The organism is Pseudomonas sp. BN414, assembly GCF_029871275.1.
GTDB classification, from domain to species: Bacteria; Pseudomonadota; Gammaproteobacteria; order Pseudomonadales; family Pseudomonadaceae; genus Metapseudomonas; species Metapseudomonas resinovorans_C.
Genome location: NZ_SSOL01000053.1, coordinates 1 through 48,703, shown reverse-complemented (window position 1 = coordinate 48,703; position 48,703 = coordinate 1). Strand labels below are relative to the sequence as shown.

The window sequence follows — 48,703 nt, the reverse complement described above, 5'->3', positions numbered from 1 at the left end:
CCGGAAGTGGATTGCGCAGTGGATGCGGTGGGCTTTGAAGCTCGCGGCCACGGCCATGAAGGCGCCAAGCACGAAGCCCCGGCTACCGTGCTCAACTCGCTGATGCAGGTCACCCGCGTGGCCGGCAAGATCGGTATCCCCGGCCTCTACGTGACCGAAGACCCGGGTGCGGTGGATGCCGCCGCCAAGATCGGCGCCCTGAGCATTCGCTTCGGCCTCGGCTGGGCGAAATCCCACAGCTTCCACACCGGCCAGACCCCGGTGATGAAGTACAACCGCGCGCTCATGCAAGCGATCATGTGGGACCGCATCAACATCGCCGAAGTGGTGGGCGTGCAGGTCATCAGCCTGGACGACGCGCCGCGCGGCTACGGCGAGTTCGATGCCGGCGTACCGAAGAAATTCGTCATCGACCCGCACAAGACCTTCAGCGCGGCCTGACCGCTGAACCGGGCCGATTCGGACAGGTCACCCGCCCCGAACCGGCCCATCCCTCGGACCTGCTGGCCAGGTCCGAGTCCCCTTGCATGCACGACTGACAACAACAAGAAGGTATCGACATGTACATCCTGCTCTCCCTCCGTTGTGGGGCGGTTTCGGCTGCCCGTCGTTTGAATCCCCTTCCCTTCCAGTACCAGGGAGCCTGATCACATGAGCCAGACGATTGGGCAACAGATGGATGAAAAACCCATGGCCGGGTTTCAATGGGGCGTCGTCGCGCTCTGCTTCCTGATCAACATGCTCGACGGCTTCGACGTGCTGGTGATGGCCTTCACTGCCGCATCGGTGGGCGCCGACTGGGGCCTGAGCGGCACCCAGCTCGGCTATCTGCTGAGTGCGGGACTCGTGGGCATGGCGATCGGTTCACTGTTCATCGCGCCCTGGGCCGACCGCTTCGGCCGCCGCCCGCTGATCCTGGCGTGCGTGAGCATTGCCGGACTGGGCATGCTGGCGTCGTCCCGGGCAACCTCGCCGGAGATGCTGGCGGCCCTGCGCCTGATCACCGGCCTCGGCATCGGTGGAATCCTGGCTAGCAGCTACGTCATCGCCGGCGAGTACGCCAACAGCAAATGGCGGGGCCTCGCAATCAGCCTGCAATCCACCGCCTATGCCCTGGGCGCGACCGTGGGCGGCATCATCGCGGCGCAGATCATCCCCACGCTGGGCTGGCGTTCGGTCTTCTTCTACGGCGGCATCGTGACGCTCCTGACCCTCCCGTTGCTCGCGCTGTGGCTGCCGGAGTCCCTGGCCTTCCTAGTGTCCCGCCAGCCAGCAGGTGCGCTGGAACGCATCAACCGGTTGCTGAAGCGTGTGGGGCTCGCTCCAGTGACGCAACTGCCCGCCACCCAGGAGGCCTCGCGCAAGCCCCTCAAGGAAAGCTTCGCCGAGCTGTTCTCCCCGCAGCTCCTGCGCTCCACGCTGTTGATCTGGGCGGCGTTCTTCCTGGTGATGTTTGGCTTCTACTTCGTGATGAGCTGGACGCCTCGCCTGCTGGTCGCGGCCGGCCTGTCGAACCAGCAGGGCATCACCGGCGGCGTGCTGCTCAACGTCGGCGGCATCTTCGGCACGGCCCTGGTGGGGCTCCTGGCCGCACGCTTCCGCCTCCCTCGCGTGCTGATGATCTACCTGCTGGTGAACGCCGTCCTGTTAGCCGCGTTCGTGCAGTTCACCCACAACCTGGACCTCGCCTTCGCCGTGGTGCTGCTGATCGGTGTGTTCGTCAACGGCTGCGTCGCCGGCCTCTATGCGCTCACCCCGTCCATCTATGACGCAGCGCAACGGGTGACTGGCCTCGGCTGGGGAATCGGCATAGGCCGCATGGGCGCCATCCTGTCGCCCCTCGTGGCCGGACGCCTGATCGATGCGCAGTGGCAACCCGCCGACCTGTACTTCCTGTTCGCGCTGGCATTCGCCCTGGCAGCGTTGGTGATCTGGAAGCTGAAGCCCCGAAGGGCCCTGCAGCTCCGCTCCGCCACCAGCGCCTGAGTCGACACCCGCCTACAACAAGAACAGGACAGACCCATGAACATTCCATCCAGACGCCTGGGGCTCGATGCCCTGGGCGTAGCGGTAGCTTTCGCCTCAGCCAACGCTTTCGCGGGTTTCGTCGACGACGGCAGCCTTACCCTCACCGCCCGCAACTTCTACCTGGACCGGGACTACAAGGGCGCCACTCCCTACCCGGCGGCGCGCGAGTGGGCCCAGGGCTTCATCCTGCGGGCCAACTCCGGCTTCACCGAGGGAACCATGGGCTTCGGCCTGGACCTCACCGGCATGCTGGGCATCAAGCTGGACTCCTCGCCGGACCGTGCCGGCACCCAGCTGCTGCCCCTCGACCCGCAGACCCGCGAGGCCAAGGATGACTACTCGGAACTGGGTGCGACGCTGAAGGCAAAGGTCTCGAAGACGCGCCTATCGGTGGGCACCCACTTTCCTGCGCTGCCGGTCATCACGGCGAGTCCAGCTCGACTGCTACCCCAGTCCTATCGAGGTGCCTATGGTCTATCCGAGGACATAGATCGCCTGAGCCTGCACGTGGGTCGAATGGACCGCGTAAACCTGCGTGACTCCACCAACTATCAACCCATATCTCTGGCCTCTCCCAATGGACGGTTCAAGGCGGGCGCCAATTCCGAGCGATTTGACTTCGCGGGTGGCGACTATCGCTGGTCCGATGCCCTGACGTTGCGCTACTACCATGCAGAACTGAAGGACATCTACAGCCAGGACTTCGCGGGAGCCATTCACGTGGTACCGCTGGGAGCGGGGAAGCTGAAGACCGACATAAGGGTCTTCAACAGCCGGGAAAACGGCCGCGCGGAGGCCGGCAAGGTGGATAACCTGAACGCCGGCGCCATGTTCAGCTACCAACTGGGTGCACATACCATGGGCGCGGGGTACATGCACCAGACCGGGGATACCGCCATGGCGTACCTCGCCGGTGGCGAGCCCGCGGTCCTCAGCGACGGCACCATGAGCGCCGACTTCGTCAACCCCAAGGAACGGACCTGGGTCGCCCGCTATGACTACGACTTCGCTGCCGTCGGAATCCCGGGCCTGACCGGCATGGCCCGCTATCTCCGAGGCAGCAACATCGACTTGCCGAAACTGGGGGGAAGCAACCTCACCGAGTCCTCCAAGGATCTGGAACTGGCCTACGTCATTCAGTCTGGGCCTGCAAAAGGACTAGCTCTACGCTTACGCCACGCGACCTACCGCAATGAGCAGACTGCCGCCTCGACTTTCCGAAGTGACAACGAGACCAGAATCAACATCGATTACACGCTGAAAATCTGGTAACTCGCGACTCACAACTCTTGAATCGCCGCCATGGAGGGCTCGGCACTCAATCACTACGCGCTGCACTGTAGGGAAAGAGCGACTCTACTGGTTAAAACTAACTGCGGTGCAGCCCGTACCGTCCGGTTTTGGCCCAGGCTGTGTACGTTTTGGGCATCATGAACTGATCAATCAATGACCAAATCTGACGATGCCTCGCTAAATCCACACAAGGCCAATGCGAAAATTTCTCCAGAATTCGCGTAGCGACGCGATCCTCAAAATTGAGCCGGTGTTTTTACACAGCCTCGGCCGATTGCTGCCAGTGGCAAATTCACCATTGTCCTCCTTAGACGTAGAGAGGAAGCCATCAACACCCTGGCTACCTACATGACCTAGCAGCCCACAATCTGCCCCTCTTGCGATGGATAGGCCTTCGCCAGTGGCCGAAGCCCTCCCCACGATTTCCCTCTCTCGCCCATCGCCACCTTTCGTACAGAAGCAGAGCAGCTCGTCTGGTCTAGCCATCCCGAATTAAAAACCCATTGCAGCAGTCGTCTTGTTGTCGTATTTTTTTGGTCGTTCGACCGACTAATTAATCCAACAAGCGGAGACGACAATGCGAAGAATTGGAGTGGATACCGGCGGCACCTTCACAGACTGCTTGCTTATCGACGACATAGCCGGCGTGGTGATGGTCGAGAAGGTACCGTCCTGCCCCGAATCCCCGGATAAGGCGATTGTCCAGGGCGTGCTGAGCCTCGCCACCAAGGCTGGCCTTTCCCCGTCGCAAATCGACGCCATCGTGCACGGCACGACCGTCGCGACCAACGTGGTGATCGAAGGCAACTATGCCTCGACCGGGCTGATCGCCACGCGCGGCTGTCGAGATGTCATCGAGATCGGAACGCAGCAGCGCGAACGCCTCTACGACCTCCTCCACCCCGCAAAACCATCGCTGATCACCCGGGATCTGCGCATCGAAGTGGCTGGGCGCCTAGCTGCGGACGGCAGTGAAATCGAGCCCGTCGATCTCGTCGAGGTCGAACGCGCAGTTCGCGCTCTCGTTGAGAAAGGTGTCGAATCCATTGCCGTGACCGGACTCTTCTCCTTCGAGAACCCCGCGCATGAACAGGCCATCGCGGCGGTCATCCGCCAAGTGGCCCCCGGGATTAATGTGATGTGCTCGTCGATGATTTCCCGAGAGGCGCGCGAGTACCCCAGGTTCGCAACTACGGCAGTGAATGCAGCGCTCGCCCCCACGCTGGATCCCTATATTCAGCGCCTGGAAACAGCGCTCCAGGGGAACGGATTCAACTGCCCGCTGTACATCATGCAAAGCAATGGCGGCGTCGGCACTGCCGCACGATCGGTGGGCGAGAAAGCCCATCACCTGGTGCTTTCCGGTCCGGCCGGCGGTGTCATCGGCGGTGAGAAGATCTGCTCGGCCGCCGGCTTCACGTCCCTGGTCACGCTGGATGTCGGCGGTACCAGTGCAGACATCGGCATCGTCGTGGAAGGCAAGCCGCGCGTGCATCAGCAGATGCGTCTGCCCAACGGCATTCCGATCACGGTTCCCAACCTCGAGATTGAAACCATCGGCGCCGGCGGCGGCAGCATCGCCTGGATCGACCAGGGCGGCGCGCTGCAAGTGGGCCCGCGAAGCGCCGGTGCCGTTCCTGGTCCGGCATGTTTCCGCAAAGGCGGGAGCGAACCCACCGTGACCGATGCCCAAGCACTGCTTGGCCGCCTGAATCCAGCCGGCCTGCTGGGCGGCAGCATGGCCCTGGATATCGAAGCCGCGCGTCAAGCCATCGCTGGACTTGCCAGCAAGCTCGGACTTGGCGTCGAGGAAACGGCTTTGGGCATCATCTCCCTGATGGAGGCCAATATGGCCAGCGCGATCCTGCGCTCGGCCGCGCGCAACGGTGATGACCTGCGCGAATTCGCCCTGGTTGCCGCCGGGGGCGCAGGCGGATTCAGCGTGGTTGGGCTGGCACGCGACCTCAGCATTCCCACCGTGGTCATTCCGCCCTTCCCCGGCCTGCTCAGTGCCGGCGGACTGCTCGCCGCGAATCTGCGCCACGATGTGACCGCCCCTATGCTGCGGGATGCGGCAACGCTGAAAAGCGAAGAGCTGGGCAAGGTCCAGAGCAGCCTCGAGCGCGACATGCTCCGCCTGCTGCTGGAGGATGGCATGCAACAGGACCAATGTTCCTTCGAGCATGCGCTGGACATGCGCTATGCCGGCCAGGAGTACGCAGTGACCGTGCCGATCGAGCGTGGCCAGGAAATTCCGCGGGTGATCGATCGATTCCACTCGCTGCATGAGCGGATCTACGGCCATAGCGCACCAAGCGCTGAAGTGGAAATTGTCGCCGCGCGCCTGACCGGCAGAGGCGCCTTTGCCAACCAGGGCGAAGCGCAGCCGTCGCCCCAACCTGCCAGAGCTCTGGGCGCGCGACCAGTATGGTTCGCCGAGACCGAAGGCTACGTCGAAACCCCCGTGTACTGGCGTTCTGACCTGAGGGTCGGCGAGCTCTTCCACGGCCCGGCGATTGTCGAGCAGTTCGACACCACGACTGTCATCAACCCCGGCTTCACCGGCCAGGTAGCGGCCACCGGCTGCCTCATCATCTCGGAGATCCAACAATGACTGACGCCATCACCGTTGCCGTCGTTGGCAGTGCGCTCAAGGCCGTGGCCGGAGAAATGGGCGACTCGCTACGACGCAGTGCACATTCGCCGATCATTCGCGAGATGCTCGACTACGCCTGTGCCCTGTTCACCGTCGCAGGTGAATCGGTTGCCGAGGATGCGCAGATTCCTGCCCTACTGGGCTCGATGAGTGTCGCCCTGCCGATGCTCCTCCAGGATCACCCCGCCGAGACCATCCGCCCGGGGGATATTTTTATCGGCAACGACCCTTATCGCGGCTGCACGCATACGCCCGACATCCACCTCTTCGCCCCGGTGTTCAGCGGCGATCGTCTGGTGGCTTGGGTGGGCAACCTGGCGCACCACACCGACATTGGTGGTACCAACCCGGGTACCGAGGGTTTCGCCAACCGCTCGGTCTATGAAGAGGGATTGCGTTTCCCCTGGGTCAGGCTGGTCGACTCTGACAACGAGAATCACGCGCTGCTCGCCTACTTCGCGAATAACACCCGAGACGCAGATTCCAGCCTCGGTGATCTGCGCGCGCAGATGGCCGCCATCAAGCTGGGCGTTCGGCGTATGCAGGACCTCCTGGCGAAGTACTCGCCCGACCTGCTGGTAGCGGTCATGGCTGAACGCCTGGATCAGGGGGAACGGCGGATGCGCTCGCTGCTGCGCTCGACGCCTGACAGCACTGGCCATGCGGTGGGATACCTGGATAACGACGGTATCGATGATCAGCCCGTACGGATCGAGGTAAGCCTGCGCCTGCAGGGTGACCAGATCACCGTCGACTTCAGCGGTACGGCCACGCAAATGGCCGGCGGGATGAACTGCTCGCGCACGGCGACCATCGCCGCGGTAATCTTTGCCATCAAATCGGCCTTTGATCCGGACGGTGACCAGACCGGCGGTTGCCTGCGGCCGCTGGACATCATCCTGCCGCCAGGCTCTGCAGTGAATCCTGCCTTCCCTGCAGCCGTCAGCTTGCGTCACCTGGCGGCACAGCGCATCACTGACACGCTGGTGCGCGCGCTCAGCTCCATTAAGCCGGAGTTCCAGGTCGGCGGTTCCTTTGTTGGCTTCTCCAGCCTGGCCGCGGAATGCAGGCACCCGCGTAACGGCCGCATGGTGGTGATGGCGGACGACCTCGGCGGCGGCATGGGTGGCCACGCGCGCGGTGATGGCGTGAGCGCCGTCGATCCCTACCTGGGGAACGTCGCCATGCTGCCGATGGAAATCTGCGAACGTCAGTACCCCATTCGCATCCTGCGCACGGAGCTGGCCGAAGATTCCGCCGGCAACGGCCGGCATCGTGGTGGCCTGGGTATCCGGCGCGAGTACGAGTTCCTCGATACCTGCGATGTGGTGTTCTACAGCGAGCAGACCGTCGCCTCCTTCGCCCCCTGGGGAGCCGAGGGTGGCCAAGCCGGTCAGCCGGCATCGTTGACGCTGATCCGGGCAGATGGCCGGAGCCAGACCATTACCAAGGAACGCCTGATCGTTCAGGCTGGCGACCGCCTGATCACCACCACCGCCGGTGGCGGCGGTTGGGGTAGCCCACAGGAGCGTGACAACCAGGCCATCGAACGGGATATCGCCGAAGGCAAACTCAGCCGCGAGCGAGCCCAGGAGACCTACGGCCTGTAAGTCCACGACTCGATGCTCGGCGGTGCACCCCGAGGGGTCATCGCCACTCGTTGATCCGATGTTCAACGGTACGAGGTGCATTGACGTGAACTGTCTTCGCACATAAATTTGGTCGCACGACCGACTAACAAGAACAATGAACACTGGCCGAAAAATCGGCCTGCAATCATTCGAATGCCAAACCGCTTTTCGTCCTAAAAAGAACAACTATCGGGAGCCAAAAGATGTCCGGTGTGCAGCAATCAGGCTTACGCAAGAACGCGATTGGCGTGGCAGGTATCGTTTTCTTCGTGGTTGCGGCGGCAGCGCCGTTAACCGTGGTGGTGGGTAGTGTGCCGTTGGCGATAACCATGGGAGGAGGCGTCGGTATACCTTCCCTGTTCCTGATCGCCGGCCTCCTCTACCTGCTGTTCGCCGTCGGCTACTGTGCGATGAGCCGACATATCGGCAACGCAGGTGCTTTCTATACCTTCGTGACCCGTGGACTCAATCCACTGTGTGGTGCCGGTTCCGCCTTCATGGCACTACTTGCGTACAACGCAGTGCAGTTCGCGCTGTATGGCGGCTTCGGTTACTTCCTGAGCGATGCGCTGAAGAGCCATTGGGGAATCGAGATCCCCTGGTTCGCCCTGGTCGCCGGGACCATCTGCGTCGTGCACTTCTGCGGCTCCCGCGATATCGACTTTAGCGGCAAGCTGCTGGCGGCCCTGCTGATCGGCGAAACCGCCATCGTCCTGGCGATCGATATCGCGATCATCCTCTCCAATGGCAATGGGAACGGCTTCACCGCCGCTCCATTCTCCCCCTCGCAAGTTCTGTCCCCCGGACTCGGCATCGGCCTGATCTTCGCGATCTGCGCCTTCCTCGGGTTCGAGGCCACCGCGATCTTTTCCGAGGAAGCCCGGGACCCGGTGCGCACGATTCCGCGCGCCACCTACGTCGCGGTCAGCGGCATCATGCTGTTCTATGCCTTTTCCGCTTGGGCAATCATCCAGGCTTACGGGGTCGAAGGCGCAATGGAGATGGCAACGCGGGATCCGGGCAACTTGTGGCTGAAGATCTGCAGCGAACTCCTGGGCAGCGGCGCCTCGGCCCTGATGAACATCCTCGTGCTCACCAGCATGTTCGCCGCGATCCTTTCCTTCCATAACTCCATCACCCGCTACCTGTTCGCCATGGGGCGCGAGCAACTGCTCTGGAGCGGCCTCGCCCGTACCCACGGCGTTCACAGGTCTCCCTACATTGCCGGCCGGGTCCAGTCCATCGCGGCCATGCTGTGCATGGGGGCGTTCGCCGGATTCGGGCAGGATCCCTACCTGATCATCTACTCCTGGATGGCCGCCCTCTCCACCATCGGCATGATCGCCGTGCAGGTGCTGGCCTGCCTGGCAGTGATTGGGTTCTTCTGGAAGGACGCACGCGGTACCAGCCTCTGGCAACGCCTGATCGCCCCCGCGGCCAGCGCGGTCTGCCTCACCGTGTTTCTTGCCCTGGTGATCGACAATCTGACCTTGATGAGCGGTTCCGAATCCTGGGTGGTCCGCTCCTTCCCCTACCTGGTGCTGATTACAGGTATCGCAGGAGTGGCCTGCGCCATGTACCTGAAAAGAGCGCACCCGGCGAAATACCAAGCCATGGGCCTAGCCTTGGCGGGCGCCGCAGAGTGACAGCAGCCGGCAGGGGTTCGCCCCTGCCGGTCAGCCGTAGGATTTTTGCAGTGAGCTGATCAGGTTGCGCACTGCAGCCTGCGAACGGGCCTCATCGGGCGCGGCGAGATCGAGCAGGATGATGCCATCGATGCCAGTCAGCGCGAGCTGCGACAACTCGCGGATACGCGCCACTTCCTGCGGGTCCGATGTATCGATGTACTGGCTGAAGGCCTGCTCGTGGGCACGCAGGTAATCTTCGTACTGTCCCTTGGCCAGCCACGCCGACTCCTTGGTGCGTAATGCAAACAAGGTCAGCTCGTACTGGACCGTCTGGATCTCGCGGTTCTGCTCAGCAATTTTCCAGTCAGCCAGCAACACTCGCTCAATACACTCCGCGAGGTTTCGGCACGGGGCCGCTTCAGCGCTGATGGCGTGTTTCAGCTTTTCAGTGAGCCACTCGAGCACGGCGGACAGCAGGCTCTCCTTGCTGGAGAAGTGATAGTGCAGCGCCGCCAGGGGCACGTCCGCCTGTGCGGCGATCTTCCGGGTGGTCGTACCGGCGACGCCATCCTCAATGAGACAAGCCAAGGCGCCTTCGATGATCTGCTCTTTGGTCTTGATCGTCTTCTTCGATGGCTTACGTGTCTTGGTGGGTTTTGCGTCATCCATTCCGCTAGCTGCGGCAGGGGCGGTATCTGGAGGAGCCACTGGCTTCATAGTCCTAATTCGGTCAGGTGTTGATGGGGCCGCCAGATAGAGGACAAGAACTGAAAATGAACCGTCACCCATGTCCCGAGGCAGCGAGCACTAGGATCTGAGCCTAACGTGCGACGCTGGATTATGCCATTGGAGGAGCCGCGAAGCGGCCGAAAGCTTGGCGATGACGGAGACCTGGGGCTTCGAGAAATCGCCCCCCGCGCCACCACCGGAACCTTGCAGGATGATGGAATAGCAAAGCCCGCATGACGGGCTTCGCCGGCAGCGGGCGGTTGCTGCACAGGTATCAGGGTTTCAAGTACCAACCCCAGGGCTGCTGGCTGCGATACTCGGTCACCTGCTTGACCTCCAAGTAGTTGTTCAACCCCCACACCCCAAGCTCGCGACCGAGGCCGCTCTGCTTGTAGCCGCCCCAGGGCGCCTGGGTGAAGGTTGGCTGGGAACAGTTGACCCAGACGATACCCGCGCGCAGCGCACGACTGACCCTTTCACATCGATCAAGATCGGCGGACATCACCGCCGCAGCCAGGCCGAACCGACTAGCGTTAGCCAGGCGCAGAGCCTCGGCCTCGTCGGAGAAGCGGCGCACGGCCAGTACCGGCCCGAAGATCTCCTCGCACCACAGTGAGCTGTCCAGGGGCGTGTCGGCAAATATCGTCGGCTCGACGAACCACCCTCGCTCCAGATACGCCGGCCGGCTGCCGCCACTGACGAGGAGCGCGCCCTCCTGGCGGCCGCGCGCGATGGCCTGCAACACCTTTTCGTGCTGTCCACCGCTGACCAACGGACCGAGCAGCGTGCCGCTTTCAAGACCATGGCCAATGCGGATGCGACGAGCTTCCTCGACCAGCCGCTCAAGCAACCGATCATGCAGACCATCTTGAACCAGCAAGCGGGAGGTCGCCGAGCAAACTTGCCCCTGGTTCCAGAAAATGCCGAAGAGAATCCACTCCACCGCAGCCTCGACATCGCTGTCGTCGAACACGATGAAGGCCGATTTACCGCCCAGTTCCAGACTGACGTTTTTTATGTCCTGGGCGGCAGCCTGCATGATCGCCCTTCCGGTGGGCACGCTACCGGTGAAGGCAAGCTTGTCCACCCCGGGATGCGACGAAAGTGGAGCGCCGGCATCACTGCCAAATCCAGTGATCACGTTCAGCACACCAGCGGGCAGCTCCGCGGCATCGGCGATGGCCGCCAGTTCCAAGGCCGTAAGAGGCGTCAGCTCCGATGGTTTGAGAACGGTCGTGCAGCCGGCGGCCAGCGCCGGGGCGACCTTCCAGGCGGCCATCAGCAGGGGGTAGTTCCAGGGAATGATCTGACCGGCCACACCAATTGGCTCGCGCAGTACGCGGCAACGGAAACGCTCATCAGGCAACACGATGGCTTCTCCCGCATCGTCCAACCCTTCGGCAAGGCCGGCGTAGTACTCGAAGCAGCCAATCGCATCATCAATGTCCCATTGCGCCTCCGGCAGGGGCTTGCCGTTGTCCATGACCTCCAGCTGCGCCAACTGCTCTCGACGTGCACGCATGCCATCGGCCATAGCGTGCAGGTAAGCGGCTCGCTCCGCGCCGCTCAGGCGGGGCCAGGCTCCTTCATCGAAGGCGCGGCGCGCAGCCTGCACGGCCTTGTCGACATCGGGCTGCGTAGCCGCTGGCACTTGCTGGATGACGGTCTCGCTGGCAGGGTCGTACACGTCGAAGGATTGACCCTCGACCGGCGCCTGCCAGGCGCCATCGATATAAAGCGTTTCACTCATGCTGTTCTCCTGGTAAGGCCTCCGCACCGATGGGGCGGAACTGCTCGGGGAGCACAGCATAAGGTTGGTGGGAAACGGGCAGACGCCCTGCGCCTGCGTGCGTGCCCGCACGAACTCAGTCCTTGGCGTGGCGCTCCAGATAGGCTCGCGGAGACAACCCGGTCTCCTCTCGGAAGCAACGGTAGAAGGTCGACAGCGAGCGGAACCCGGCAGCCTTCGCCAGCTCATCCACGCGCTGGGTACTGCTGACGTCCGCCAGTTGGCTTAGTAGACAGTGCAGCCGCAGCCGATTGATGTGCTGATAGAAACTGCATCCAAGGACTTGGTTGAGAAAGAACGAAATCTGGTTTCGCGTATAACCGGTAGCCGTCGCCACCTGGGACATATCCAGGTCCGCATTGAGATAGGGCTGACGCTGCTCGAAATACTGCTGGAGGTCCTTTGCCAGTTGCCCCAACTGGCGTGCCGACAGCCCAAGTCGGCTGACCGGACCGCGCGCGGTCGTGACCTTGGACAGGGCATTCATCTGGCGCACCAGGGTTGCATGCTCGTCGACTTGAACGACACGTCCGTTACGCACCCGGAGTGCCTCACAGGCGCGGAATGAGGCCAGGCCCTGGCTGCCTCGCAAGGTCACCTGATACTGGATGAAGGCCGTGTCGCCATCTACCCGAAGTCGATCGGTATAGATCTGCGTTTCATCATCGGCGGCGGGCATGCTGCTGAGTAGATAGTCCCTCAGTTCCGCCAGGGGAATCTGGCGTCCCTGGAAGAAATCGTTGTACTCCACCTGGGGATCGAGCAGCGCCAATAACGCATCGATATCGCGGCTACGCCAAGCCCGGTGGTAGTTCATCACCACTGCATGAGTCGCAGCACTCTCCGGGTCCGGCTGGTAGGCCTCAGTGCCCAGACAAGTGCTCCAGCCTGCCTCTACATTCATCGTTCATCCCCATCTTCCCGACGCTGTCGGTCCTGCAATTCCGAGCGTGCCCGCAAAGAGCTCCAGGGCATTCTCTGGCGCGGTCAGCGCGGTTAAAAAGTGCTCGCACAACAATCACGCACCAAGTTCCAGCCGACATACTGCCGGAGTCCCTGCATGAATTCCCACCTGCTTCATCCATCGCTCGACCAGGTTCAGCCGCGGCCCTTCTGGCAGGACACCGTCGCGCCGCAGCCGGTCGCCCCCAGGCTCGAAGCCGACCTCCAGTGCGACCTGGCCGTGGTAGGCGGCGGCTTTACTGGCTTGTGGACTGCGCTCCATGCCCGTCAACGCTGGCCCGAAGCACGCATCGTATTGGTCGAGGCACGCAACTGCGGCGGCGAGGCCAGCGGACGCAATGGCGGCTTCTGCGCGCCGAGCATATCCCATGGCGTCTCCAACGCTCTGAAGCGCTGGCCGATGGAAGCCGAACGATTGATCCGCCTCGGTCGGCAGAATCTCGACGAGCTGGCCGCCGACCTGACGCGATTTGGCCTACAGGCCGAGTTCGAACGGGGAGGCAAACTCAATGTCGCCAGCCAGCCCTGGCAGGTCGAAGGCCTGCGCGCCATGCAGCGCAACTACGCGCGTTTCGGCATCGACTGCGAGTGGCAGGAAGGTGCCGACCTGGCCCAGCGACTCGACTCGCCGTTGTATCGTGCGGGTCTCTTCGAGCCCAACTATGCACTGTTGAACCCAGCCAAGCTGGCCGCTGAACTACGCCGAGTCTGTCTGGAACAGGGAATCCGACTGTTCGAACAGAGCCCGGTGTTGGACCTCACCGTGCGTAATGACCAGATGTGCCTACGTACCGCCCACGGGGAAGTTCTGGCCGGCCAGGTAGCCCTCGCCACCAACATCGCACCGCCACTGCTCGGCCACCTGGCGTCCACGGTAATCCCCGTCTACGACTACACCCTTGTCAGCGAGCCGCTCAGCGAAGCGCAGCTGGCGTCGGTGGGCTGGACAGATAGGCACGGCGTTGCCGACGCCGGTAATCAGTTCCACTACCTGCGCAAGACGGCCGACAACCGCATCCTTTGGGGCGGCTACGACGCGATCTACCACTTCGGCGGGCGCCGTGAAGAAGCGCTTACGCAGCGCCCCGAGAGCTTCAATCGGCTCGCCCTCCAGTTTCAGGAGGCCTTCCCGGCATTGCGAGAAGTGCGCTTCAGCCATGCCTGGGGCGGAATCATCGACACCTCAGCGCGCACCACCCTGTTCACCGGCTGCGAGATGCAGGGCCGCGTGGCCTATGCCCTCGGTTTCACCGGGCAGGGCGTTTCGGCCAGTCGCTTCGCAGCGCTGAACATGCTCGACCTGCTGGCCGGCGACCCCACCGAGCGAACCGAGTTGCGCATGACCTCCAGGGCGCCGTTCCGCTTCCCCCCGGAGCCGTTTCGCTACCTCGGCGTGAAGCTTGCCCAGCGTTCGCTAGCACGCGAGGACCGCGACGGCCATCGCGACCTGCTGCTCAAGACCTTCGATGCCTTTGGCATCGGTTTCGATTCCTGATCCGGAGCCCCCAACATGTCCAACACTCTGCCCAGCCACGTCATTTCCTTCAGCAACCCGGAGCTCCTACCCATCGAGCGCGAGATCAGCGACCCAGCTCTGGTCGATGCCCCTTACCAAAGTTCCACCTGGAGGCACTTCGTCGAGACTGGCAAGAAGGCCGTCGCGGGCATCTGGGAAGCGGGTCCCCACCTCGAGCGCTGCACATGCGACTACGACGAGCTGTGCCACATCCTGGAAGGCACAGTCCGCCTGACTGATGCAACTGGAGCAAGCCGCATATTCGGCGCTGGCGACTCCTTCGTAGTTGCTTCCGGGTTCAGCGGGACGTGGGAAAACCTAACGAATGTCCGTAAGGTTTACTTCATTCTGGGATGAACCATCGACACGTCCCTATCCAATCTGCGCCGAATTTTCACTGGATCGAGTTTCGCCGCCAAAAACCTCGGGCATGGGCATCGCACCTAGAGCAAAGATCAACGATTAATCTAGGGCAGCTTTCGGCTGAAGCAGACGTTCTCGCCTGAATTCATCCCGACCCACGAGCAGCAGGAATACAAACGACCTGAGCAAGCCCAGGTCGTTGCATCGGCCAGTCAGCAGCCGACCTGACTGATGAACTTCGTAGTCAAGTAGGCATCCAGCCCTTCGGTACCGCCCTCACTGCCGTGCCCGCTCGCCTTGATTCCACCGAACGGTGTTTCCGGCAGTGCCAGACCGAAATGGTTGATCGAAACCATGCCACTCTGCAGGCGATTGCCAAGCTCAGTAGCGGTCTTCAGTGACGCGGTAAAGGCGAATGCTGCCAAGCCATATTCGAGGCTATTGGCCTGGCGGATCACCGTATCCAAGTCGTCGAAGCGCATCAGCGGGGCTACTGGTCCAAAGGGCTCCTCGCAAAGCAGTCGTGCCTCGGCAGGGATGTCCGCCAGCACGGTGGGCTCGAAGAAGTTGCCCTTTTGCCCTATCCGCTTACCTCCGGTCACCACCTCAGCGCCAAGGTCAGACGCATCGGCCACTAGCTCCTGGATGGCGGCCAGGCGCCGTGCATTGGCCAGGGGGCCCATCTGGGTAGACGGATCGAAGCCGTCCCCCACCTTGAGCTGGCTGGCGAGTTCGGCAAATTTCCGAGAGAAGCGCTCGAACACCGCGTCATGCACGTAAAAGCGCGAAGGCGAGGCGCAGACTTGGCCGGCGTTCCGGAACTTGAGCCCACAGGCCAATGTGGCAGCCGCGTCCAGGTCAGCGTCCTCACAAACGATGAAAGGCGCATGGCCGCCCAACTCCATGGTGGTCAGTTTCAGGTGCTCTGCGGCAAGAGCACCCAGTTTTCGCCCTACGGCAGTGGAGCCAGTAAACGACACCTTCCGAATAATGGGAGAGCGGACCAGGTAGTCAGAAACCTCGGCCGGGACACCAAATACCAGGTTCAGGACACCCTTGGGCACGCCCGCATCGTGGAAGCAACGGACCAATTCGATCACCGAGCCGGGGGCTTCTTCAGGCGCCTTGATGATGATGCTGCAACCGGCCGCCAGTGCGCCGGCAATCTTGCGCACGGCCTGGTTGAGCGGGAAGTTCCACGGGGTGAAGGCAGCGACTGGACCGACGGGCTCACGAACCACCAATTGACGCACGGCAGGATTGCGCGACGGCACGATCCGCCCGTAGGCGCGCCTCCCCTCCTCCGCGTACCACTCGATATGGTCGGCTGCGCTCTTGGCCTCGAGAGTCGACTCGGATATGGGCTTGCCCTGGTCCAGGGTCATGCAGCGCGCCATGTGTTCATGGCGCTCACGAACCAACGCAGCAGCGCGGCGAAGAATGGCAGAGCGGTCATAGGCCGAGGTGACTGACCAGCTCTCGAAACCCTTCGCAGCCGCAACCAGGGCAGCATCGAGGTCCTTCCTGGAAGCCAACGGCAATTGGCCGATTTCCTCGCCCGTAGCTGGATTGATGACCGCCGAGGTGCGATCCGCCTCACCGGCAGTCCATTCCCCGTCTATGTAAAACATCAAATCGGTGTACATCGCTCACTCCTCCTGCAATGGGAACGGGGCGCCAATCGAACGGATTCCGCATTGGCAGCGGTTTCGGCCTCCAAATGCGGCCGAATAAGGTTGACAAGGTGAACCATATCTCAGTAGTTTTTGTTCACATTGTCAACCACTTCATCCCGCCACCCTGGAACGCCCCTCATGAAAGACGTGATCCTGTGCGAGTGCTTCGCTCGAGATGGCCTGCAGCATGAACCCGATTTCCTGCCCACCGAAACCAAGCGCAAGCTGGTGGAGCGTTTCGCCAGCATCGGATTCAACCGGGTAGAAGCCACGTCCTATTCCAACCCTGCCGTTATCCCCCAATTCGCCGACGCCAGCGACCTGCTGGCGAGTCTGCATCGCCAGCAGGATGTCTTCTACAAGGCGACCTGCGCCAATGTGCGTGCCGTGGAACGAGCCCTGGCTGACCTAGACGCGGGTTTTGGTGCCAATGAGATCAGCCTGCTGGTATCCGCCTCGGAGTCCCATTCGCAGCGCAATCTCAAGCGCAGTCGTCAGGATCAGTGGCAGAACATTGAACAGATGGCCCGCGCGGCCAATGGTCGATTTCGGTTGATCGGCACCATCTCGGTGGCGTTCGGCTGCCCGTTCGAAGGAAGGGTCGATGAGAACAGTGTGCTCCAGGACGTAGCGGCGTTCGCCGAGCGCGGGGTGAGCTTCGTCACCCTGGGCGACACGACCGGTGTCGCGACGCCCCACAGCGTCCGCAGCTTGTTCGGCAAGGTGCTTGCCGAGTTCCCGAACATCACGCCCATCGCTCACTTTCACGATACGCGCGCTACCGGCCTGGTGAATTACGTCGCGGCCCTGGAAGCCGGCGTCCGTTACTACGACTGCGCCTTCGGCGGTGTGGGCGGACACCCGGCCAAGGTCAAGTACGGCGGAGGGCATACCGGCAATGTGAGCACTGAGGATTGGATCAACCTGCTCGAATCCATGGGGGTTCGGACCGGAATTGACCTCGAAGCCATGCTCGAAGTTGCCGCCGAATGCGAAGCGGCACTTGGTCGCGAGCTGCATAGCCGCGTCGTTCGCAGCGGCCTTAACCCCCTATTGACATAAAAGGTCCAACCCCACCAACAAGAAAGAGGATGCAGCATGATCGGTACCCTAGCTAAAGCCACACCGCTGAGCCTGATGTTCGGTTTACTGATGTCCGCGAGTGCAGCACAGGCGGAAGACAAGTTGCTTCTGGTCCACCGCAGCGACCTGCTGAGCACACCACCAGGAGAAACGTTGCTCGGCCAGGAAATCTGGGACATGCATACAACCAGCCTGTCCCGTACCAGCATTGTCCGCCTTGATGAAACCGCTCCGGCCGTGCGGCATGCTCAGGGTGAGCGCACGTTGATCGTCCTCGAAGGCAAGGTGGACTTCACCTTCGCCGATGGGCGAAGAACCCTCGGGGTCGGGGACTATGTGGCCATTCCGGCGGGACAGACTTACCAGATGGCCCCGGCCGGCGAGACCAAGCCCCTGCTACTCGGCTTCGACGTACCGGTCATCAGCATGCAGAGCAGCGACCGCGGTGACCTGACCACCCCGGATAAGGCTGCTGCCCCTGTCATCAAGACTCAGGCGGCAATCATGGCCAGTCCAACCAACTGGAACGATCCCAGCGACCGCGGCTGGACCCTGGTGAAGACAGCGGAGAAGCGCGTCAATCTGGTGGAAATGTTTTCCGAGCTGAAAAATCACAGCCACCCGGACGCCGACCACTCGCTGATCCTCTTGAAAGGCAGTGCACGGGTAGTCACTCCTAAGGAAGAGCGCCTGCTCAAGCCCGGCGACTACGTGTCCATCCCGCAGAACGTCCCCCACAAGTATTACGTCGAAGGCGGCCAACCGGCCCTATTCATCAGCTTCGACGCTCCCGCCTACGACTCCGCCAAGACCATTTACTTCGAGTAATCCACTCGCCCCTGCAGTACCCCGCCATGCCGCGCCACGCCAGCGGTATGGCGGTTCCCTCTTGCACCCACCGATTGCCCCGAACCACCATGAACAAGCCGAGGATTCGCACTCTGCGGATACTCATTCCATTTGTAATCGTCCCCCGCCACGACTTCCGTTCTTCAGTTCCGGCCTCTTCTCAGCAACATTCGGCGTGAGCACGACGACCGGTAGCTGAGGGTCAGGTTGCCGCTTGCAGGACTCCAGCAATTAAAAGTGATACCCGACGCATAGAGCTATCTCGCCCCGTAGCTGGCCTGTTCAGCCGTCCTTGAGCTTAATGTCCTATGCACTGACTACCGCCGCTTCAGAGAAATCTTTGGGAGGGCATGACAGGCCGCTCATTTGCGGCACGACACTCAAATTGGCGCGCACCAGCCGCGGAGCACTGAATGGGTACCGATTGTTTGCAACAAGGTAGGACCACTGCCCACGGGGGAGACGAGACGCTATCCGCTTCCCCCCACGCCTTGTCGAAGCCCCAGTCGATAGTGGTTACATACAGAGCCGGCCGCTAAAACGACGGGCAAAAAAAAAAGCGTGGCCAAAGCCACGCAAAAGTCCAGCCAATCGCAATCAGACAGGAGCCGACGCGCGTTGCCGCCGCTTTTCCAGCCCCTTGATGTACTGCATCACCACCAGCAGCAGGATCGAAAGCACGATCATCAATGTGGAGACGGCCGCCACAGTCGGGTCGATCTGGTCGCGGATGTTGGCGAACATACGACGCGTCAGGGTCGAACTCTCCCCGCCCACGATGAACAGCGCGATAACCACCTCGTCGAAGGACGCAATGAAAGCGAAGAGCGCGCCGGAGAAGATCGATAGGCGGATCTGCGGCAGGGTCACTGTGAGGAACGCCCAGGTACGGGACGCTCCCAGGCTGCGAGCCGCCATCTCCTGGTTCATGTCGAATCCCTGTAGGCCGTTTCCTACCGCGATCAGTACGAATGGAATCGCCAGTACGCTATGGGCCAGTACGAGCCCGGTGACGGTGTTGTTCAGGCCAGTGCGCGAATAGACGAAGAACACGCCCACCGCCACCAGGATGATCGGCACCAACATGGGCAGCATCATCAGTCCGTTGGCCAGTTTCGCCAGCCCACCCCGCACCTGAGACAGCCCGTAGGCAGCCAGAGTCCCCAGCACCGTGGCGACCAAGGTAGAGATGATCGCCACCTTGAAGGACACCCAGGTCGCAGTCATCCACTCCGGCGAGCCGAGATACGCTTCATACCAGCGCAGGCTCCACTCCCGCGGCGGGAACTCCAGGTACTGCGAAGCCGAGAACGACATGGGGATGACGATCAGGCAGGGAATGATCAGGAACAGAAGGATCAGACCCACCAGGCAATAGAGCCAAAGGCGATGCAGGTGGGTGATCTGGGTCGGTGTCACCGCTTCATTGAAATTGAGCATCAGGCCTTCCTCCCCGAGTCGTTGAGACCGAACACCCTTCTCATTCCCAGCAGGATGAGTACGGTCACCACCAACAGTGCGACGCCGAGCGCACTGGCAGCGCCCCAGTTGCCATAGAGGGCGATGGTGTCGCTGATCTTCATTGACCACATGGACACCCGGCCGCCGCCCAGCAGTGCCGGCGTCAGGTAGAAGCCGAGACACAGCACGAACACCAGGGTAATGCCGGAGGCAAGCCCCGGCAGGGACAGCGGCAGGAACACCTGGCGAAATGCCTGGGATGGCGTGGCACCGCAGTTGGCAGCTGCCGACAGCAGCAGCGGGTCGATATTCTTCATCTTGTCGTAGAGCGGCAGCACCAGGAACGGCAACATTACGTGCACCATCCCCACCACCGTTCCGAAGAAGTTATGGACCAGCGCCAGTGGCTGGTCGATCAGCCCCAAGTCCAACAGCCAGTTGTTGATGATGCCCTGGCGCTGCAGCAGTACCAGCCAGGCATAGGTGCGGACCAGGATCGAGGTCCAGAACGGCAGCAGGACAAAGGCCATGCAGATCTGGCTGGCCCGTTCAGGCAACTGGGACAGCAGATAGGCCAGCGGATAGCCAAGCAGCACACAGATCAAGGTGACGCAGAACGCCACCTTGAAGGTGATGACAAAGCTGCTCATGTAGACCGGCCGCAGCAAGCGTTCGTAGTTCGCCAGGGTCAGCGCGCCACTGCTGTCAAAGGCCGACAGCCAGAACAGCCAGGCCAGCGGAATGGCCAATACCACGAATACCAATAGGAAACCGGGGAGGGTCAGCGAGAGCAATGTCCAGCGTTCCTTCCGCTCGGCGCGCGCAAGAGTGATTGCCATAGTTTGGCTATCGAGCCCTGCAGCGCCCTGCAGCATGTGCAGGGAACTTATCGTCTTCATTTTCGGACCTCGTCGAAGCGCGTGAGGATGATCGTGATCGGAAGTCATGCCGACTCCGCCACCAACAGCGTGTCCTCAGCGTGCAACCAGAGCTCGACCGGTGCTCCCGGCACGGGTACCGGAACATCGCGGAATCCTTTTTGGTGTCGGGCAGTCAGCTCCGTGCCATCCGGTAGAACAAGGCCAACGTGGTAGCTGTCACCCTGGTAGACCACATCCCGGGCAGTCCCTTGAATGCGGTTCATCGCATGACTGTCACCGCTGACCTGCCACTGCAGACGTTCCGGTCGCACCATCAGGAAGCGCTTCTGCGGGTGTCGAGTGGCCGTTCCCTGAGGCAGTTTCAACGGACGCCCCTGCAGTAATACGCCACCGCTGCCCTCCTCAACTTCCAGGAAACAGCTTTCACCGATAAACCCGGCGACGAAGCGGTCCGTCGGTCGCTCATACAACGCATCGGGCGTATCCAGTTGAGCCAGCTTCCCCTTGTTCAGTACGGCAATACGGTGGGAAAGCGTCAGCGCTTCCTTCTGGTCGTGGGTGACATAGATGGTGGTCATGCCCAAGCGCGCATGGAGCCGTTTGAGCTCCAGCTGCATGTGTTCACGCAGGTTCTTGTCCAGCGCTGAAAGCGGCTCATCCATCAGCAGGATTTTCGGCTCGAACACCATGGCCCTAGCCAGGGCCACGCGCTGCCGCTGCCCACCGGACAACTGGTGGATTCCACGCTCACCAAGATGGTCCATCTGCACCATTTCCAGGGCCGCCTTGACGCGCTTGGCCCGGTCGGCGCCCCCCACCTTGCGCAAGCGCAGTGGGTAGGCGACGTTTTCCGCCACCGTCATATGCGGGAACAGCGCGTAGTTCTGGAACACCATGCCCACGTCGCGCTTGTGCGGAGGTCGAGTGAGGAACTCGACTCCGTCAACCTTGATGCTCCCCGAGTCAGGGCGAATGAATCCCGCCAACACATTGAGCAGCGTGGTCTTTCCCGACCCCGAAGGACCGAGCAGAGTGAGAAACTCACCGGCATGCACATCAAGGGATACATGATCGATTGCGATGAATGATCCGTAGCCCTTGTAGACATCCCGAATCGCAATATTGCCTTGCATAACTCCGACCTCCGCAAATCCAGAACTATTGTGCGATCAGTTCTTTGTAGTCTTCTTGAACCTCAGTGACATGCTGACCCCACCAGCGCGGATCCATCATGGTCTGCTTGGCGCGGTTGGCAGGCGACATGTTCGACTGGTTCAGAATGTCCGCTGAGAAACTGCCCTTTTCGAAGGCCTGGTTATTGGTCGGCCCGTAGTAGCCCATCATGGTCGGGATACGTGCCTGGATATCAGCGGAGACTGTGTTAGCGATCAGCTTCTGGGCGGCGGCGACATTCTTCGCCCCCTTCAAGATGGCCATGCAGCCATAGCCCAGCAGCCCGTCATCGTAGGTGTAGGCAACCGGGGCCTTATCCTTCACAACGGAGTCGACGCGGCTACTCCAGATGGCAATCAGGTCGACCTCTCCGTCCTTGATCAGCTGCGAAGACTGGGCGCCAGACGTCCACCAAACCGCAACATCCGACTTGATCTTCTCCAACGAAGCCAAGCCGCGCTCGATATCCAGTGGGTAGAGCTGGTCACGCGGCACACCGTCGGCCAACAGGGCAACTTCGAGCATTTCATCCGGGGCTACCGACAATGCGCGACGTCCGGGGAATTTCTTTACGTCCCAGAACTCCTGCCAGTTCTTCGGCCCCTCCTTGAACTTGTCGGTGCGCCAGCCCATCACCACCGAGTAGCTGTTGGTGGCGATCCAGTCCTTACCCCGCGCGCGACTGGGAATACCGCTGGCATCGATGACGGAAAAGTCCAGTGGCTCGAACATTCCCTGCTCGGAAAGCGCAGCGCAGTCGTTGGCGCCGATATGGATGGCATCCCAGCTCGGCTTGCCCGACTGCACCTGCAAACGGACAGACGGCTGACCATCATGCGATTCAGTGCGCAGGGTCAGGCCGGCCTTTTCTGCCGAGGGCTTCCACAGTGTCTGGATCAGCGCGTCCTGCAGATTGCCACCATAACCGGCCACGGTGACGGTCTGCTCCTCGGCGGCCATCACGGGCGCTGCCAGGCTGACGGCCACGGCGCCCAGGAAGAGGCGGATCGCCTTGGATGAGGGGAGTGTATCGATCATTTTCCAGCTCCTATTTCTAGCGCCCTGTCAGGCGCGGGACTTGTTCTTAGGCAGCGGTAATTCTCAAAGCTACATCCTGTTGCGGCATCGGGAGTGGGTCTTTAGTGCCTTCTGTCCGTCTGCCATCTCTATCGCCAGCTGGCCCCTCGAGATGGTTGACAACATGAACCACATGATTCACATTGTCAACCATATTGGATGAACAGGGTTACTCAGCGAGCAGCCCGATCGCAGGTCCGAACAGGAGCAATTGCCATGTCAAATTCGTTGCACGCCGCCGATATCGCTTTCCACATCCATAGCCAGACCAACCTCGCGGTCCACGAGCAGGTGGGTCCGACCGTCATGGTTCGTGGCGAGGGGGTCTATACCTGGGACGACAAGGGCAAGCGCTACCTCGATGCCATGTCGGGCATGTGGAGTGCGGCCTTGGGCTACAGCGAAGAGCGACTGGTACACGCTGCTCTGCGTCAGATGCAGGAACTGCCCTATCACCAGAACTTCGCCCATCGTTCCACCGAGCCGGCGATTCAGTTGGCTGAGCGTCTGATCCAGCTCGCACCAGTGCCGATGTCCAAGGTCTTGTTCGCCTGCTCCGGCTCGGAAGCCAATGACACCGCGATCAAGCTGGCCTGGTATTACTGGAGCGCCGTCGGCCAGCCTCAGCGCCGCAAGATCATCAGCCGCAACCGCGCCTATCACGGCACCACAGTGGCCAGTGCCAGCCTTACCGGCTTGCCGCACCTGCACCAGGACTTCGGGTTGCCCCTGCCCGGCTTCCTCCATGTCACCTGCCCCCATTACTACCGCGAGGGCTTGCCGGGCGAGAGTGAAGAAGCCTTCTCCAGCCGCCTTGCCGTGGAATTGGAAGCACTGATCGAACGGGAGGGCGCAGACACCATCGCCGCCTTCTTCGCCGAGCCTCTGATGGGCACCGGTGGCGTCATCACCCCGCCGGCCGGCTACTTCGAGAAGATCCAGGCCGTACTGAAACGTCACGGCATCCTGCTGGTAGCCGACGAAGTCATCTGTGGGTTCGGCCGCACCGGCAACTGGTGGGGTTCCCAGACCTTCGGCCTGAAACCGGACATGCTGACCTGCGCCAAAGCGCTGTCGGCCTCCTACCTGCCGATCTCCGCCCTGATGATCTCCGAAGGCATCTATCAGGCCATGAAGAGCCAGAGCGAGAAGATCGGGGTGTTCGGCCATGGTTACACCTACGGCGGCCACCCTGTGCCGGCTGCCGTCGCCCTCGAATGCCTGAACATCTACCAGGAGCGCCAGTTGCCAGAGCATGCACAGCGCGTCGGCAGCCGCCTGGGCGCTGGCCTTCGCAAGCTGGCCGACCACCCCCTGGTGGGCGAAGTGCGTGGTGAAGGCTTGATGTGGGGTGTGGAGGTCGTCGCGGACAAAGCGAACAAGACCGCATTCCCCAGGGAGTGGAAAGTCGGTCTGGCTGTTTCGCAGCAAACCGAAGCCAACGGAGTGACCGCTCGCGCCCTCAACGACTCGGTGGTGTTTGCCCCGCCACTGATCATCTCCGAGGCAGAAGTCGATCTGGTGCTAGATGCGTTCACCAAGGGCCTGGATGCCACGCTCGACAAACTTGTCGCCCAGTCGCGATTCAGCCGTTGAGCAAGTCCGGGCAGTCCAGAACAATGAGGCACTGATGACAGGAACTCCTCACAGGTGACCCCATGAAAAAACAAGCAACAGCAGTCAATCGCGATATCGAAGCATCCACAGACATGCGCGACCTGTTCTCCGTGCAACTGCAGCGTCTGGCAGGACTCTCCAGCCGGATTGCTGCGTTGGTGATCCCCCAGCACTTTTCCATCACGGTGCTGGAGTGGCGGACCCTTGCCATCCTCGACTACCTCGGTGAAGCCCCGCTGGTTCGAGTAGCGAAGCATGCCGGCGTACTGAAGAGCCAGATGAGTCGACTGGTGACGAATCTGAGCAAGCGCGAACTGATCGAGCGCCAACCCAACCCGGAGGATGGACGCAGCGCCCTGCTCTGCCTGAGCCCAGCGGGCAAGGACTTGGTGCGCCGCATCCTCGACGATTCCCAGGCCCGTAACGAAGCAATGCTTGACGGGCTGTCCGGTGAGGAACGCGAGCAACTCAAGGCGCTGATGCAGCGGGTTTACGCCAACAGCCTGGCCTACTTCGGCGAGCTGAAAAAGCACACCCCCTACGACCACCCTGAAGATGAAGACCATGAGGACTGATCGATGCCTATCGATACCCGTCTGACCCGTTTGCTGGGTATCTCCTATCCGATCGTTCAGGCTGGCATGAGCTGGGCATCGAGTTGCGCGGCATTGCCGGCAGCAGTTTCCAACGCCGGCGGTCTCGGCGTCATCGCGGCGGGCCCCATGCGCCTGCCGGATCTCACAGAGACAATCCGTGAGGTCAAAGCACTTACCGACAAGCCCTTTGCGGTGAACATGCCTCTCTACCGCAAGGGTGCTGAAGAAGTTCTGGATCTACTGGTCGCCGAACGTGTCCCGGTGATTATCGCCAGCCAGGGCTCACCGAAGGCACATCTGGCACGCTTCAAGGACTACGGCGCCACTTGGCTGCACGTCGTCGCCTTCGTCGAGCACGCGATCAAGGCCAGTGCGGTCGGCGTCGACGGTTTGGTGGTGGTAGGAAGCGAAGCCGGCGGCCATCCACCGGCCAATGAAGTGAGCACCCTGGTGAATGTGCGTAGGGTGCTTCAGGAAGTCAGCATTCCCGTCGTGGCCGGTGGTGGTGTTGCCGATGGTTTCGGCATCGCTGCCCTGCTGGCCCTTGGCGCCGACGCAGTCCAGCTCGGCACCCGATTCATGCTCAGCGAAGAAGCCAACCTGCACCCTGCCTACAAGCAGCGGGTGCTGGAGGCAGAGATTGATGAAACCGTCCTCGTAGGACGCAAGCTCCCCGTCCGCAGCCTTCGCAATGCGTTCACGGAACGCGTGGCGAACGCCGAGCGCGAAGGCCTCCCCGAACGCGACCCGGCTGCGTACGAGGCCCTGCTGGCCTCCGCAAGCCTTAAGCAAGCGTCATTTGATGGCGACATCGGCAACGGAAAAGTGGAAGCAGGCCAATCCGCCGGCCTTGTCCGCGAGCTGCTGCCCGCCAGCGCCATCATGCATTCGCTGATCGAAGAACTTGAGCAGGCACTATCCCGCCTGCGCGCCATGCAATCCTGACGGGAGCCTGCACAATGACCCAAGAGCCAGTCGTTCTGACCCAAGCCGCCGACGGCGTCCAGACCATCACGCTGAACCGTCCCGACAAACTCAATGCGCTGAACTTCGCCCTCACCGAAGGCCTGGTAGCTGCACTGAAGGCGGCTGATGCCGACGAAGCCGTGCGCGCGGTGATAGTCACCGGCGCCGGGCGCGGTTTCTGCGCAGGCGCCGACACCCGCGAATTCGTAGTGCTGACCCCGGACAACCAGGAACTGGTGGATCGCCGTGCCGCCCTAACCACCGAACTCCAAGGGCTGGTCAAACACATGAGCAAGCCGGTAATCGCGGCAGTGAACGGCTACGCGATGGGCGGCGGCAGTGGACTGGCGATCTCCTGCGACCTCGCACTGGCGAGCGAATCGGCACGTTTCGGCTATCCCGAAGTGAAACATGGCATTGTCGCCGCCATCGTGATGGCAGGCCTGGTCGAGCACGTAGGTCGCAAGGCGGCTTTTGAGCTGGTGGCCACTGGTCGCACAGTCGATGCAACGGAAGCATTGAAGCTGGGTCTGGTGAACCGCGTAGTGCCAGACGATGAATTGCTGGCCGAAGCCGAGGAGCTGGCACTCGCATTGGCGGCACACCCGCAGAACGCCATGCAAGCAACCAAGAAGATCTTCCATCAGGTGGCGGAGCTCCCCTTCAGCGAAGGGCTCAAGTTGGGCCAACAGTTGAACGCCCAGATGCGTGCCTTCCGGCAGAAGGAGCAGGTCGCATGAAACCCTTGGAAGGCATTACCGTTATCGAATTGGCGCGGGTGCTGGCCTGCCCGTTCGCCGGGATGATCCTGGCTGAACTGGGTGCTCGCGTAATCAAGGTGGAACAGCCCCTGTGCGGCGACGAAACCCGCGGCTACGAACCCTTCGTCGGTCAAGACGAACTGGTCCGAGACCAGTTGGATGAGGATGCCTTGGCAGCAGCCCTGGGCCATGAACGCAGCGCGTACTTCTACGCATTTAATCGCAGCAAGGAGTCCATCACCGTTAACCTGCGCAGCGCCGAGGGCCAGGAGGTCGTTCGTAAGCTCGTCAGCAGCGCCGATGTGGTGCTGGAGAACTTCCCAGTCGGTACCCTGAAACGCTATGGGCTCGACTGGCCCAGCCTGAAGGAAGTCAATTCGCGGCTGATCTATGTGTCTTGCACAGGGTTCGGCCAGACCGGACCCTACGCGAAGAAGAAAGGCTACGACACTGTGTTCCAGGCCATGAGCGGCATCATGAGCCTGACCGGCGAGAAGGACGGGGGGCCGGTCAAGCCCGGCATCCCGGTCTCGGATCTCAGCTCCGGCCTTTGGATTGCACTTGGCATCGTGTCGATGCTCCAAGGCCGGGGGCACGACGGTGCTGGTTCCTATCTGGACTTCTCGATGCTAGACGGCCAGATCAGCCTGCTGGCGCTCGCCGCGGCCCGCTACTTCGCCCTGGACGAAGTGCCGGAGCGCCTCGGCACCGAGCACCCGGGCCGTGTGCCCTCCGCCAGCTTCCGCTGCGCTGACGGCGGCTTCGTTCACATCACAGGTGCCGACCAGCACTGGCACCCGCTGTGCGAACTCCTGGGTCTCAACGATCTGGCTCAGGACCCGAGGCTGCAGGTCAACAGCGGTCGCGTCATGCACCGCGACGAGGTCATGGCAGCCCTAAGTGAAGCCACAGGACGGATGACCCGCGACGAACTCTGCGCCGCCTGCGACGCAGCCGGAGTACCAGCCGGCCCGCTGAAGACGCTGGACGAAGTGGTAGTGGATCCCCACCTGAACGCCCGCGGTGTGTTCAGCGAGTTCGAGCACCCAGAGGGCGGGCGCTTCCCGGCGATCCGCCTGCCCTTCCAGTTCAATGGTCTGGAGAATCCGGCCCCTAGCCGTCCACCACTGCTGGGCGAGCACACCGAAGCGGTTCTGTCTGGCCTGGGCTACAGCCCCCAGCGAATCGAAGCACTGCGCACTGACGGAGCGATCTGAACATGCAAATTCTGGAACTGGGCAGCGTAAGCCTGTCCCTCGACGAAAACATTGCCACGATCACTCTGAATCGCCCCGAGGCGCGCAATGCCTTGAATACTGGACTCTGCCAAGACCTGCATGCCGCCATTCGTGAAGTCGGCGCACGCCAGGACGTTCATGTGGTCCTTATCCGCGCCAATGGCCCTGTGTTCTGCGCCGGTGCCGATCTGAAAGAACGCAAAGAGATGAACGAGGACCAGATCCGGGCGCGGCGTATCAAAGCCTTCGCAGTGTACGCAGCCATTGAAGAACTGCCGATGCCAGTTGTAGCCGTCGTCGAGGGACCGGCCGTGGGCTCGGGCTGCGAGATTGCCGGCGCCTGTGACTTCATCATTGCCAGCGAGGCTGCGAGCTTCCGCTACCCGGAGGCACGCTGGGGCACCGTTGGCGCGACCCAGCGGTTGCCACGCATCGTCGGCCGTCGCATCGCCAAGGAGTTGATGTTCACCGGTCGCGAAGTGTCTGCGTGGGAAGCCGTCGAAATTGGCTTGGTCAACCAGGTACGCCCCAACGAGGAATTCCCCGACTTCGTCATCGAGTTGGCTCGGAGCATCGCGGCAGCACCTGGCGCAGCCATGCGCAGCGCCAAGCGCACGATTGACCGGGGTGTCGACGACACCCGCTTTGGCGCACTTGCTCACGAAATCCTCGCGATCGAGGAAAACCTCAACCAGGGCACCTGGCGTGCCGGCATGACTTCGTTTTCCTGAGGACAAATGATGACTGCATTCGCTTCTCCGCTTCCCGGTCCGCTCTGGTCAGTCCTCAGGGACGTCGCCAGCCGACATCCGGACAATGATGCGCTGGTAGCCGAAGACGGCCGCCTGAGTTACAGCGCCTTGCTCAAGCAGGTCGAGACCACGGCAAAGGGCATGATCGCCCTGGGCCTCCAGCGCGGCGATCATATCGGCGTGTTGATGGGCAACTCCGTGCAGTGGGCAGTGATCTGGTATGCGGCAGCCTCCATTGGACTTGTCTGCGTGCCGTTCAATACCCGCTTCCGCACAGAGGAACTTGGCTACGGCCTGGCCCACGAGGACGTGCGCGCCCTCTTCTGCGTCGACCGTTTCCTGGGGAAGATTGACTTCAGCGCCATGCTCCGCGAGGTCGAGCCAGCCATCAACCAAGCGCTTCCCGGCGACGCCCTGCCCTTGCTGAGACATGTGGTCGTATTTGGCGAGAACGTTCCGGCAGGTGCAACTAGCGAAGAACGCTTCCTCAGCCTCGGCAAGGGTATTGGTGTTGCGGAACTGGGCAAGGCGCGTGACCAGGTGCAATCGGACGATACCCTGCTGATCCAGTTCACCTCCGGCACCACCGCATTTCCTAAGGGCGTAATGCTCAGCCACGCCTCCATGCTGGGTGTCGCCAAGTCCGTAGCCGAGCGCATGGGCGTGCGTCACGAAGACCGTTATTTCAGCCCCCGTCCCTTCTACCATGTGGCCGGTAGCACCATGTCATTGCTCGTGGCCCTGGTGCATGGCGCTACCCTGGTAACCGCTGCAACCTTCGACCCCGCACAGGCGCTGGAAATTATGAGCCGGGAGCGCTGCACGCTGACCTCAGGCAACGACACCATGTTCCTGATGCTGCTCGCCGACCCGAGCTTCGAAGAGAAGAATCTGTACCTGCGTGGTGGCTGGGCCGCCGCCAGCCCGCAGATCCTCCAGGATGTAGTCGACAAGATGGGAGCAGCGGAAATCTGCAATGCCTATGGCCTGTCCGAGGCATCGCCCAACATCGTCATCTCCGACTATCGCGAGCCGCTCGAATATCGCCTGGACGGCTCCATGAAGCCCCACGAAGGTCTGCAGGTTGAAATCCGCGACCCGGCTACCGGTGAGGCGTTGCCGGCAGGCCAGCCGGGCGAGATCTGCGCCAGCGGCTGGAGCCTGATGAAGGGTTACTACAAGCTGCCCGAGCAGACCGCTTCGGCCCTGCGCGACGGCTGGCTGTACACTGGGGATCTTGGCGTACTTTCCACCGATGGACGCCTGCGTTTTGTGGGGCGACTCAAGGACATGTTCCGTGTCGGTGGCGAAAACGTGTCCCCGCTTGAAGTGGAACAAGTGCTGCTGAAGCACCCGGCCGTTGAATTGGCGCAAGTAATCGGTGTACCCGACGCCCGGCTGGGGGAAGTGCCAGCGGCATACGTCACCTTGAAGCAAGGTGTCTCAGCGTCCTCGGATGAACTCATCTGCTTCTGCAAGCAACGATGTGCCAACTTCAAGGTGCCGCGTTTCCTGGCCATCGTAGAGGACTTCGAAAGCATTGGCATGACTGGCTCCAGCAAAGTCCAGAAAGGCCGCCTGCGCGAACATGCAATACAGCAGTTTGGCCTGAAGTAGATACTCCACTTCGTAATACCTACTCGCCTCCGCAAGGGGGCTTTTTTTGCCACAGATAGGCGGTCCAAACATCACATCCAGCCCACGGCAGCCCAAAGGCATGCGCGCAAGGTCACCTTTGGCGGGTATGGGTTCGCTCGAGAAGTCCCTCTAGCATCGGGTTACCTTCAATTACCCCTCAAGGGCTAGGGAGCCGAGGCCATGGCGATTCCAGGCAACGACTACACCCGACTGAGCCGTCCGGCTCGCGAGTTCATCGATCGTACTCACGGTCATTTCATTGGTGGCGAGTGGGTCACCGCCAGCAGCACGATCCCAGTGATCGATCCCTCCAATGCGCAATCGATCAGCGCCATCGGCGGCGGCAGTGAAGCCGAGGTCAATGCGGCCGTCGAAGCGGCTCACGCGGCCTTCCATGGCGACGTTTGGCGCGGGCTCGCACCTCTGGAGCGCGAGCGCCTGCTCCTTCGCCTTGCCGCACTGATTGAGGCCAATGCCGGCCTCTTGGCCGAACTGGAAACCGTCGACAACGGCATGCCGCTGGGCTTTGCCAATATCAATATCGGCGGGGCTGCCGGGGTGCTGCGCTATATGGCCGGCTGGCCGTCGCGAATCGCGGGCGAAACCGTGGACGTAAAAATGCCGTTCCCGGGCAGCCAGTTCTTTGGCTACACCTCCCGCGAGCCTGTCGGGGTCGTCGGGGCCATCGTTCCCTGGAACGTGCCACTCATGATGGCGATGTGGAAGCTGGCTCCCGCCCTCGCCGCCGGCTGTACCGTCGTACTGAAACCCGCCGAAGATGCCTCACTGACTGCCCTTGCTCTCGCCGGGCTGATTGCCGAAGCAGGCTTCCCCCGAGGCGTAGTCAACATCGTCACTGGCCTCGGGCGAGACGCCGGCCAGGCCTTGGTGTCTCACCCACTGGTAGCCAAGATTTCCTTCACTGGCTCGACCGCCACCGGGAAGCTGATCAACCGCCTGGCCACTGATAGCCTCAAGAAAGTCACCCTTGAGCTGGGTGGCAAGTCGCCGACTCTCGTCTTCGACGACGCGAACCTAGAACAAGCCATCGCAGGGGCCGCTAATGCGATTTTCACCAACTCCGGCCAGATCTGCGTGGCGGGCTCGCGCCTTTATGTGCAGCGCAAGGTCTTTGAGCAAGTAGCAGAAGGCATCGCGCGGCATGCAGACAGCCTGGTCCTAGGGGCCGGCCTCGACCCGGCCAGCCAGTTGGGCCCACTGATCAATGCCCGCCAACTCGACCAAGTACAGGGTTACGTCAGTCGCGCCTGCGCTGGCGGGGCAAGCCTGTTGACCCGCAGGGAGGCGCCCGAGGCCGAAGGCTATTTCGCGGCACCGGTCGTGCTGGCCGATGTGCGCCAAGGAGATCCGCTGGTCCAGGAAGAAATCTTCGGACCGGTCCTGGCTGTCCTGCCCTTTGATGACATGGAGGAAGCGATCGCGCTGGCTAACGACAGCCGCTACGGACTGGCCGCCTGCCTCTGGAGCGGGAGTGTCAGCCGAGTACACCAGGTGATACCGCGCCTGAAGTGCGGAAAGGTCTCGGTCAACACCGCTGGCTTCCCCTACCCGGCCCTGCCGGAAGGCGGGACCAAGCAATCCGGCTTCGGCCGCGACCTGGGGCGAGAAGGTCTTGAGGGCTACCTGGATACCAAGACCGTGCTGATCCAGGCGTCTTGATCGTGCCGCATTTCATTGTCGAGTACACCGCCAACCTGGAGGGCGAGCTGGCTCTCGCCCCACTGTTCGAAGCGGTACATGCGCAACTGATCGAGCTCGCGCTGTTTCCCACTGGCGGGATCAGGAGCCGGGCGCGGCGAGTGGAGGAGTACCGTTTCGCCGATGGCAGCCGTGACTTCGCCGGTATCCATGTCGAGCTGAAGCTAAGTGCGGCGCGACCGCCGGAGCTGCGCAGGGAAATCGCCGCGACGGTTTTCGCCACCCTGCAGCACCACTGCGCACCGATCCAGGAAAAGCGCTTCGTCGCACTCTCAATGGAAGTAGGGCTGTTCGATCCCGACCTGTTCTTCAACGACAACAACCTACACGCGCTGTTCGCTGCCCCGCAGCGCTGACCTCGCGGCAATGCATTACCAGAGCACCGGTCCACGCCGGGCTCCCTGTCCCAGAGTGGAGTAGAAACTATGAAACTTGCGTCACGAAAATCTGGCCGCGACGGCGTGCTACTAGTCGTCAGCCGGGACCTCAGCCAAGCCGTAGAAGCTGGCCCCATCGCGCCGACATTGCAAGCCGCCCTGGACAACTGGGAGTCAGTAGAGCGCGCGCTGAATGAGCAATATCAGGCTCTCAACCAAGGCCTGGCCGAGGGTGCTTTCGCCCTCGACTTCGACGAACTGGCCGCTCCCCTGCCCCGCAGCTATCAATACTTGGACGGTGCCTGCTACCTGAGCCATATCCGTCGCAACCGCCAGGCACGTGGCGAGACTCTGCCGGATGACGTGCTGCAGGCCCCTTTGGTCTACCAGGGTATTTCCCATGGTTTCATGGCATGGAACGATCCAATCGAACTGCCCAGCGAAGACCTGGGCATCGACTTCGAGGCGGAGATCGCCGCGATTACCGGTGACGTTCCGCTCGGCGTTTCCACAGATGACGCGACCAGCTACGTACGCCTCTTCGTGCTGTTGAACGATGTGTCACTGCGTGCGCTGATTCCCGCGGAGCTCAAACGTACCTTCGGTTTCCTGACTGGCAAACCGGCGTCCAGCCTCGGGCCGATCGCGGTAACCCCGGATGAGCTGGGGGACCTGTGGGATGGCAAGTTGGTTTCCGGAAAGATGAGGTGCTGGGTCCGAGGCGACCTCTTCGGCGACATCGAGACCGGCATCGACACGCCCTTCCACTACGGCCATATGATCGCTCACGTCGCCAAGACCCGAGCCTTCGAACCCGGGACTCTGGTGGGTTTGGGAACCGTATCCAACGAGGACGACAGCGTCGGCTGCGGCTGCATCGGCGAATTCCGCGCGCTGGAAACCATCAAGACCGGCCAAGCCACTACGCCGCTCCTGAAGTTCGGCGACCGGGTCCGCATTGAACACTTCGACCATGCAGGCCACTCGATCTTCGGTGCGATCGATCAAGTGGTAGCCCCCTACAAGCGCTGAGCGCCCCCTCCACAGACCACGAGCAGGAGCTTGCCCATGCTGTGCCAAAGCCTTCACCACGCGGCGTACCGCTGCAAGGACGCCAAGGAAACGGTGGATTTCTACACCAATGTCCTCGGTCTTGAGTTCATCCATGCCATGGGCGAGGACCACGTGCCTTCCACCGGCGCTTACAGCCCACACATCCATATTTTCTTCCAGATGGAAGATGGCAGCTGCATCGCCTTCTTCGAGTTGCCTAACGATCCCGGCGCCGCATCCGGCCGTGACCCGGAGACCCCCGGCTGGGTCCAGCACTTCGCCTTCCGGGTCAAGGACATGGACACCCTACTGGCAGCGAAGAGCGACCTGGAGGCAAAGGGCGTGAAGGTGATAGGGCCGGTGAACCACGACGACTTCCTGCAATCGATTTACTTCTTCGACCCATCCGGGCATCGACTGGAACTCAGCGTGCATACCGCCACGCCGGAGATGGACAAGATGTTCAAGAACGAAGCGATGGAGGTGTTGATGCACTGGGACGCCCGCCACAACTGGTCCGAGCGCGAGAAGCTTTTCGGCGTGGCGCACGGCTACAAGCGCCCGTAACACTCTGATCCGCCTTTCCCCCGAAAGGCTTTTGGCCGCTGGCACACGTGGAGTTGCCAGCGGCATTTTTTGGTTCATCGCGGATTTCCGGGGAGCCCTGAAAAAAGAACGGCGATTTGGTTGAAGATGTTTGTGCGACCAAACCCTTAAACCGAAACCGCCGTTCTGATGCCAAATGCTACCGCTTTCCCTCCGCTCTGGGAGAGATTTTCTGTTGTCTCCATCAATTCCGAAACCGACACGCTGCAGATTGAGCTGAGGCCCGACCCGCGGCGGGTGCCCCGTTGCGGCGGCTGCCAGCAGCCGAGCCCGGCCGTGCATGAGTACTGCACGCGGCGCATCCGCGACCTGCCCATCCTCGGCCGTCCGGTGCGGTTGCGGGTGCACTTGCGGCGCCTGGCCTGTAGCGGCTGTGGTCGGCGGGCCGAGTGGGTCAGTTGGCTGGGGCGCCATGCCCGCCTGACCCGGCGTCTGGCCGAGGCGGTGGCGCTCTGGTGCGCCCGCCTGCCGACGCGGCATGTCGCCGAGCTGTTCGGCTTGCACTGGGGCACCGTGCGCCTGCTCGAGCGACGCTGCTTGCAGGCGCAACTGAGGGCGCTGCCGCCGGCCGTGCCGAGGCGCCTGGTAATGGACGAGTTCGCCCTCTACAAGGGGCATCGCTATGCCAGCGTGGTGCTGGATGCCGAGACCCGGCGGGTGCTGTGGATCGGCGAAGGGCGCAGCCGCGAGGCCATCCGCCCGTTCTTCGAAGCCCTGGGGCCGGCCGGTTGCGCCCGCATCGAGGCGGTGGCCATGGACATGAACACCGCCTTCGACCTCGAGGTGCGCCAGCACTGCCCGCACGCCCGGGTGGTCTACGACCTGTTCCATGTGGTGGCCAAATACGGCCGCGAAGTGCTCGATCGGGTGCGGGTGGATGAGGCCAATCGGCTGCGCCACGACAAGCCGGCGCGCCGCGTGATCAAGCAGGCGCGCTGGCTGTTGCTGCGCAATCCGGAAAACCTGCGCCAGCCCGAGCAGCAGATCCACCTGCAAGAACTGCTGAACGCCAACCAAACGCTGATGACCGTGTACCTGATGAAGGCCCAGCTCAAGGGGCTGTGGACGGCCGCCAGCGCTTGGCAGTGGCGGGCGGCCTGGAAGCAGTGGCTCAGGAATGCCCAGGAAAGCCACATACCGGCGCTGATGCTGTTTGCCAAACGCCTGAGTGGCTACTGGCGCGGCATCCTCAGCCGGGTGCGCTGGCCCATGCATACCGGCCAATTGGAGGGCATCAACAACCGCATCAAAGTGATCAAGCGCATGGCCTACGGCTACCGGGACAGCGACTTCTTTTTCATGAAAATTAAAGCCGCCTTCCCCGGTAATCCGTGAAGAACCTTTTTTTTTGCGCGCTCGAACCGTCCGAATCACCTGTTGAGGGTAGATACGCGTCAGCCAGCACTCCCTACAGTCGCACTCAAGGTGGCGCGTCCCAGCGCAGCCTCTGCCTATTTCGCATGAACTTGGAGTTGATCATGACTAGCACCTCGCGCGCCTGGCTGAAAGAACACAACACGCTGCACGTGATGCACCCGATGCAGGACCCAAAGGCCCTGCAGGACAACCCGCCCCTGATCATCGAGTCCGGGGACGGCGTACACATCACCGACATCGACGGGCGCCGGTTCATCGACTGCCAGGGCGGCCTGTGGTGCGTTAATGCCGGGTATGGTCGCCGCGAAATCATCGACGCGGTCACCCGGCAGATGGAGCAGCTGCCGTACTACTCGCTCTTCCCTGGCAGCACCAACGCGCCGTCGATTGCCCTGTCCACCCGATTGGCGGAGATTGCTGCCGAGGAGGGCATGGTCAAGGCCTCCTTCGGCCTGGGCGGTTCCGATGCGGTGGAAAGCGCCCTGAAGATCGCCCGCCAGTATTGGAAGCTTGAGGGTCAACCGCAGAAGTTCAAGTTCATCTCCCTGTACAACGGCTACCACGGGCTGAACTTCGGGGGCATGTCGGCCTGCGGCGGAGTGGCCTGGAAGAGCAGCTACGAGCCATTGATGCCGGGGTTCTTCCAGGTAGAAGGCCCACACCTGTACCGCAACCCCTTCACCAATGATCCCGAGGAACTCGCGGAAATCTGCGCCCAGCTCATGGAGCGGCAGATCGAAATGCAGGGCCCCGACACCGTGGCGGCCATCATCGCAGAACCGGTCCAGGGTGCCGGCGGAGTAATCGTGCCCCCGGCCTCCTACTGGCCGCGCCTGCGGCAGATCGCCGACAAGTACAACATCCTCCTGATCGCAGACGAGGTGATCACCGGACTTGGCCGCAGCGGCTCGCTGTTCGGCTCCCGGGGCTGGGGCGTGAAGCCGGACATCATGTGCCTGGCCAAGGGCATTTCCAGTGGCTACGTGCCCCTCAGCGCCACCCTGGTCAACGCGCGCGTGGCCAAGGCCTGGGACCGGGATGTGGGCTTCACCTCGGTCTACATGCACGGCTACACCTACTCCGGACACCCGGTCGCCTGCGCCGCCGGCCTGGCGGCGATCGAGATCGTGGTACGGGAGAATCTGGCCGACAACGCTCGCATCGTTGGCGACTACTTCCTCCAGCGCCTGCAGGAACTCAAGGACAAACACCGCGCCATAGGCGACGTCCGTGGCAAGGGGCTGATGCTGGCGATCGAGTTGGTCAAGGATCGCGAATCCAAGGACCCGTTCGGTCCGCAGGACGCCTACCCCATCGCCATCTCCGAGGGCTGCGTGAACCAGGGCGTGATGATCCGCACCATCGTCAACAAACTGATCATCTCCCCCCCGCTGACCTTCACCAAGGACCACGTAGACGAAGTGGTCGACGTGCTCGACCGCACCTTCACCGCCAACCCCTGGTGAGTCACCCCGGGGCCGGCCCACTGGGCCGGCTTCTCAACCTGAGCGAGAGGCCAAGATGAGTTCAATTCTGGAAACGGCCGAGAACCTGAAGCGGGAACTGGAAGCGCTGGACGAGAAAGGGCTCGACCTGCTCTTCCGCAATGGGCGCAGCCACAACGGCTGGCAGCCCCATGAAGTCAGTGGTCGGCTGCTGCGCCGACTCTGGGAGCTGGTGCGCTATGCACCGACTGCGGTGAATGGCATGCCGGCGCGCTTGGTTTTCGTCACCACGCCGGATGGTAAGAAGCGCCTTGAACCCTGCCTGAGTCCGGGCAACGTCGAGAAGGTGATGAGTGCGCCGGTAACTGTGATCATTGGCTACGACATCGCCTTCTGGCAGCACCTGCCAAAGCTGTTCCCCCATGCCGATGTGCGCGAAATGTTCAGCGAGAATTTCGAGGTCGCCGAACTGACCGCCTTCCGCAATAGCAGCCTGCAAGGCGCATGGCTGATGCTGGCGGCTCGCGCCCTGGGTCTGGATTGTGGGCCCATGTCGGGCTTTGACGGGGAGCGCCTGGATCAGGCCTTCTTCGCCGGCACGACTATCCGCAGCAATTTCCTCTGCAACGTCGGGTACGGAGATCCATCCAAGCTGTATCCGCGGCTACCGCGCCTGTCGTTTGAGGAAGCCTGCGCCTTCGCCTGACCGGCCCCAAAAGAAACGCCCCTGAGCAGAGCCTGCGCGGGGGCGTTCTCAATCGTGGGCGCCGATCCTGGCGGCGGCCTCAGCTGGAGGGGTGAAGCCCGTTCAGACTGTCAAAATAGCGGGCGAACAGCTCGTTCTGGGAGGAAATGCCCAGCTTGGAGTAGGCACGCTTGCGATGCGTGGCCACGGTGTTGATGGAAATACCGAGATTCAGGCTGATACCCAGGGTGGTGTAGCCCAGGGCAATGGACGCGCAGATTTCCGCCTCACGCTGGGTCAGGCTGCCGGGCGCCTTGAGCAATGATGCCCGAAGCTCCTCATACATCCGTGCGCGACGCTCCGGGTTCAGGTTCGCCGGCTCCGGCAGGCCCGTATCGCACCTGCTGCGCAGGTGCATTACTTGCGCATGCTTGCCGAGCATTTGCGCCAGTATGTTGCCCAGCTGATGCAGGTGGCCGGTTTCCTCCCCGCTGAAATCCATGCGTTCCTCGGAGCGGTAGAAACTGCAGTAGAGGGTCTCGCCCTCGAGCGGTGCAATCAGGGCCAGCTCCTGACGGACCAACGCTTCGTCGTAAAAGCGGCGGCGATAGCCCTTGTCCAGGATGCTCGCCGGCGTCACGCAGCGAACGATCATCGATTCACTGGAGCAGTTTCCGATCTGATCGATGGCGAGATTCGGGTCCCTGCGATAAGCCCCGTCGGTGTACTCGTTGGCCAACTGGCGAGCGAGCGAACGTGACTGTCCATCCTGGGCTTCGGCGATTAAGCACTGGGGAACACCGTGTCGGTCGAAGCGAAACACCGTGCATTGATCAACCTGCAGCAGGTCATGGCAGAAGCTGTAGAAACTCTGGTCGAAGCCGCTGTTACCAATTCCCCCAACCAGATCCGCAATTCTGTTCATGGCGGCGATCATCGTGGGTACACCTCGCGCGTGGTCGATTCATTGTGTGGCCTGCATGGCAGGAAATCCGCCCGGTCCATGGGTGTTGCGTCGTGTCATTCATATGGTCATAGGCAAGAACCAGACCAACCTCTCCTTCGTCAGCACCGACTGGGTGACGCCGCGGAGCGTTGAAGTTAGAGACCCTTCCTTTCAGGCCAATGATCCGGATTCTAGGCTTATTCAGGCGTTATCAAGAGCTAGCCTGCCGACTGGTCGGAAACCGCCCCGCAAAGATTCGGGGCCTGCGCTAACAGTGGCGCCCCGTAATGATAGGGGAATCGACTCCCTACCGAGGTCACCTATCAAGGTGACGGCGGGCGCAGGGCAAATGCGTAGCTTAGGAACTGTGACGCCTCGACGTCCGAATATTCCAATCAAGAGGATACGCGCATGTCCCTGAACACACCTTGCAAGCTGGGTGGCCTGTTGGCCGGATTCTTACTGATGGGTAGCGCGGGGGCCGATGTCACCGTGGTGTCCTGGGGAGGCGTGTTTCAGGACGCACAGCGCCAGGTATTCTTCGATCCACTGCGCGCTCAGGGATTGAAGCTAAAGGAAGACAGCTGGGACGGTGGCATCGGCATCCTGCGTTCGAAGATCCAGGCCGGTGACAGCAACTGGGACCTCGTCCAGGTAGAGCCCGAGGAACTGGTACTGGGCTGTGAAGAAGGCCTGTTCGAACCCCTGGACTTTTCGCGGATTGGCGACGAATCGCAGTTCATCACCGGGGCGACCAGCGAATGCGGTCTCGGGGCGAACGTCTACAGCATCGTCATTGCCTACGACGGCGACAAACTCGCCGACGGCCCCAAGTCCTGGGCGGATTTCTGGGACTTGAAGAAATTCCCCGGCAAGCGCGCCCTGCGCCAGGGACCGAAGATGAACTTGGAGTTCGCCCTGATGGCGGACGGCGTTCCGCCGGAGAAGGTCTATGAACTCCTGCGCACCCCGGCGGGCGTTGACCGCGCCTTCGCCAAGCTCGACCAGATCAAGTCCAGCGTGGTTTGGTGGTCGGCGGGTAACCAGCCGATGCAGCTCCTGGGCTCCGGCGAGGTCGCCATGACCACCACTTACAACGGTCGAGTGTTCGCCAGCAACGAATCCGATGAGCGCAATTTCCGGGTGGTCTGGAACGGCGGCGTGTTCATGGTGGACAACTGGGTGATGCTCAAGGGCAGCCGCAACCAAGACGACGCCTACCGCTTCCTCTCCTACTTCGCCGATGCGAAGCACCAGGCCCAGTTCCCTGCGAAGATCCGCTACGGCGTACCCAACAAGAACGCCAACGCGCTGATCCCGGCGGCGGTGCAGGCCGAACTTCCCACCTCCCCGTCGGCCCTCGCCCAATCGGTACCGTTCGACGCGGAATTCTGGCTGGAAAACATCGACAGCCTGACCGAGCGCTTCTCCGCCTGGTCAGCCAAGTGACCGGCTCGAACCCGCTGACCTGGAATCCATCATGAGTAGCCTCGCCATTCTCACCAGCCCTGCGCGGAGCAGGGCTTGCCCTCTGGAGCGGGTGCGCCAGGGCAAAGCCTTGCTGCTGATTGCGCCGCTGTTCCTGTTCCTGGCCGTTACCTTCATCATGCCGCTCAGCGGCATGATGAAACTGGCGGTGGACGATCGGGAAACCGCAGCCCTGCTGCCGCGAACCCTCGATGCCCTGCGCGACTGGGACGGCAACACGCTTCCCGCCGAAGCGGCGTTCGCAGCCCTCGGGGCCGATCTGGAACGGGCCAGAACTGAACGAACGGTCGGAACCATAGGTCGCCGGCTGAACTACGACCAGCCGGGCATGCGCAACCTGATCACCAAAAGCGCGCGCAAACCAGTGCCTACGGGAACAAGCTCCGGTGCCAGCTGGAAGGAACATTTCACTACCCTCGACCCGCAATGGGGACAGGTGGCCACCTGGGCCACCCTCGAAAGGGCACGTGGACCGTTGACTGGGCTCTACCTGATGACATCGCTGGACCTCACCCACAACGCAGCGGGAAGCATCGTCCGGGTTCCCGAAGGGCAATCGAACTACACCAGCATTTTTGGCCGGACCCTGGGCATTTCCCTGTCCGTCACCGTCATCTGCCTGCTGCTCGCCTTCCCGGTCGCGCAACTTATGGCAAGTGCTTCACCACGCATCACTGCCTTGGTCATGCTCCTGGTGCTGCTGCCGTTCTGGACATCGGTGCTGGTCCGCACCACCGCCTGGGTGGTGGTCCTCCAGGGGAATGGCCTGGTCAACCGCCTGCTGATGGAGGTGGGCGTCATCGGTGAACCGTTGCAGATGCTCTACAACCGCACTGGCGTGCTGATTGCTCTGAGCCACGTCCTCCTGCCCTACATGATCCTGCCGCTCTACGGCGCGATGCGCGCGGTACCACCATCGCAGATGCGCGCCGCGGCCAGCCTGGGCGCCGGTCCCGTTCACGCCTACCTGAAGGTGTACCTGCCGCAGCTGCTACCAGGCGTGGCCGCCGGTTCCCTGCTGGTGTTCATCCTCGCCCTCGGCTACTACATCACGCCGGTGCTGATCGGCGGTCCCAATGACCAGTTGATCAGTTACTACATCGCCTTCTACACCAGCGGCACCATCAACTGGGGCTTGGCCGCGGCATTGGGCATGGTGCTGCTGCTGGCCACCCTCGTGCTGTACAGGGTCTATGTCGGCCTCGTCGGCGCCCAGCGAATCGGGCGGTAGGAGAACCCCATGCAGAGCTTCCTTTCCTGGCGCAACTTCAATCGTTGCGCAGCAACCCTGGTCCTGATCTTCCTGGTCGCACCGATCCTCGCGATCGTCCCGCTGTCGTTCAACGGCGGCAGCTTCCTCAGCTATCCGCTGGATGGCTTCTCATTGCAGTGGTACGCGGCGGTATTCGAATCCCCTCGCTGGATTCTCGCCCTGAAGAACAGCTTACTGATCGGGCTCGCCAGCATGACTCTGGCCACTGCCCTGGGCACCATGGCGGCCCTGGGCCTCAATCTCGCAGAGTTCCGCCTGAAGGGATTACTGCTTGCCGTGCTGTTGTCGCCGATGATCGTGCCGACGGTCATCACTGCCGTCGGCGTGTACTTCCTGTTCTCGTCACTCGGGCTGGCCAGCACCTTCACGGGAATGGTCCTGGCACATACGGCGCTGGCCACGCCCTTCGTGGTCATCGCCGTAAATGCCACACTCCAGGGCCTCGACCGTTCGCTGCTGCGCGCCGCCGCCAGCCTGGGCGCGGGACCTATGCTGACTTTCCGCCGCGTGACACTGCCACTGATCCTTCCCGGGGTCGCCTCGGGTGCGGTCTTTGCCTTTGCCACCTCCTTTGACGAAGTGGTGGTGTCACTGCTGCTGGCAGGCCCCGAACAACGCACCTTGCCGCGGGAAATGTTCTCCGGGGTACGGGAGAACCTCAGCCCCTCCATTACCGCCGTGGCCTTCATGCTGACCCTGTTGTCGACGTTGTTCCTGCTGACACTGGGTTGGCTCCAGCGCTATGCGAGTCGAATGGCCGGCAAGAGCTCAGCGGCACACTAATTCTTGAAGTCCTGCCAAATACAAGTCCAAGAGGCTATGCACGCATGTCCGTAATCAAAGATGCCTTCGTCCGCTTCCATGGCGTCAAGAAGACCTACGATGGTGAGCATCTGGTGGTCAAGAATCTGATGCTCGATATCCGCGAAGGGGAGTTCATGACCCTGCTCGGCCCTTCCGGCTCAGGGAAAACAACCTGCCTGATGATGCTGGCGGGCTTCGAAAGTGCCAGCGAAGGGGAAATCTTCCTCGACGGAAAGCCCATAGGCGGAATTCCCACCCACAAGCGCAACATCGGCATGGTGTTCCAGAACTATGCCCTCTTCCCCCACCTCAGCATTTCAGAGAATCTAGCCTTCCCACTGCGCGTACAGCACCTGGGCCAGGCAGAGATCGAGCAACGGGTGAACCGCGCACTGGACATGGTTCACCTGCGCCACTTGGCCGACCGACGCCCATCCCAGCTGTCCGGAGGACAGCAGCAGCGGGTGGCGGTGGCGCGCGCGCTGATCTTTGAGCCCAAACTGGTACTGATGGATGAGCCCCTCGGCGCGCTCGACAAGCAATTGCGCGAGCGGATGCAGTACGAGATCAAGAGCCTGCATGATCGCCTAGGCATCACCATGGTGTACGTGACCCATGACCAGGGAGAAGCCCTGACGATGTCCGATAGGGTTGCGGTCTTCAACGACGGTGTCATCCAACAGCTGGCGACTCCCAGCGAGCTGTATGAGAAGCCGGCCAACGCCTTTGTTGCGCAGTTCATCGGCGAGAACAACCGGCTCAATGGCATCGTCAGGGATGTAGCTGGCGACCGCTGCACCTTGCTAACCGACTGCGGCCAGAGCATCGGCGCTATGGCCAGCCCGGGACTCTCGGCTGGCGATCGGGCCAGCCTCTCGCTACGGCCGGAACGAGTCAGCCTAATGCGGGATGAGGGACTGGAGAACCGCTTCGAGGCCGAAGTATGCGAAGTCATCTACCACGGTGACCACCTTCGCACTCGTGTGGCGTTATGTGGGCGGGATGACTTCATAATCAAATCTCCGAACACCCTTGGACTGGTGCCCACCGCGCCAGGAGAACGAATCCGGATCGCCTGGTCCGCTCAGGACTGCCGTGCGCTAAGAGCCTGAACGTTCCCATCCGCGGGACACTTGCAGACAGTACGGCAAACTCGTTCGAGAGGCGTCGTAACTCAAATCGTGTCGGGCTACTTGGTGCCGGCGCCCCTCGCACCCGCGGACCGTATCACGGTCCGCGGCACCTCCGGACATTACTCAAATAGGGCGATGTCCGGCCCCTCCTATCAGCAGATGTAAGTCGACAGCCACAAGCTGGATACTCAGCCGCCGAAACCAAGGCGGCTACGCTGAATGGCTTGCTCCAAGCGCAGACTTGGTTGCCCTACTTCTTTAGGTAATTCGAATGACTGCTAATGGCCGATCCTGTTAAAAAACCGCCTCCCCGGCACTCCGCGGCCCATTGGGTTAGAAACACGCCCACTACACTTACCCCGCTGGACAGTGGTCGTCTGCTTTTTGGAGGCTCCGTCCCCGTCAAAAAACCTGCCCCAGCGGAAGCTGCGGACCCGTTAGTGGTGGCGCGTTTCGTGACCCCGTTTAGGAATGTGATTTGATCCGAGTCCCCGTCCAGCACTTCCGGTGAATGGAGGGAACTCATGAAAACGTCCAAAGCGCAGCGTCATGGCCTGCCGGTCATTCGTGACCGAGCAGCCGGCATCGATATCGGCTCGCGCTTCCATGTGGTGACGGTGCCTGCCGACATCACAGAAGAGGCGGTGCAAACCTTTAACGCGTTTACTGCCGACTTGGAACGCATGGCCGCTTGGCTGGTTGATCTCGGGATCACTACCGTGGCAATCGAGTCGACTGGGGTGTACTGGATCCCGGTCTACGAGATTCTGGAGTCCCATGGCCTGCAGGTTGTGTTGGCCAATGCCAGGGATGCCCGTGCCGTGCCCGGGCGCAAAACCGACGTCAACGACGCGCAATGGATCCAGCGCTTGCATGCCTGTGGTTTGCTGCGAGCCAGCTTCCATCCCGATCGCGAGATTGCGGCGTTACGCAGCTACCTGCGCCTGCGAGAGCGCCACCTTGATTACGCCGCCGCGCATATTCAGCACATGCAAAAGGCGCTCACCCACATGAATCTGCAATTACATCATGTGGTCACCGACATAACCGGGGCCACGGGTATGCGCATCATTCGAGCCATCGTTGCCGGTGAACGCGATGCCCTGACCTTGGCCCGCATGCGTGACACACGCTGCAAGTCCAGTCTCGAGATCATCCGAAGTGCTCTGATCGGCAACTATCAACCGGAGCATGTCTTTGCCCTAGCGCAGGCGCTGGCCATGTACGACGCCTACCAGAAGCAGCTTGAACTGTGCGACCAGCAAATAGCGCGGAGCCTGCACCAACTCGCTCAGCAGAGGCCATTGCCTGGCGAGCCGTTACCCAAACCACGGCACCCTACGCGACGGCCGAACGCACTCAACTTCGACGTCCGCACCTTGCTCTATCAATTGGTCGGCGTCGACCTCACGCAGATCCATGGTATTGGCCCTTACTTGGCCTTGCGTCTGGTCGCCGAGTGCGGCACCGACTTGAGCCGATGGCGTACCGCGCAGCATTTCACCTCCTGGCTGACGTTGGCGCCGGGTTGCCGAATCAGCGGTGGCAAGGTGCTTTCCGCCCACACACGCAAGACCAAGAATCGGGTCACCGCGCATTTACGCTTGGCTGCGGTGACCATTGGCAAAACCAATACGGCGCTGGGTGCTTTCTACCGACGCTTGTCGGCACGTATCGGCAAGGCCAAGGCCGTGACCGCCACCGCTCGCAAGATCGCCATCCTGTTCTATAACGCGATGCGCTTCGGCATGGCCTATGAGGATCCGGGCGCCGACCACTACGAGCAAAAGTATCGCGAGCGTGTTGTCAAAGGCTTGCACCGTCGGGCGGCTGAATTTGGCTTCACCCTTCAGGCTGTCAAAGGTGTTTCTTAGGAAGGCGCTCGCCATCTTCTGGCAGCCCACGAAGTGAGGTTTCGCGCCATCGAGGCGTTGGCTGGTCGCTACCCCGTAGCACCGATGTGCCGGCTGCTGCGGGTATCGCGCAGCGGTTTCTAAGCCTGGCAACAGCGACCACCTTCGGCGAGAGAGATGGCGAATCGGCGTCTGAGCAAGGAGATCCGCACCATTCACCACGAGGTGAATGGGATCTATGGCCATCGCCGCATCAAGGCTGAGTTGACGGCCATGGGGCAGGCGTGTGGTCGGCACCGGGTCGCTCGACTGATGCGCGAAGCCGGCCTGCGTGTTCGTTCGCGCAAGCGCTGGCGGTTGGTTTCCAGCAGTCGTCGCGCTCTGCCCATTGCGCCGAATCACCTGGATCGCCAGTTCGCCTCGGATCGCGCCAATCGGCACTGGGTCTCGGACATGGCCTACGTGCGGACGGCCCAAGGCTGGTTGTATCTGGCCGTCGTGCTCGATTTATATTCACGCGCCGTCGTCGGTTGGGCGATGCACCACCGGATGCAGCAGGCCCTGGTGCACGCCGCGGTGGAAATGGCTGTGGCACGCCGCCAACCACAGGCAGAGGTGCTGCTGCACTCGGATAGTGGCAGCCAATACTGCGTCTATGACTACCAAGCCTTGCTGCGGCGCCATCGCATCGTGCCCAGCCACTCACGTCCGGGGAACTGCTGGGACAACGCCGCGATGGAGAGCTTCTTCCGCTCGCTGAAGGCCGAACGGGTGTACCTGACGCGTTACGCCAACTATCAGGAGGCGAAAACCGACCTGTTCGACTACATCCGCTTTTACAATCACCGCCGTCGCCACTCGACGTTGGGCTATCTCAGTCCGATGGAGTTTGAGCGGCGAAATGCGAGCAGTAGCTCTTAACTACCTGTCCACCAGTTCTGGGACAGACCACCGTGCGTCCCTGGCTGTTCTCCTCAGTTTCAATTGAAATTTCCGCGCATAAAACGCTAACCCCGTGGCGTGGACGGGGTTCGTGATCGTCAGGTCAGGCGGTTTCCTATCCCGCTTTCGGGGAGCGATTTCAACTGCGACCGCCCCCCTGACGATGCCGTTACTCGCCCGCGCGCTCGAGCAGGTAGCGTGCCCGTCCGATCACCGGCGCGTCCACCATGGCCCCGTCCAGCACGAACACGCCTTCGCCGGAGGCTGCTGCGTCCAGCACGCGGCGCGCCCAGTCCAGTTCGGATTCGCTGGGTCGCAGTTCGCGGTGGATCACTTCCACTTGGCTCGGGTGAATGCATAACAGTCCGGCAAAGCCCATATCCCGCGCAAAGCCTGTCGTACGAGCCAGGCCGTCGCTGTCCTTGATGTCGGGATAGACGCCATCCAGCGGTGGCGCCAAGCCGGCCAGGCGGGAATGCAGCAGCACAGCGTAACGGGCCTGGTTCATGACCTGTTCTGCAGCAGCGCTACCCGGGGCCAGGTTGAGGTCCAGGCCAAGGTCCAGGCTCCCGAAGGACAGGCGCTCGACCCCAGGCGCAGTCGCGAGATCCTGTATTGCCCAAAGGCCCCAGGCGCTTTCGATGATCGGCCAGACCGGTTTGCCGGTAGAAGCTGCGAGTTTCACCTGCTCAGCCGTTTCAGCCTTGGGCAGCATGACGCCTACCACACCCGCATGCCGCTTGCAGAGTTCCAGATCCGCTGCGTGCTGCGGATGGGACGGTGCATTGACCCGCACCAATACCTGCACATCTGGGTGTTCTACCAGGAAGCTCTCGAGATTGCCCCGGGCTTCTACCTTGAGATTCTCCTGCACGGCATCTTCAAGGTCGACGATCACCCGGCTGGCACCGCTGGCCAACGCTTTGGGAATACGTTCCGGGCGCGTAGCTGGCACAAATAGGGCGGATCGGATCGATGTGTTGCTCATGTTGGTACTCCCCTGCCCTATCAATCGAATTCCACGTCGCCCACCTGGGCGAAGCCGTCGTCATTACCTGCCCAGAGTTTGGCTTTGCCATCGCCCACCAGTTCGCCGCCTACTTGGAAAGCTGTCGGGCAGATCAACGGCCGCAGACCCCGAAAGGCGAAGCGGCGCAGGCGTGCCTGCGGGTTCGCGCGACAGAAGGCTCGCAGGTTGAGGGTGGCGATCAACGGACCATGCACCACCAGCCCCGGATAGCCCTCGGCCTCTGTGACATAGGGCCAGTCGTAGTGAATGCGATGGCCATTGAAGGTCACCGCAGAGTAACGGAACAGCAGCGTCGGGGTCGGTTCGACGGTTTCCATCCAGGCCCCGCTTTGCAACTTGTCGGAGTTGGACAGCTTGGGTGGCGTGGGTTCGCGATAGACGATGTCCTGGTCGTCGCGCAGTGCCAGGCGGCCTTCCTGGAAATGGTCATGGCGCACGGTGACGAACAGCAGCGATCCCGTACGTCCGTGTTTCTCCTGAACATCGAGGATGGTGGACACGCGGGTTACCTCCCCGCCAACCCGCAGGGGCTCGATAAACTCCAGGCGGCTGCCCGCCCACATGCGGTTGCGGTTGTCCGCTGGAGGCAGGAACCCTCCCCGGGCGGGATGACCGTCAGAGCCCAGGCCGGACTCGAACACCGGGTCCTGGAAGAAGGCCCAGTGCCACAGCGGCGGCAGAGCCTCGCCATGCGCCGGGGTCGGTTCGCCCAGAGTGGCTGCGATGCGGATCACGAGGTTGCGGCTGATCTGGTCGTGGCTCTCTTCAGTACGGCCAATCCAGGCAGCCAGGTCGATTGCGCTCATTTCAGGCTTCTCCTTACAGGGCTTGTTCCAGTTCCGGTATGGCTTCGAACAGGTCAGCCACCAGGCCGTAGTCAGCCACCTGGAAGATCGGGGCTTCTTCGTCCTTGTTGATCGCGACGATGACCTTGGAGTCCTTCATGCCGGCCAGGTGCTGGATGGCACCGGAGATGCCCACGGCGATGTACAGCTGCGGGGCAACGATCTTGCCGGTCTGGCCAACCTGCATGTCGTTCGGCACGAAACCGGCGTCGACAGCGGCACGGGACGCACCCACGGCAGCGCCCAGCTTGTCGGCCAGGGCGTACAGGTGCTTGAAGTTCTCACCGTTCTGCATGCCACGGCCGCCGGAGACGACGATCTTGGCCGCGGTCAGTTCCGGACGGTCGGACTTGGCCAGCTCTTCACCGACGAAGGCGGACTTGCCGGCGTCGGACACGGTGCCCACAGCTTCAACAGCAGCGGAACCGCCTTCGGCGGCAGCAGCGTCGAAACCGGTGGAACGCACGGTGATCACCTTCACGGCAGCCGAGGACTGCACGGTGGCGATGGCGTTGCCGGCGTAGATCGGACGCTTGAAGGTGTCGGCGCTTTCGACGGCGATGATCTCGGAGATCTGGTCGACGTCCAACAGGGCAGCCACGCGCGGCAGGTAGTTCTTGCCGTTGGTGGTGGCGGGCGCCAGCACGTGGCTGTAGCCCTTGCCCAGCTCAGCGATCAGCGGAGCGACGTTTTCCGGCAGCTGGTGCGCGTAGGCAGCGTGGTCGGCGACCAGCACCTTGGACACGCCAGCGACCTTGGCGGC

General features: G+C 62.0%; 40 protein-coding genes and 2 pseudogenes. 30 read left to right on the top strand and 12 right to left on the bottom strand.

The window, feature by feature from the left end:
* From E8E95_RS10570 to E8E95_RS10545, 6 genes and pseudogenes are all read left to right on the top strand, one after another.
* Positions 1-441: pseudogene (locus tag E8E95_RS10570) on the top strand (formaldehyde dehydrogenase, glutathione-independent); the annotation flags it as partial.
* 210 nt (positions 442-651) lie between these two features.
* Positions 652-1,986: an MFS transporter gene (locus E8E95_RS10565; RefSeq protein WP_280349796.1), complete on the top strand. Its 1,335-nt coding sequence runs from the start codon at positions 652-654 to the stop codon at positions 1,984-1,986.
* 36 nt (positions 1,987-2,022) lie between these two features.
* Positions 2,023-3,300, top strand: coding sequence for an OprD family porin (locus E8E95_RS10560; protein ID WP_280349795.1), 1,278 nt, complete (start codon positions 2,023-2,025; stop codon positions 3,298-3,300).
* 613 nt (positions 3,301-3,913) lie between these two features.
* Positions 3,914-5,935: a hydantoinase/oxoprolinase family protein gene (locus E8E95_RS10555; protein ID WP_280349794.1), complete on the top strand. Its 2,022-nt coding sequence runs from the start codon at positions 3,914-3,916 to the stop codon at positions 5,933-5,935.
* The gene (locus E8E95_RS10550) at positions 5,932-7,587 is read left to right on the top strand and encodes a hydantoinase B/oxoprolinase family protein (protein WP_280349793.1); all 1,656 of its coding nucleotides are present in this window, start codon (positions 5,932-5,934) and stop codon (positions 7,585-7,587) included. Before E8E95_RS10555 ends, E8E95_RS10550 begins: the two co-directional genes overlap by 4 nt.
* Positions 7,588-7,811: 224 nt before the next feature.
* The gene (locus E8E95_RS10545; RefSeq protein ID WP_280349792.1) at positions 7,812-9,254 is read left to right on the top strand and encodes an APC family permease; all 1,443 of its coding nucleotides are present in this window, start codon (positions 7,812-7,814) and stop codon (positions 9,252-9,254) included.
* A 30-nt stretch (positions 9,255-9,284) separates the two neighbouring features.
* Here the strand turns inward: E8E95_RS10545 and E8E95_RS10540 are convergent, their stop codons facing one another.
* The 3 genes from E8E95_RS10540 to E8E95_RS10530 all read right to left on the bottom strand — a co-directional run bounded on the left by E8E95_RS10540 (position 9,285) and on the right by E8E95_RS10530 (position 12,658).
* Positions 9,285-9,905, bottom strand: coding sequence for a TetR/AcrR family transcriptional regulator (locus tag E8E95_RS10540; protein ID WP_280349791.1), 621 nt, complete (start codon positions 9,903-9,905; stop codon positions 9,285-9,287).
* 334 nt (positions 9,906-10,239) lie between these two features.
* Positions 10,240-11,715: an aldehyde dehydrogenase family protein gene (locus E8E95_RS10535; protein WP_280349790.1), complete on the bottom strand. Its 1,476-nt coding sequence runs from the start codon at positions 11,713-11,715 to the stop codon at positions 10,240-10,242.
* A gap of 115 nt (positions 11,716-11,830) precedes the next feature.
* On the bottom strand, positions 11,831-12,658 hold the full coding sequence (locus tag E8E95_RS10530; protein ID WP_280349789.1) for a nuclear transport factor 2 family protein: 828 nt from the start codon (positions 12,656-12,658) through the stop codon (positions 11,831-11,833).
* Positions 12,659-12,814: 156 nt separating this feature from the next.
* Between E8E95_RS10530 and E8E95_RS10525 the strand changes: the two genes are divergently transcribed.
* Together E8E95_RS10525 and E8E95_RS10520 are read left to right on the top strand one after the other, a co-directional pair.
* Positions 12,815-14,212 carry an FAD-dependent oxidoreductase gene (locus E8E95_RS10525; protein ID WP_280349788.1) on the top strand — a complete coding sequence of 466 codons (1,398 nt, stop codon included), beginning with the start codon at positions 12,815-12,817 and terminating at the stop codon, positions 14,210-14,212.
* Between the two features lie 15 nt (positions 14,213-14,227).
* Positions 14,228-14,590, top strand: coding sequence for a cupin domain-containing protein (locus E8E95_RS10520; protein ID WP_280349787.1), 363 nt, complete (start codon positions 14,228-14,230; stop codon positions 14,588-14,590).
* 218 nt (positions 14,591-14,808) lie between these two features.
* Here E8E95_RS10520 and E8E95_RS10515 read toward each other — a convergent pair whose 3' ends face one another.
* Positions 14,809-16,242, bottom strand: a complete 1,434-nt coding sequence (locus E8E95_RS10515; RefSeq protein WP_280349786.1) for an NAD-dependent succinate-semialdehyde dehydrogenase — start codon at positions 16,240-16,242, stop codon at positions 14,809-14,811.
* 168 nt (positions 16,243-16,410) lie between these two features.
* Between E8E95_RS10515 and E8E95_RS10510 the strand changes: the two genes are divergently transcribed.
* Together E8E95_RS10510 and E8E95_RS10505 are read left to right on the top strand one after the other, a co-directional pair.
* Positions 16,411-17,334 (top strand): hydroxymethylglutaryl-CoA lyase, encoded by a 924-nt coding sequence (locus E8E95_RS10510; RefSeq protein WP_280349785.1) that lies wholly within the window; start codon positions 16,411-16,413, stop codon positions 17,332-17,334.
* Positions 17,335-17,370: 36 nt separating this feature from the next.
* Positions 17,371-18,183 carry a cupin domain-containing protein gene (locus E8E95_RS10505; protein WP_280349784.1) on the top strand — a complete coding sequence of 271 codons (813 nt, stop codon included), beginning with the start codon at positions 17,371-17,373 and terminating at the stop codon, positions 18,181-18,183.
* Positions 18,184-18,801: 618 nt separating this feature from the next.
* On the opposite strand, the gene E8E95_RS10500 is transcribed toward E8E95_RS10505, so the two are convergent.
* From E8E95_RS10500 to E8E95_RS10485, 4 genes are all read right to left on the bottom strand, one after another.
* Positions 18,802-19,644, bottom strand: coding sequence for an ABC transporter permease (locus E8E95_RS10500; RefSeq protein WP_280349783.1), 843 nt, complete (start codon positions 19,642-19,644; stop codon positions 18,802-18,804).
* The gene (locus tag E8E95_RS10495; RefSeq protein WP_280349782.1) at positions 19,644-20,504 is read right to left on the bottom strand and encodes an ABC transporter permease; all 861 of its coding nucleotides are present in this window, start codon (positions 20,502-20,504) and stop codon (positions 19,644-19,646) included. Before E8E95_RS10495 ends, E8E95_RS10500 begins: the two co-directional genes overlap by 1 nt.
* 104 nt (positions 20,505-20,608) lie before the next feature.
* On the bottom strand, positions 20,609-21,679 hold the full coding sequence (locus E8E95_RS10490) for an ABC transporter ATP-binding protein (RefSeq protein WP_280349781.1): 1,071 nt from the start codon (positions 21,677-21,679) through the stop codon (positions 20,609-20,611).
* A gap of 25 nt (positions 21,680-21,704) precedes the next feature.
* Positions 21,705-22,757: an ABC transporter substrate-binding protein gene (locus E8E95_RS10485; RefSeq protein WP_280349780.1), complete on the bottom strand. Its 1,053-nt coding sequence runs from the start codon at positions 22,755-22,757 to the stop codon at positions 21,705-21,707.
* Between the two features lie 255 nt (positions 22,758-23,012).
* On the opposite strand from E8E95_RS10485, the gene E8E95_RS10480 reads away from it, so the two are divergent.
* The 14 genes from E8E95_RS10480 (at position 23,013) to E8E95_RS10415 (ending at position 37,647) form a co-directional block, all read left to right on the top strand.
* On the top strand, positions 23,013-24,392 hold the full coding sequence (locus E8E95_RS10480) for an aspartate aminotransferase family protein (RefSeq protein ID WP_280349779.1): 1,380 nt from the start codon (positions 23,013-23,015) through the stop codon (positions 24,390-24,392).
* Positions 24,393-24,454: 62 nt separating this feature from the next.
* Complete coding sequence (locus E8E95_RS10475) at positions 24,455-24,988, top strand: MarR family winged helix-turn-helix transcriptional regulator (protein WP_082073296.1); 534 nt, start codon at positions 24,455-24,457, stop codon at positions 24,986-24,988.
* A gap of 3 nt (positions 24,989-24,991) precedes the next feature.
* The gene (locus E8E95_RS10470; RefSeq protein WP_280349778.1) at positions 24,992-25,954 is read left to right on the top strand and encodes a nitronate monooxygenase; all 963 of its coding nucleotides are present in this window, start codon (positions 24,992-24,994) and stop codon (positions 25,952-25,954) included.
* A 14-nt stretch (positions 25,955-25,968) separates the two neighbouring features.
* Complete coding sequence (locus E8E95_RS10465) at positions 25,969-26,715, top strand: enoyl-CoA hydratase/isomerase family protein (protein ID WP_280349777.1); 747 nt, start codon at positions 25,969-25,971, stop codon at positions 26,713-26,715.
* A complete protein-coding gene (locus E8E95_RS10460) occupies positions 26,712-27,953 on the top strand; it encodes a CaiB/BaiF CoA-transferase family protein (protein WP_280349776.1) in 1,242 nt (413 codons plus the stop codon). Before E8E95_RS10465 ends, E8E95_RS10460 begins: the two co-directional genes overlap by 4 nt.
* 2 nt (positions 27,954-27,955) lie before the next feature.
* On the top strand, positions 27,956-28,705 hold the full coding sequence (locus tag E8E95_RS10455) for an enoyl-CoA hydratase/isomerase family protein (RefSeq protein ID WP_280349775.1): 750 nt from the start codon (positions 27,956-27,958) through the stop codon (positions 28,703-28,705).
* 9 nt (positions 28,706-28,714) lie between these two features.
* Complete coding sequence (locus E8E95_RS10450; protein ID WP_280349774.1) at positions 28,715-30,343, top strand: AMP-binding protein; 1,629 nt, start codon at positions 28,715-28,717, stop codon at positions 30,341-30,343.
* Positions 30,344-30,544: 201 nt separating this feature from the next.
* On the top strand, positions 30,545-32,044 hold the full coding sequence (locus tag E8E95_RS10445; RefSeq protein ID WP_280349773.1) for an aldehyde dehydrogenase family protein: 1,500 nt from the start codon (positions 30,545-30,547) through the stop codon (positions 32,042-32,044).
* Between the two features lie 2 nt (positions 32,045-32,046).
* Positions 32,047-32,439 (top strand): 5-carboxymethyl-2-hydroxymuconate isomerase, encoded by a 393-nt coding sequence (locus E8E95_RS10440; protein WP_280349772.1) that lies wholly within the window; start codon positions 32,047-32,049, stop codon positions 32,437-32,439.
* 69 nt (positions 32,440-32,508) lie between these two features.
* Positions 32,509-33,492: a fumarylacetoacetate hydrolase family protein gene (locus E8E95_RS10435; protein WP_280349771.1), complete on the top strand. Its 984-nt coding sequence runs from the start codon at positions 32,509-32,511 to the stop codon at positions 33,490-33,492.
* 36 nt (positions 33,493-33,528) lie between these two features.
* On the top strand, positions 33,529-34,080 hold the full coding sequence (locus tag E8E95_RS10430) for a VOC family protein (protein ID WP_280349770.1): 552 nt from the start codon (positions 33,529-33,531) through the stop codon (positions 34,078-34,080).
* Positions 34,081-34,248: 168 nt separating this feature from the next.
* Entirely contained in the window at positions 34,249-35,454 is a 1,206-nt protein-coding gene (locus tag E8E95_RS10425) for an ISL3 family transposase (protein ID WP_280349769.1), read from the top strand.
* A gap of 143 nt (positions 35,455-35,597) precedes the next feature.
* Positions 35,598-36,962, top strand: a complete 1,365-nt coding sequence (locus E8E95_RS10420; RefSeq protein ID WP_280349768.1) for an aminotransferase class III-fold pyridoxal phosphate-dependent enzyme — start codon at positions 35,598-35,600, stop codon at positions 36,960-36,962.
* 55 nt (positions 36,963-37,017) lie between these two features.
* Positions 37,018-37,647 carry a malonic semialdehyde reductase gene (locus tag E8E95_RS10415; protein WP_280349767.1) on the top strand — a complete coding sequence of 210 codons (630 nt, stop codon included), beginning with the start codon at positions 37,018-37,020 and terminating at the stop codon, positions 37,645-37,647.
* Between the two features lie 79 nt (positions 37,648-37,726).
* Here the strand turns inward: E8E95_RS10415 and E8E95_RS10410 are convergent, their stop codons facing one another.
* Entirely contained in the window at positions 37,727-38,563 is an 837-nt protein-coding gene (locus tag E8E95_RS10410) for a helix-turn-helix transcriptional regulator (protein ID WP_280349766.1), read from the bottom strand.
* A 420-nt stretch (positions 38,564-38,983) separates the two neighbouring features.
* Between E8E95_RS10410 and E8E95_RS10405 the strand changes: the two genes are divergently transcribed.
* The 6 genes and pseudogenes from E8E95_RS10405 to E8E95_RS10380 form a co-directional block, all read left to right on the top strand.
* The gene (locus E8E95_RS10405) at positions 38,984-40,021 is read left to right on the top strand and encodes an ABC transporter substrate-binding protein (protein ID WP_280349765.1); all 1,038 of its coding nucleotides are present in this window, start codon (positions 38,984-38,986) and stop codon (positions 40,019-40,021) included.
* Between the two features lie 31 nt (positions 40,022-40,052).
* Positions 40,053-41,291 carry an ABC transporter permease gene (locus E8E95_RS10400; RefSeq protein ID WP_280349764.1) on the top strand — a complete coding sequence of 413 codons (1,239 nt, stop codon included), beginning with the start codon at positions 40,053-40,055 and terminating at the stop codon, positions 41,289-41,291.
* A 9-nt stretch (positions 41,292-41,300) separates the two neighbouring features.
* Entirely contained in the window at positions 41,301-42,116 is an 816-nt protein-coding gene (locus tag E8E95_RS10395; RefSeq protein ID WP_280349763.1) for an ABC transporter permease, read from the top strand.
* A gap of 44 nt (positions 42,117-42,160) precedes the next feature.
* Entirely contained in the window at positions 42,161-43,249 is a 1,089-nt protein-coding gene (locus E8E95_RS10390; RefSeq protein ID WP_280349762.1) for an ABC transporter ATP-binding protein, read from the top strand.
* Between the two features lie 545 nt (positions 43,250-43,794).
* Positions 43,795-45,144 (top strand): IS110 family transposase, encoded by a 1,350-nt coding sequence (locus E8E95_RS10385; RefSeq protein ID WP_280349761.1) that lies wholly within the window; start codon positions 43,795-43,797, stop codon positions 45,142-45,144.
* Between the two features lie 135 nt (positions 45,145-45,279).
* Positions 45,280-46,044: pseudogene (locus E8E95_RS10380) on the top strand (IS3 family transposase); the annotation flags it as partial.
* A gap of 190 nt (positions 46,045-46,234) precedes the next feature.
* Here the strand turns inward: E8E95_RS10380 and E8E95_RS10375 are convergent.
* The 3 genes from E8E95_RS10375 to E8E95_RS10365 all read right to left on the bottom strand — a co-directional run.
* Entirely contained in the window at positions 46,235-47,053 is an 819-nt protein-coding gene (locus tag E8E95_RS10375) for a CoA ester lyase (RefSeq protein WP_280349760.1), read from the bottom strand.
* A gap of 20 nt (positions 47,054-47,073) precedes the next feature.
* The gene (locus E8E95_RS10370; RefSeq protein ID WP_280349759.1) at positions 47,074-47,901 is read right to left on the bottom strand and encodes a MaoC family dehydratase N-terminal domain-containing protein; all 828 of its coding nucleotides are present in this window, start codon (positions 47,899-47,901) and stop codon (positions 47,074-47,076) included.
* A gap of 13 nt (positions 47,902-47,914) precedes the next feature.
* The coding region (locus E8E95_RS10365; protein ID WP_280349758.1) for an FAD-binding protein at positions 47,915-48,703 on the bottom strand (789 nt) is incomplete at its 5' end.

Excerpts from the sequence above, each read along its gene's own strand:
- E8E95_RS10565 (WP_280349796.1), top strand. The coding sequence starts at position 652 with ATGAGCCAGACGATTGGGCAACAGATGGATGAAAAACCCATGGCCGGG.
- E8E95_RS10560 (WP_280349795.1), top strand. The coding sequence starts at position 2,023 with ATGAACATTCCATCCAGACGCCTGGGGCTCGATGCCCTGGGCGTAGCG.
- E8E95_RS10550 (WP_280349793.1), top strand. The coding sequence starts at position 5,932 with ATGACTGACGCCATCACCGTTGCCGTCGTTGGCAGTGCGCTCAAGGCC.
- E8E95_RS10545 (WP_280349792.1), top strand. The coding sequence starts at position 7,812 with ATGTCCGGTGTGCAGCAATCAGGCTTACGCAAGAACGCGATTGGCGTG.
- E8E95_RS10540 (WP_280349791.1), bottom strand. The coding sequence starts at position 9,905 with ATGGATGACGCAAAACCCACCAAGACACGTAAGCCATCGAAGAAGACG.
- E8E95_RS10535 (WP_280349790.1), bottom strand. The coding sequence starts at position 11,715 with ATGAGTGAAACGCTTTATATCGATGGCGCCTGGCAGGCGCCGGTCGAG.
- E8E95_RS10530 (WP_280349789.1), bottom strand. The coding sequence starts at position 12,658 with ATGAATGTAGAGGCAGGCTGGAGCACTTGTCTGGGCACTGAGGCCTAC.
- E8E95_RS10525 (WP_280349788.1), top strand. The coding sequence starts at position 12,815 with ATGAATTCCCACCTGCTTCATCCATCGCTCGACCAGGTTCAGCCGCGG.
- E8E95_RS10520 (WP_280349787.1), top strand. The coding sequence starts at position 14,228 with ATGTCCAACACTCTGCCCAGCCACGTCATTTCCTTCAGCAACCCGGAG.
- E8E95_RS10515 (WP_280349786.1), bottom strand. The coding sequence starts at position 16,242 with ATGTACACCGATTTGATGTTTTACATAGACGGGGAATGGACTGCCGGT.
- E8E95_RS10510 (WP_280349785.1), top strand. The coding sequence starts at position 16,411 with ATGAAAGACGTGATCCTGTGCGAGTGCTTCGCTCGAGATGGCCTGCAG.
- E8E95_RS10505 (WP_280349784.1), top strand. The coding sequence starts at position 17,371 with ATGATCGGTACCCTAGCTAAAGCCACACCGCTGAGCCTGATGTTCGGT.
- E8E95_RS10500 (WP_280349783.1), bottom strand. The coding sequence starts at position 19,644 with ATGCTCAATTTCAATGAAGCGGTGACACCGACCCAGATCACCCACCTG.
- E8E95_RS10495 (WP_280349782.1), bottom strand. The coding sequence starts at position 20,504 with ATGGCAATCACTCTTGCGCGCGCCGAGCGGAAGGAACGCTGGACATTG.
- E8E95_RS10490 (WP_280349781.1), bottom strand. The coding sequence starts at position 21,679 with ATGCAAGGCAATATTGCGATTCGGGATGTCTACAAGGGCTACGGATCA.
- E8E95_RS10485 (WP_280349780.1), bottom strand. The coding sequence starts at position 22,757 with ATGATCGATACACTCCCCTCATCCAAGGCGATCCGCCTCTTCCTGGGC.
- E8E95_RS10480 (WP_280349779.1), top strand. The coding sequence starts at position 23,013 with ATGTCAAATTCGTTGCACGCCGCCGATATCGCTTTCCACATCCATAGC.
- E8E95_RS10475 (WP_082073296.1), top strand. The coding sequence starts at position 24,455 with ATGAAAAAACAAGCAACAGCAGTCAATCGCGATATCGAAGCATCCACA.
- E8E95_RS10470 (WP_280349778.1), top strand. The coding sequence starts at position 24,992 with ATGCCTATCGATACCCGTCTGACCCGTTTGCTGGGTATCTCCTATCCG.
- E8E95_RS10465 (WP_280349777.1), top strand. The coding sequence starts at position 25,969 with ATGACCCAAGAGCCAGTCGTTCTGACCCAAGCCGCCGACGGCGTCCAG.
- E8E95_RS10460 (WP_280349776.1), top strand. The coding sequence starts at position 26,712 with ATGAAACCCTTGGAAGGCATTACCGTTATCGAATTGGCGCGGGTGCTG.
- E8E95_RS10455 (WP_280349775.1), top strand. The coding sequence starts at position 27,956 with ATGCAAATTCTGGAACTGGGCAGCGTAAGCCTGTCCCTCGACGAAAAC.
- E8E95_RS10450 (WP_280349774.1), top strand. The coding sequence starts at position 28,715 with ATGACTGCATTCGCTTCTCCGCTTCCCGGTCCGCTCTGGTCAGTCCTC.
- E8E95_RS10445 (WP_280349773.1), top strand. The coding sequence starts at position 30,545 with ATGGCGATTCCAGGCAACGACTACACCCGACTGAGCCGTCCGGCTCGC.
- E8E95_RS10435 (WP_280349771.1), top strand. The coding sequence starts at position 32,509 with ATGAAACTTGCGTCACGAAAATCTGGCCGCGACGGCGTGCTACTAGTC.
- E8E95_RS10430 (WP_280349770.1), top strand. The coding sequence starts at position 33,529 with ATGCTGTGCCAAAGCCTTCACCACGCGGCGTACCGCTGCAAGGACGCC.
- E8E95_RS10425 (WP_280349769.1), top strand. The coding sequence starts at position 34,249 with ATGCCAAATGCTACCGCTTTCCCTCCGCTCTGGGAGAGATTTTCTGTT.
- E8E95_RS10420 (WP_280349768.1), top strand. The coding sequence starts at position 35,598 with ATGACTAGCACCTCGCGCGCCTGGCTGAAAGAACACAACACGCTGCAC.
- E8E95_RS10415 (WP_280349767.1), top strand. The coding sequence starts at position 37,018 with ATGAGTTCAATTCTGGAAACGGCCGAGAACCTGAAGCGGGAACTGGAA.
- E8E95_RS10410 (WP_280349766.1), bottom strand. The coding sequence starts at position 38,563 with ATGATCGCCGCCATGAACAGAATTGCGGATCTGGTTGGGGGAATTGGT.
- E8E95_RS10405 (WP_280349765.1), top strand. The coding sequence starts at position 38,984 with ATGTCCCTGAACACACCTTGCAAGCTGGGTGGCCTGTTGGCCGGATTC.
- E8E95_RS10400 (WP_280349764.1), top strand. The coding sequence starts at position 40,053 with ATGAGTAGCCTCGCCATTCTCACCAGCCCTGCGCGGAGCAGGGCTTGC.
- E8E95_RS10395 (WP_280349763.1), top strand. The coding sequence starts at position 41,301 with ATGCAGAGCTTCCTTTCCTGGCGCAACTTCAATCGTTGCGCAGCAACC.
- E8E95_RS10390 (WP_280349762.1), top strand. The coding sequence starts at position 42,161 with ATGTCCGTAATCAAAGATGCCTTCGTCCGCTTCCATGGCGTCAAGAAG.
- E8E95_RS10385 (WP_280349761.1), top strand. The coding sequence starts at position 43,795 with ATGAAAACGTCCAAAGCGCAGCGTCATGGCCTGCCGGTCATTCGTGAC.
- E8E95_RS10375 (WP_280349760.1), bottom strand. The coding sequence starts at position 47,053 with ATGAGCAACACATCGATCCGATCCGCCCTATTTGTGCCAGCTACGCGC.
- E8E95_RS10370 (WP_280349759.1), bottom strand. The coding sequence starts at position 47,901 with ATGAGCGCAATCGACCTGGCTGCCTGGATTGGCCGTACTGAAGAGAGC.